Below are 53,324 nucleotides of genomic sequence, written 5' to 3' on the forward strand. Positions count from 1 at the left end.
TTCGCAAAATCGACCTTGGGCCAGGGCAGAAGGTCGATGCCGCCGACACCGCTTGCGGCCGCTGCTTGCGGCTTGGCAGAGGGTGCCCCGCCTTTGCCAAAGGCCTCGACGTCTTCACGCAGAATACGGCCGTGATTGCCCGAGCCCTTGACCTTGCCGAGATCGACACCCCGTTCGCGCGCCAGCTTACGCACGGCCGGGCCGGCATAGGCGAGCTCGAAGCTTTTTTCGTCAAAGGCGCCGGCCACCGCCGTTCCAGCGGCGGTGGCCGACGAGGACGCAGGCGGCGACACGGGAGGGATGTCGGCCTGCAATGCTGCCCCAGTTGCGAGCGATAGGATGATCGAACCCTCGCTGACCTTGTCGCCGGTCTTGACCTTGATCTCGCGCACGGTGCCGGAGAGCGGCGCCGGCACTTCCATCGTCGCCTTGTCCGACTCGAGCGCGATCAGCGGATCCTCCGCTTTCACGCTGTCGCCCGCCTTGACGAAGATTTCGATGACCGGAACGTCCTTGAAGTCGCCGATATCGGGGACGCGCACCTCGGCAACACCCGCCGGTGCGTTGACCGGCGACGGCGGAGCGCTGACAACCGGGCGCGCCTCGGTTTGTTCAGCGCCGGCGCCCTCGAACTGCACGATCACCGTGCCTTCGCTGACCTTGTCGCCAAGCTTCACGACCACCGACTTCACCACGCCATCGCGCGGCGACGGCACCTCCATGGTCGCCTTGTCGGACTCCAGCGCAACCAGCGGATCCTCGGCCTTCACCTTGTCGCCCGGCTTGACGAAGACCTCGATGACAGGGACGTCCTTGAAGTCACCGATATCGGGAACCTTGATGTCGATCAGACCACTCATCGCTCTGTCCTCGGCTCCGCTGGCTCACACGGTCCAGGGCGCAGCACGCCCGGCGTCGATTTTGTATTTGGCGATGGCTTCGGCCACGATCGCCGGCTTGATCGCGCCGTCGTCAGCGAGCGCCTTGAGCGCGGCGACGGCGACGTAATGCCGGTCGACCTCGAAGAATTTTCGCAGCTTCACGCGATAGTCGCTGCGGCCAAAACCGTCCGTGCCGAGCACGACGTAACGACGGCCGGCCGCCTGCACATATTCCCGGATCTGGTCGGAGTAGCTGCGCATGTAGTCGGTCGACGCCACGACCGGCCCCGGATGGCCTTCAAGTTGCGCCTCGACCCAGCTCTTGCGGCGCGGCTCGGTCGGATGCAGCAAATTCCAGCGCTCCGCCGCCATGCCGTCGCGGCGCAGTTCGTTGAAGCTGGTCGCGCTCCAGACGTCGGCGGTTACGCCGAAATCCGCCTTGAGCAGATCCGCGGCCGCGATCACTTCGCGCAGGATCGTGCCGGAGCCCATGAGTTGGACGCGCAGACCCTTCTTCGCGGTCTCGCCGTTCTTGAGGAGGTAGAGCCCCTTGAGGATTCCTTCTTCCGCCCCCTTGCCGGCCTCGGCCAACCCCGGGTGCTGATAGTTCTCGTTCATCAGGGTGATGTAGTAGTAGACGTCCTCCTGCGTCTCATACATGCGGCGCATACCCTCGCGGACGATAGTCACGACCTCATAGGCAAAGGTCGGATCGTACGAGATGCAGTTTGGGATGGTGGCGGCCAGCAAATGGCTGTGGCCGTCCTCATGCTGCAACCCCTCGCCGTTCAGCGTGGTGCGGCCGGCGGTGCCACCGAGCAGGAAGCCGCGGGCACGCATGTCGCCGGCGAGCCAGGCGAGATCGCCGACGCGTTGCAGGCCGAACATCGAATAATAGATGTAGAACGGGATCATCGGCACGTTGTTGGTCGAGTAGGACGTCGCTGCGACGATCCAGCTCGACATCGCGCCGCCTTCGTTGATGCCCTCCTGGAACACCTGTCCGCTCTTGTCCTCGCGGTAATACATCAATTGATCGGCGTCCTGCGGCCGATAGAGCTGGCCGACCGACGAGTAGATGCCGAGTTGACGGAACATGCCTTCCATGCCGAAGGTGCGGGATTCGTCCGGCACGATCGGCACGATGTGCTTGCCGATCGCCTTGTCGCGCACGAGCGTGCCGAGCATCTGCACGAAAGCCATCGTGGTCGAAATTTCGCGCTCGCCGGTGGCGTCGAGCAGCCGCTGGAACGTCGATAGCGGCGGAATTTGCAGGGAAGCGGATTTGCGCCGGCGCTGCGGCAGACTGCCGCCGAGCTTTGCGCGCTGGGCGTGGAAATACTTCATCTCCGGGCTGTCTTCCGGCAGACGGAGGAACGGAACCTTGCTCAGGTCCGCATCCGAGACCGGCACCTGGAAGCGATCGCGAAAGCCGCGCAGCGCATCCTGCGTCATCTTCTTCGCCTGATGCGCGATCATCTGGCCTTCGCCGGATTCTCCCATGCCGAAGCCCTTGACGGTCTTCGGCAGGATGACGGTCGGCTGGCCCTTGTGCTTCACCGCTGCGGTGTAGGCGGCGAACACCTTCTCCGGATCATGGCCGCCGCGCGCCAGCGCCCAGATATCGTCGTCGCTCATGTCGGCAACGAGTTCCTTCGTTTCCTCGTATTTGCCGAAGAAGTGCTCGCGGATGTAGGCGCCGCTCTTGCTCTTGAAGTCCTGGTATTCGCCGTCGACGCATTCGTCCATGAGCTGGAGCAGCCGCCCGCTCTTGTCCTTCTGCAGCAGCCGATCCCAGCCCGAGCCCCACAGCACCTTGATGACGTTCCAGCCCGCGCCGCGGAAAACACTTTCGAGCTCCTGGACGATCTTGCCGTTGCCGCGAACGGGCCCATCGAGCCGCTGGAGGTTGCAATTGATGACGAAGATCAGATTGTCGAGGTTTTCGCGGCCGGCGAGCGAAATCGCGCCGAGCGATTCCGGCTCATCGGTTTCGCCGTCGCCCATGAAGGCCCAGACCTTGCGATTGGCGGTTTCGGCCAGATGGCGGTTCTCCAGATATTTCAGGAACCGCGCCTGATAGATCGCCATCAGGGGCCCAAGCCCCATCGACACCGTCGGGAACTGCCAGAAGTCCGGCATCAGCCAGGGGTGCGGATAGCTCGACAATCCGCCACCCGCGGTCTCCTGCCGGAAGCCGAGCAATTGCTCCTCGCTCAAGCGGCCTTCGAGAAAGGCGCGTGCATAGATGCCCGGCGAACAATGCCCCTGGACGAAAATGAGGTCGCCGCCATGCTTCTCGGTCGGCGCGTGCCAGAAATGGCCGAAGCCGATGTCGTAGAGTGTCGCCGCCGACTGGAAGCTCGCGATATGGCCGCCAAGCTCCGAGCTTTCCTTGTTGGCGCGCAGAACGATTGCAAGCGCATTCCACCGGATGATCGAGCGAAGCTTGTGCTCGATTGCGCGATCGCCTGGCAGCGCCGGCTGCTGATCCGGCGGGATCGTGTTGCAGTAGGGGGTGGTCAGCGTCTGCTGAATGCTGAGGCCGCCGCTGCGCGCGGCGTCGATCACAGCGTTGACGACGAACCCGGCGCGGTCATTGCCGCGATGGCCCTGGACCGCCGACAAGGCATCCAGCCACTCCCGGGTTTCCAGCGGATCCAGATCATGCGCGTCCGCGACCTTCATTACCTTCTCCATTGCAGGCCAAGCCGAAAACAAGCGTCAACGTTCATTGCGCTCCGCGTACTGCGGAAACGCGCAATGCCGCACAGGCGAAATCGCCCGGCGCTCTAGGTGATGAGTTGAATACTGGCTGGCATCTGAACGTCCCCTCGCTTTGTCTGTTCTTGAGCTTCCGCTTCTTTTGCGGATGCTTCTTTTGCCGATTACCTAAGCAGCATTCGTGCCAGACCACGAAAAGCGCAGCCAATCGCGCGCATGCCGTTCATTTTGCTTGAGATTGCGATACAAGCGGTCGCGCCCTCGGGGGCGATCGGCTCGAATCTGTCTGAAGCTCCGGAAAACCAACCGGACGGATCACCCGAAATGTCGGACCGGCGCGGCGACGGGTTCCAAATGCACGGCTCGAAGTCGGAAACCGGCCTGCGCGATCGAGGCAGCAGCGCCCGCGCAACGCAGCGACCGGTCGCGAGGGGTCGCTGGTGGGAAGACGAAGAATCGAATTGACGAACTTCGTTTGGATAGCCGAATGTCCGCGAGCTGCCGCACTCACGAGGCTGACCAAATGACCGTCATACTCGATCTCCTCAACAGCGATCCGCGAGCCGGGATGCGGCCGGACAAGCCGCGTCACCCCGAAAAAGCCAAACGACCCGACACGCCCTTGCAGAGCAAGCCTGCGTGGATCCGCGTCAAGGCTCCCGGCTCGGCCGAATGGGCCGAGACGAAGCGCATCGTGCGCGAGAACAAGCTCGTGACCGTCTGCGAGGAAGCCAGTTGTCCGAACATTGGCGAGTGCTGGGCGAAGAAACACGCGACCTTCATGATCATGGGCGACACGTGCACCCGCGCCTGCGCTTTCTGCAACGTGCGCACTGGCCTGCCAGGTGCCCTCGATACGGATGAACCGGTCAAGGTCGCCGAAGCGGTAGCCAAGCTGGGACTGGAACATGTGGTCGTCACCTCGGTCGATCGTGACGACCTTGCCGATGGAGGTGCGGCGCATTTCGCCGCGACGATTGCGGCCATCCGCGCGGCAAGCCCAGGTACGACGGTCGAAATCCTGACCCCGGATTTCTTGCGTAAGCGCGGCGCACTCGAAACGGTGGTTGCAGCGAAACCCGACGTGTTCAACCATAATCTGGAGACCGTGCCGTCGAAATATCTGACGGTGCGGCCGGGCGCGCGCTATTTCCATTCGGTCCGGCTGCTGCAGCGCGTGAAGGAACTCGACGCACAGATCTTCACCAAGTCCGGCATCATGGTCGGCCTCGGCGAAGACCGGAGCGAGGTGCTGCAATTGATGGACGATTTGCGCTCCGCCGACGTCGATTTCCTGACCATCGGCCAGTATCTCCAGCCCACGCGCAAGCACCATGCGGTCGCCCGCTTCGTTCCCCCTGACGAGTTCGAGGCCTATCAAAAGATCGCCTACGCCAAGGGCTTTCTGCTGGTGTCGGCCACGCCGCTGACACGCTCCTCACACCACGCGGGCGATGACTTCCGCAAGCTGCGCGAGCGCCGACGCGGCTTTCCCTGAGGAGCGTTGCAAAGCGAGTACCATCGAAACCGCGACCGGCTCTTGATCCATGGATCGCCCCTGATCTTCCTTGCAACTCTCGCTTGGGTTGACCGACGCGTGACCTATCCGGGACTGCGACAACACGCTCGCTAGTTTTGAAGCCTTCTAAAGTGGAAAGAATAACCGGACCTGTCGAGATTGCCGCCGAGCCAGACGAGGCCTTTGGCGGAATCAATTGAGATCATGCGCGAAGTCATTGCCGAGTTCAGAAAGCCGGTGATGCTGTACTCGATCGGCAAAGATTCAAGCGTCATGCTGCATCTGGCGATCAAGGCGTTCCTTCCGGCCAAGCTTCCCTTCCCGCTCTTGCACGTTGATACAACCTGGAAATTTCGCGAAATGATTACGTTTCGCGACGAAACCATTCGCCGAATCGGAAGCGATCTGCTCGTTCACGTCAATCAGGATGGCTTGGCGCGCGGAATTGGACCGATTGCTTCCGGCTCCTCCGTGCATACCCGGATAATGAAAACCGAAGCGCTCAGGCATTCGAGCTGGCTTCGACGCAGCCTTCGGCGGCGCCCGCGGAGACGAAGAGCGAAGTCGGGCTTTGCTCGCCAGGTCGTCTGGCTTCGTCTTCACTCGGTGCCGATTGGTCTCTCTCGTTCAAGCGCGAGAGCTACGAACTAATGCAGGATCTGGTCGAGGAATGTCCTCGCCCGCTCGGACGCCGGATGATTGAAGAAGTTTTCCGGAGCCGCTTGCTCGACGATCTTTCCCTCATTCATGAATACGATCCGGTCCGCGACCTCGCGGGCGAAGCCCATCTCGTGGGTGACGCAGAGCATGGTCATGCCCTCTTCCGCCAGCTTCTTCATCGTCTCCAGTACTTCCTTGACCATTTCCGGATCAAGCGCCGACGTCGGCTCGTCGAACAGCATGATCTTCGGCCGCATGCAGAGCGCGCGCGCGATGGCGACGCGCTGCTGCTGTCCGCCCGACAACTGCCCCGGAAACTTTTCGGCTTGCTCCGGGATTCGAACCTTGGTCAGGAAGTGCATGGCGATGTCCTTCGCCTCTTCCTTCGTCATGCCGTTCACCGTCATCGGCGCCAGGATGCAGTTTTCCAGGGTCGTCATGTGCGGGAACAGGTTGAAGCTCTGGAACACCATGCCGGTATCCCGCCGGATGGCGTCGATGTTCTTGCGCTGATCATCGAGCTCGGTGCCGTTCACATAGATCAGCCCCTGGTCGTGCTTTTCGATATGATTGATGCAGCGGATCAGGGTCGATTTCCCCGAACCGGACGGGCCGCAGATCACGATCTTCTCGCCACCGGCGACCTTGAGATCGATCTCGTTCAAGGCGGTGAAATCGCCGTAGTACTTGTAGACCGCCTCCATCCGAACCGCAGCCACCTCGCCTTGGCGGGGCTGCTTCTGTACATCGTCAATATCGGTTGCCATCCATGCGTTTCCTTAAGTGGCGCGCGAACCGGAACTGCTCGTCGCGACCGGAGTTTGGTTCCTCGCACAATCTCCCCTCGACACTTTCATGCTCTGGCCTCGAGACCGGCTTGCGTCGGCGGCGCTGTGGCGTTGGCTCTTCGCGATCTTGCCGCGCTCGAACGGCCAAAGTGTTTTTCAAGGCGGCGCTGAGCCACATCCCAGACCGAGGTGAGGATCAGGTAATAGGCGGTGGCGGCCGCATAGACTTCAAGAATCTGAAAATGCTCCTGCATCAGCATGTCGCTTCGGCGCATGATTTCCTCGACCGAGATGACAGAGGCGAGCGACGTCGCCTTCAGGAGCGAATTGATGGAGTTGCCGAGCGGCGGGATCATCAGGCGAAAGGCTTGCGGAAGCGTAATACGCCGGAACGTCACCCATCTCGACAGACTCAGGGCCCAGGCGGCTTCGCGCTGCCCGGCAGCCACCGCCATGAAACCGCTGCGAACGATTTCCGCAAGATACGCGGCTTCATTGAGGATCAATCCAACCAGGGCGCAGGTGATCACGCTGAACTTGATGCCGAGCTGCGGCAGGCCGCTGTAGATCACCACGAGTTGGATCAATAACGGCGTGCCGCGAAAGAACCAGATGTAGAACCGGGCAAAACCGCTGAGCACAGGATTGGATGACATCCGCATCAGCGCGATGCCCATCCCCAGAATGAGCCCGCCGACGACGCCCGCAACCGTCAAGCCGATGGTGACGAGTACGCCCTTCATCAGGAAGAAATTGAAGAAGTAATCGACGCAGGCCGCCGGATTGAAATGGGTCATCGGCTCATCTCCATGTGTCAGGCTGGACCGGGGCCGACGATTGCAAGCGCCTGGCTGAGCGAGTTCATCTGCCAGCTGCTGGCTTCGAAGGCGGATGGCTTTCCGATCAGATACCGTTCGGCAGCAATTTTTGTGCCGCCGTCGGGAGCTACGATATCGATGAAGGCTTCGTCGGACATGATGACATCCTCAAGTCGGGCGAATGTCGCCGGCGCGGCGCGCCGCACCGATCGTCGTTGCGATGGCGTCGTAAAGTCCGGGCAGGACCGGCAGCAGCGGTGGCCGCGGATCAGCGTTACGGAACAGGCCTAGTGCTTTGAGGCCCGCTTTCATGCGCGTATGCATGTCAACGATCGGTGCCGGACCGTAAATCGCCTTGACGATCGGATAGAGGCGCTCATTCACGGCGCGCATCGCCTTGAGGTCGTCGGCGACCGACGCCTGCCAGAGTTCGATAAACAGATGCGGCGCCAGGCTGACGAGCCCGGACAGGATGCCGTCGCCACCGACAGCGAGCTGCGGCAAGAACCAGTTGTAATTCGAAGGCAAGACCGCGACCTCCGGATCGGCTTTTTTCACGGCCCGCCGGTTCTCGTCATAGGCGAGCATCGTATCGCTGCCTTCCTTGACGGCGATCACGCGGTCGATGGCCGCGATTTCGGCGAGCGTCTGCGGCGAATAACCAGAACCGGACGCCACCGGATACTGGAAGATCGACACCGGGATTGCGATTGCCTCGCTGACCGCCCGCACGAAGGCGACCGGCGCACGCGACGTGGCGGATGCACCGCCGCCGAGCGCGGGAGGCGGGAACAAGACCGCACAATCCGCACCGGCGGCCTCGGCGAGCCGAGCCTGGCTGATGACGTCGGCGGTCGAGTGCGCAATGATGCCGGCAAGCAGCGGTTTCTCGCTGATATGGGCTCGGGTTCGCGCGATCACCGCCTGGCGCTCTTCGTCCGACAGCGAGGCGCCCTCACCCGCATGCCCGTTGACAAAGACGGCCGCGATGCCATCCGGGCAGGCGCAATAATCGAGCAGCCGGGCGTAGCCTTCCCAGTCGATCGTCAGGTCGTCGTTGAATGGCAGCACGGTGGCGACCGTGACGCCGCGCAGATCGGGTTTCTTCATCCGATCACTCATGATCGCTCGCGCCGTGGAAGCGCGCTGTGCCTGTGACGAGCTACTGCGATCATATGCGCGCCCTTTTCCTCAGCCGGCGACCTGCCTTGATGAAACCATTGCCCCTGGCCAGACCAGGCCGAACTTCGCTACCAATGCCCGCGCGGCCGCGTCCTGCGGGGCCGGCAATGGCAGACGCGGCGGACGGGGCACGCCGACAGAAAAGCCCATATGGCCGAGCAGCGCTTTGGTGCCGGCGACGTAAGCTTGGCCGCCGACGAATTCGATCACCGGCAAATAATCGAGATAGAGCTTGCGCGCCGCATTGATCTCGCCTTCATCGGCGACGAGGCTGAAGATGCGCGCCATGGCCTGGGGCGCCACGTTGGAGGCAACCGCTACCCAGCCCTGCGCGCCCTCCACGAAAGATTCGAAGCCGAGGATGCCGCCGAATACGGTCATCCGGTCACCACACAGCCGGATGATGTCGCGCACGCGCGTCACCTCGAGCGTCGACTCCTTGATGTAAAGACAGTTGTCGATCTCGGCGAGCCGCGCCACCAGTGCCGGCTTGAGATCGACATTGGCGGTCGCGGGATTATTGTAGACCATGATGGGCAACGAGATCGCATCAGCCACTGTTTTGTAATGATGGACGAGTTCGTCGTCGGTCGGCGTCGAATAGAACGGTGGAATGATCATCACGCCGTCGGCGCCCAATTTTTCGGCACGACGGCTGAGGCGCACCACCTCCCGCGTATCCTCCGCGCCGGTCCCGATCAGCACCGGCACACGACCCGCCGCCTGGGCGATCACCGTCTCGGCCACCAGAATTTTCTCGTCGTCGTCGAGCGACAGGAATTCGCCAGTCGAGCCGAGCGGAATCAGCCCGTGGATCCCCTGCTCGATCTGCCAATCGACGAAGTCCCGCAACGCCTCGGCATCGACCTCGCCGGCCGGCGTGAACGGCGTGATCATGACTGTGTAGGTGCCGCGAAATGTCTTCATCAGGACTTCCAGTTGCTCAACGTGAACCCGAGCAGCGGCCCCTGTCGCGGACCACCGCAATGCTGCAAACGATTGCAGTATTGGCGCTGATTTGGGCAAAACCCATCTCAAATTTAGGCTTGCACGCGCAAATTTCTGCCCATACTGTTTTGCAATCGTTTCCATTCTAACGGCAGGATTGATGAGCGTCACGCTCAAAGATGTGGCACTGGCGGCCCGCGTTTCGATCAGCACAGCCTCGCGCGCGCTAGGCGGCAGCGGATTGACAAGCGAGCGTACCCAGCAGCGCCTGACGCGCATTGCGCGCGAGCTCGGATACCGTCCCAACCCGATCGCACGCGGACTGAAAACCGGACAGTCGCGGCTGGTGGGGCTTTTGGTTCACAACCTCGCCAATGCGTCGTTCCAGGTGATGGCCGAGGTGGTGCAGGCGCGGCTGAAGGCGCTCGGCTACCAGATGCTGCTGTGCATCGCCGGCGACGATCCGCAGCTGGAAAGCGATACGCTGACGACACTTGCCGACCATCGCGTCGATGGACTGATCGTCGTGCCCACGGGCAAGAACGGCGCCCGCCTGACCGCTCTGGCAAAGGAAATCCCGATCGTCTGTCTGGTGCGCCGCGACGACGGGACAGATCTCGAGACCGTACTCGCCGACGATTCCGAAGGCGCCTTCGTGGGCACGCGGTACCTGATCGGGCTCGGGCACCGACGGATCGGCCTTATTGTCGGCCGTCCAGACACGACATCAGGACGGGAGCGACTGTCGGGATATGTCCGTGCGTTGCGCGAAGCGTCGATACAAGTGGACGACGCGTTGATCCATGCCGGCCATTTCGAGCCGGAAACCGGCGCCGCCTCCTGTCGCAAGCTGCTGGATCTCGCCGAGCCCCCCAGTGCGATCTTCGTCGCCAACCACGAAGCGACGCTCGGCGTCCTGCGCGTGATCGCCGAACGTGGCCTGTCGATTCCCGATGATCTCTCGTTGCTCTGTTACGAGCATTCGCCCTGGTTCGAGTGGCATCGCCCGGCCATCAGCATCGTCGACAACGGCGCGAGCGACCTTGCCAACCTCGCCGTCGACCGCCTGCTGCACCGCATGGACGCCAAGGGCAACGGCGCCGATGGCGTGCGCGAATATCGCGTCGGCGCCCGGCTGGTGAAGCGCGATTCCTGCCGCCCGTTCGATCCGTCCCCACGCAAATCCTCCGCAACCAAATCGTCCAGAGCGAAGGCCTGACCGATGCCCTATGTCGAAATCCTTGCGCCGCCTGCGTCGCCTCAAAGCAAGGCCGCGTTGGCCAGATCCATCACCGACGGCCTGATGTCGAGCTTCGGCGTCGGCGCGGAGACGATCACGCTCTATTTCCTGCCGATCGCTCCCGACGACTATGCCCATGCCGGAGAGATGGGATCACAAGGCACCGGCCAGCGTATCCTGCTCAAGGTGCACGCTTTCCGCCGCAGCGAGGCCGAGCGCCGTGCCGCCGCGGCTGCGCTGACGCGAAGCGTCTGCAACGCCTATGGCGTGCCGGGGGCCGATGTCGCCGCGTACTTCTTCGACCGCGAGAAGGACGAGGTCGCCCACGATTCCAAGCTCGCCAGCGACTGAGGGAAGCGACACGCCATGGACCGTTTCTACACCGAGGACCAGAAAGCGCTGCGAGACACCGCGCGTCGCTTCGCGCAGGCCGAGATCCTGCCGCGCGCTGCCGCGATCGATCGCGACGACCGCTTCGACCGTTCGCTTTACAAGGGCATGGCCGACCTCGGCCTGTTCGGCATCTGCCTGCGCGAAGGCGCGGGCGGCGCAGGGCTCGACGCGGTCGCCGCCTGCATCGCCATGGAAGAGCTGGCGCGCTGTTCGGGCGCGGTGGCCAACGCTTTCGCCATTCCTGTCGAAGCGGTGCTGTTTTTCGACCAGCACGGCACCGAGACGCACAAGGCGCTGATCCCGCAAATCCTGAACGGCGAGATTATCCCCGCCACCGCCGTCTCCGAACCCGACCACGGCTCCGATGTCGCCGGCATCAGGACATCAGCCGTGCGCGACGGCAACGGCTGGCTGCTCGACGGCACCAAGGCCTGGGTGACACTCGGCGGCGTCGCCGACCGCATCATGGTGTTCGCGCGTACCGGCGCCGAGTCCGGACACCGCGCCATTTCCTGCCTGCTCGTCGATGGCAAATTGCCGGGCATCGCGCGCGGCAAGAATGAAGAGCTCCTTGGCATGCACGGCCTCGAGGATTGCCAGATCACCTTCTCCGGCGTGCGCCTGCCGGCCGACAGCGTGATGGGGCCGGAGAACCAGGCCTTCAAGATGGCCATGAGCAACTTCAATTTCAGCCGCTTGATGATGGCGTCGATGGCGCTCGGCATGGCACAGGCCGCGTTCGAGGATGCCACCGCCTACGCCAGGGACCGCAAGCAGTTCGGCCAGCCGATCATCGGTTTTCAAGCGATTCAGTTCATGCTGGCCGACATGGCGACCGACATCGCCGCCGCCCGATTGCTGATCCACCACGCCGCGCGCCTGCACGACGCCGGCGAGCCGATCGCCAAGGAAGCCGCGCAAGCCAAACTGTTCACCACCGACATGGCGATGAAGCACGTCTCCAACGCGCTGCAGATTCATGGCGGCAACGGCTATTCACGCGACTACCGCATCGAGCGGTTGTTCCGCGACGTGCGCCTCGCGCAGATCTATGAGGGCACCAACCAGATCCAGCGCCTCATCATCGCCCGCCAGGTCGAGAAGGAAGCTGCATGAATTGGAGCGTACACCCGTGCTGAGCATCATCACCGCAACGCAGGCCGCGAGCCTGATACGCGACGCCGATACGCTGATCGTCGGCGGCAATGGCGGCACCGGCGTGGCGGAAGCCGTTCTCGATGCGCTGGAGCAGCGTTTCCTCGGCGGCGGCGGGCCGCACGGGCTAACGCTGATCAACATCACAGGCGTCGGCGCGGTGACCGAGAAGGGTCTATGCCATCTCGCGCATGAAGGCCTGATCGCGCGGGTGGTCGGCGGCAATTTCGGGCTGCAGGTGCCGTTCATGCGCCTGGTGCGCGACGAGTTGATCGACGCCTACAACTTCCCCCAAGGCGTGATGAGCCAGCTCTGCCGTGCCATGGCCGCAAAGCATCCCGGCGTGCTGACCCATGTCGGCCTCAACACCTACATGGACCCGCGCCAGGACGGGGGGCGCATGAACGCACGCACCACCCTGCCGCTGGTCGACCTTGTCGAGCTGCATGGACAATCATGGCTGCTCTACCGCGCGCCCTCGCCTCCCAACGTCGCCATCATCCGCGGCACGTCGGCGGACGAGGACGGCTATGTCAGCATGGAGCACGAAGGCACGACGCGCGAGGATCTCTCGATCGCGCAGGCCGTGCACAATGCCGGCGGCACGGTGATCTGCCAGGTGAAACGGATCGTCAAGCGCGGCTCGATCCATCCGCAGATGGTCAAGATCCCCGGCTTCCTGATCGACCACGTCGTGCTCGAACCCGGGCAGATGCAGACCTACGGCACGGCCTACGATCCCGCCCGCTGCGGCGAGACCCGTGTACCGGTCGCGATGATCGTGCCAGAGCCGCTCACCGAACGGCGGGTGATCGCCCGCCGCGCCGCCTTCGAGCTGCGCCCGCGCGACGTGGTCAATCTCGGCGTCGGAATCTCCGCGATGATCCCCAATGTCGCGGCCGAGGAAGGGATCGCGGATCTGATCACCCTGACCGTGGAATCCGGCGTGGTCGGCGGCGTACCGGGCCATGCGCGGGAGTTCGGCACCGCCATCAATCCCCGCGCCATTCTCGATCAGGCCTACCAGTTCGATTTCTACGACGGCGGTGGCCTCTCTTGTGCCTTCCTCTCGTTCGCGGAAGTCGACGAGACGGGCAATGTCAATGTCACCCGTTTCGGCGACCGCCGCGACGGCTCGGGCGGCTTCATCGACATCACCCAGAACGCCAAGCGGCTGATCTTCAGCGGCACCATGACCGGCGGCAAGTTCGACATCGCCGTCGAAAACGGGCGGCTGGCGATCCGCCGCGACGGCGCCTTCCGTAAATTCGTGCCGCAGGTCGGCCAGATCAGCTTCAGTGCTGGTCTGGCCGCGCAGCGCGGCCAGGAAGTCTCCTACGTCACCGAACGGGCCGTGTTCCAGCTGGAGGATGGCGGCATGACGCTGACCGAGATCGCCCCGGGCGTACGCCTGGAACAGGATGTGCTGGCGCATATGGGATTCCGGCCGCGCATCAGCCCCGACCTCAAAGACATGGACCTGCGCATCTTCCGGCCCGGGCCGATGGGAATCGGCCAGAGCTTCGTTGAGCTGCCGGCTCGCCCGCGCAAGGTCGCCTGAGAACACGCCATGGAAACCACAGCCACCGCGCCGATCAATCTCCGCTTTGAAGATATCGAATCCGGCACGCAGTTCGAGAGCGCGGCACACACCGTGACGCCAGCCGATATCGCGGCCTTCGCCGACGTCACGCGCGATCATCATCCGCTGCATGTCAACGCTACTTACGCGAAATCCCGCGGCTTTCCGGCAGTGATCGCGCATGGGCTGTATGGCCTGTCACTGATGGAAGGGCTGAAGTCGGAGCTGAAACTCTATGAAGAGACGTCAGTCGCCTCGCTCGGCTGGGACGGCGTGTGCTTCAAGGCGCCGGTGGTCGCCGGCGACCGCTTGCGCGTGCGATTCCGCTTCGTCGAGAAGCGGCCGACCCGCAACCCCGCGCGCGGCGTCGTCATCGAAGCACTCGAGCTGATCAACCAGCGCGACGAGGTGGTGACGGAAGCCCGCCATACCTCGCTGATCCTGACCCGCCAGCCCGATTGCGCATCCGCCACGCCGGACGCGTCATAACGAGACAACGAAAAGACGACCAGACCCGGGAACGCCGCCTCACCTATTCACTTTCACTTAAGGGGTTCACGTCATGCGACTTCTCAGTATCTTCTCCGCCCTGGCCGTGCTGATCGGCCTCGTCCCAACAGCCCACGCCCAGAGCTGCACGCTAAAAGTGCCGACATCGAGCCTGATCGAAGCCGGCAAATGGCAGATGTCGATCAATCCGACCCTGCCACCGCAGCAGTTCATCGACGACAAGGGCGAACTGCAGGGGCTCAACGTCGAACTGGCGCGCGAAATCGCCAAACGCATCTGCATCGAGCCGGTGTTCCTGCGGATGGATTTCCCGCCAATGATTCCGGGTCTGCGCTCCGGCCGCTTCGACGCCATCAACACCGGCCTGTTCTGGACCGAGGAGCGCTCGAAGATGCTGTACCTCGTGCCCTACGCGCAGCAGGCGATCAGCATCTACACCGATCCTGCATCGAGCCTGAAGCTGGAGAAGTTCGAAGATCTCGCCGGCCGCATCGTCGGCGTCGAGTCGGCGACTTATACCGAACGCAAAGCGCGCGAGTTCAACACCGCGATGGTGGCGAAGGGCCTCAAGGAGATCGACCTCCGCACCTTCACGACGGTTACCGCGACCTCGGCAGCCTTGCGCGCCGGGCAGCTCGAGGCTGCGCTCAACATCAACGAGACCGCCAACTCGCTCGAGCAGCGCGGCATCGCCAAGATCTGGGTCAGGGACATTGCCGGCACCGACATTACCTTCGCCTTCCGCGACAAGCTGCTGGCGCAGGCGGCGGCAGACGCGCTGACGGCCATCCGCACCGACGGCACCTATGACAAGCTGTTCGACAAGTTCGGCATGACCAAGCTGAAAGCCACCACTTTCGTCATCCGTGGCGACGGTCCCACCAACTGACAGCGAGCGCTGCTGCGAACGCAGCAGCGCTGCATTGTGGCGACGAACCCGATGGACCGGAGCGCGACATGACATTCGACACCATCATCCGCGGCGGCACAGTGGCGACGGCGTCCGACACCTTCGCCTGCGATGTCGGGATATCGGACGGACGGATTGCAGCCCTCGGCCACGGCCTCGGCGATGCGGGGCAGACCATCGATGCTACCGGCCGGCTGGTCCTGCCCGGCGGCATCGACAGCCATGTCCACTTTTCCCAGCCGAGCGGGCCGGGCATCGTCATGGCCGACGATTTCGAAAGCGGCACACGCTCCGCCGCCTTCGGCGGCAACACCACGGTGCTGCCGTTCTGCCTGCAGGAACGCGGACAGAGCCTGCGGCAGGCGGTGCGGGACTATCACGCCAAGGCTGACGGCAATTGCTACATCGACGTCAGTTTCCACCTGATCATTTCGGACCCGACCGAACAGGTCCTCGGCCAGGAGCTCCCGGCCCTGATCAAGGATGGCTACACCTCGTTCAAGGTATTCATGACCTATGAAGACCTGGCGCTCAGCGATCGCCAGATCCTCGAGGTGATGTCGGTTGCCCGCGAGACCGGCGCGCTGGTCATGGTCCACGCCGAGAATTTCGACGCCATCCGTTTCCTCACCGATCGCCTGGAGCGAGGCGGACGTACCGCTCCGCATTTCCACGGCGCATCCCGGCCGATTGTCGTCGAACGCGAGGCCACCCATCGCGCCATCGCCCTCGCCGAGCTGATCGACGTGCCCGTGATGATCGTCCACGTCTCCAACCGCGAAGCGATGGAAGAAGTCCGTCGTGCCCAGCAGCGCGGCCTCAAGGTGTTCGGTGAAACCTGCCCGCAATATCTCGTCCTGACCGAGAAGGACATGGAGGGGCTCAACATGGAGGGGACCAAATACGTCTGCAGTCCGCCGCCACGCGATGTCCCAAGCCAGGTCGCCTGCTGGGAAGGATTGCAGCAAGGGATCTTCAGCGTTTTCTCCTCCGACCATTGCGCGTTCCGTTACGACACGACCGGAAAGCTCGCCCCGAAAGGCCGCACCAGCTTTCGCTGGGTGCCGAACGGGATTCCCGGCGTCGAGACGCGGTTGCCGATTCTGTTTTCGGAAGGCGTGGTCAAGGGACGAATCGATCTGAACCGGTTCGTTGCCCTCTCGGCGACCAACCATGCCAAGACCTATGGTCTCTACCCGCGTAAGGGCACGATCGCGATCGGCTCCGATGCAGATATCGCGATCTGGGATCCGACGCGCGAGGTGACGATCAGCCAGGACATCCTGCATCACGGCCCCGATTACACGCCCTATGAGGGCCTCCGCGTCACCGGTTGGCCCGTGACCACACTGGTGCGTGGTGAGGTGGTCGTCGCGGATGGCACCCTGGTCGGCCGCAAGGGGGCCGGCCAGCATCTGGCACGCGACCCTTCGCAGTTCGCCTCCACTCGCGACTAATGCGACCGGCCTGACCTCGAAACAAATCGACCCATTGGCGAAGATGTTCGCTTTGATCGAACGCACCGACGACAGATCGGCAATCGCGAGGTCACGTTTCCGTGGCCCCCGCGATTGCGGTTCGTCCTCGACGGCGTCAGGCGAAGAAGTCCATCGGCCGCGATGCTTCGGCCTTGCGCCAGTTGAGATCGGCATCACCGACCCTGGCACCGAACGCGGACATATCCTGCCGCATCAGCGCGAGGAGATGCTCCGCATCGCCTGAGACAGGAGGGTGCGCACTTGCCGCGCCATTGTCGCCGGCATGCGGAGGCGGAGTCGATGCCCAATCGCCGGCGGCGATCGCTCCCACCCTGTCCGCAAGCGGTGACGCACGCAGCCCGAGCCAATCGCCGATCGAACGCGGGGGGCTTCCGGCCAGGATTTCGAGCGCTGAAGCCAGGTTCGAGGCCGGTGGTGTTGCGGTCGGGGAGTCCACAGCGGGGACGGCCGGCTGCTGCGGGGCCGACGCGTGGGTCAGCACGGCATCGACATATTGCATCGTGCTGCCATCGGTGCGGGTGTAGAGCCCGCGATTGACGATCGCCGTACTGCCGAACTGCCATTGAGCTTCCGTCGGCGTGGCCACGAGGTTGATCGAGCGCACATTCGCTTGCAGCAGCGACAGGATCTCCGCGTTCTGGGCGATGCCATCGCCATTGCGGTCCTGCCACACCCGGAAGTCCGAGAACCTGACGTCGCTGGCCGAGAGGATATGGTCTCCATTGCTGTCGAAGGCGCGCAGGCCCTCAAGATCGGAGTGAGCGCCCGCGACGTCGTCGATGAAGCTCAGCTCCTTGATACCGCTCACAGTCCCGTTGCGGTCGCGGTCGAGGAACAGGAAGGCTTCCGTAGCACCGATCCAGCTGGTGTCGTCGGCAATCCCGTTACCGTCGATGTCGAACCTGGCCGCGGACTGGGCGGCGGTCTGTGTCTCGACGCCCCTGCCATCCAGATCGAGGATGATGGGTGCCGCGAGGATGACGGTCTCGCCGTTGCGGAAGATCAGCTTCTCGATGCTCGATAGCGTATCGACCCCATCGTTGCCGTTCGCCGACGTCTGGTTGTCGGTGACCTGGACGGTGCCGCCCGTCGTCACGATCGAGTAGGTCGATCCGACGCCGTTGTAATAGGCCGTATCCGTGCCATTGCCGCCGTTGATCGCGTCATTGCCGGTCATGCCCCAGAACGCGTCATCCCCGTCACTGCCATTGAGCGTGTCGTTGCCGACACCGCCGGCAAGCCGGTCAGCATCGTCGCCGCCGGTGATCGTGTCGTTGCCGGCGCCGCCATAGATGCTGTTCGGGGCACCGTTGTTGCCAACAAGCGTGTCGACACCGGTGGTTCCCTGCACCCAGCTCTGGAAGGCGCTGGAGACGGTGAGCTGGACCGTAGAGGTCGCTGTCGTTACGCCATCACTGATGACATAGGTGAAGCTGTCGGCGCCTTCGTAACCGAAGTCCGGCGTGTAGTGGATACCATCCACGTCGAGGACCACGGTTCCCTTCGGCGCAGCGCCGACCGAGATGATGGTCAAAATATCGCCGTCAATGTCGCTGTCGTTGGCGAGCAGGCTCTCGCGCGCGATCAGCAGCGTATCGCCGTTGGTGACGGAGAGCGGACCGTCGATGGCGGCAACGGGCTTGTCGTTGACCGGCGCAATCGTCAGACGGAACACGTCACTCGCGGTGAGCGTGCCGTCGCTGGCCGTCACCTCGATGTCGAACGCTCCGTTGAAGTTCAACGGCGGCGTGCCCGTGAACCGGGTTCCACTGAAGGTGAGCCAGGCTGGCAACGGATTGCCGTCGGCCAGTCTGGCCGTATAGGTCAGCGGATTGCCGTCGACATCGGTGAACCGGCCGGCCGGGATCGTGATCGACACGGCGACATCTTCCGCCGAAGTCACGTCGGAGAGCGGCACCGTCACGGCCGGCGCGTCATTCACCGGCGTGATGGTCAGCCGGAAGGTGTCGGCCACCGTGAGTGAACCGTCGCTGGCGGTCACCTTGATGTCGATCGCACCCTTGTAGTTTGCCGGCGGCGTGCCGGTGAACTGCGTGCCGTCGAAGCTCAGCCAGGCCGGCAGCGCGGCGCCAGTCGAGAGCGTCGCCGTGTAGGTCAGCGGCGTGCCGTCGACATCCGTGAAGCTGTCTGCCGGGATCGCGATCGAAACCGGAGTGTCCTCCTCAAATGTCACGTCAGGCAGCAGCGTGGTCAGAACCGGCCTGTCGTTGACAGATGAGATCGTCAGGCGGAAGACGTCGGTGGCCGAGAACGTGCCGTCGCTGGCGGTCACCGCGATGTCGATCGCACCGTTGAAGTTCGCCGGCGGCGTGCCCGTGAACTTGGTTCCGGTGAGCGTGAGCCAGGATGGCAGCGCACTGCCGTCCTCAAGCGTCGCCGTATAGGTCAGCGTATTGTCAGGGTCGGTGAAGCGGCCGGTCGGGATCGTGATCGACACCGCGGCATCTTCCGCCGAGGTCACGTCGGACAGCGGCACAGCCACCACCGGCGCGTCGTTCACCGCCGTGATGGTCAGCGCGAAGGTGTCGCTCACCGTCAGCGCGCCGTCGCTGGCCGTGACCTTGAGATTGATCACGCCATTGAAGTTCGCAGGTGGCGTACCGGTGAACTGGGTGCCGTCGAAGCTCAGCCAGGCCGGCAGAGCGGCGCCGGTGGAGAGCGTCGCCGTGTAGGTCAGCGGAGTGCCTTCGGCATCCGTGAAGCTGCCGGCCGGGACCACGATGGAGACCGGGGTATCCTCCACAATCGTCACGTCTGATAGCAGCGCGGTCAGCACCGGCCTGTCGTTGACCGGCGAGATCGTCAGCCGGAAGACGTCGCTGGCCGTGGCCATGCCGTCGCTGGCGGTGACCTTGATGTCGATCGCACCGTTGAAGTTCGCCGGCGGCGTGCCCGTGAACCTGGTCCCGGTGAGCGTGAGCCAGGACGGCAGTGCCGTGCCGTCCTCAAGCGTCGCCGTATAGGTCAGCGTATTGTCGGCGTCGGTGAAGCGGCCGGTCGGGATCGTGATCGACACCGCGGCGTCTTCCGTCGTGGTCACGTCGGACAACGGAACGGCCAGCACCGGCGCGTCGTTGACCGGTGTGATGGTCAGCACAAAGACGTCGTTCGCCGACAATGCGCCGTCGCTCGCCGTGACCCTGATGCTGAGCGCGCCGTTGAAATTCGCCGGCGGCGTGCCGGTGAATCGCGTCCCGTCGAAGCTCAGCCAGGCCGGCAGCACAGCGCCGCTGGAGAGCTTCGCCGTATAGGTCAGCGCATTGCCGTTGACATCCGTGAAGCTACCGGCGGGGATCGTGATCGACACGGCGGAGTCTTCGACCGCGGCGACATCGGACAGCGGGATCGAAACGACAGGTGCGTTGTTCACCGCCGGGATCGTCAGCCGGAACACGTCGCTCGCCGACAGCGTGCCATCGCTGGCCGTCACCGTGATGTCGAACACACCGCTGAAGTTGGTGGGTGGCGTTCCGGTAAAGCGCACGCCGTCGAAGCTGAGCCAGGCGGGCAGCGCACTTCCGTCGGCAAGCGTCGCCGTCAAGGTCAACGGATCGCCATCGATGTCCGTGAAGCTGCCGGCCGGGATCGTGATCGTGATCGCGACGTTCCTTGGCGAGACCACGTCAGCCAGCGGCGTTGCCACCACCGGCGCGTCATTGGCCGGCGTGACGGTCAGCCGGAAGGTATCGCTCACCGAGACCGAGCCGTCGCTGGCCGAAACCTCGATGTCGATATCTCCGTATTGATCCATCGGCGGGGTGCCGGTGAAGCGCACGCCGTCGAAGCTGAGCCATGAAGGCAGTGGACTTCCGTCGGCCAGGCGGGCGGTAAACGTCAGCGTGTCGCCGTCGATATCGGTAAACGCCGTCATGTCGAGCGCCACATCGAGGGGTTCGCCCTGGACGCCAGCCTGGTCCTCGAGCGGCCGGATCTGAACCGGCGCGTCGTTGATCGCCCGGACGGTCAGCCGCAAATTGCCAGTGACCGACAGCGAGCCATCGCTGGCCGTGACCGCAATCTCGATATCGCCGTTGAAGTTCTCCGGCGCCGTTCCGACGAGCTGACCGCCCGACACGGAAATCCAGGACGGCAGCGGTGAACCGTCCGCGAGCGCCACCGTAAAGGTCAAGGCGTCGCCATCGGCGTCCGCGAACGCATCGGTCGGGAGCGGGATCGAGAACGCCTGATCCTCGTCCACGGCGACATCGCTGATCGGGCTCGCGATAGCAGGCGCGTCGCCGACCGGCGCGATCGAAACGAGAAGCTCGCGGACACTCTGCGCCGTTCCATCCGAAGCGGCAATTTCGAGCTGGATCGCGCCATTGAAGTTGGCGGGCGGATCGCCGCTCAGCGTCCTTGTCAGGTGGTCGTATTGCAGCCAGGACGGCAGCGCGGTGCCATCCTTGCCCCGGATTTCGACCAACAAGGCGTCGCCATCCACGTCGGTGACGAAGCCCGCCGGCAGGGTCGCGATGAAATGCTGATCCTCGGTGCCCTTGAGCACGGGAACGGCTGATATCAACGGGGCGTCGTTGCCCGGCGTCACGACGATATTGACGCGGGTCGTCGCGCTGAGGCCGGCGCTGTCCTCGATTTCGTAGTCGAACCAGGCCGGTCCGGTGAAATCGGCATCCGGCGTGATGCGGAGCTGGCCGAAGCCGAGATCCGTGACGGTGACGCCCGTGGCGTTCATGATCCGGGTGAGGACGAAGGCCTGCTTGTCGGCATCGCTGTCATTGGCAAGCAGCTGGCTGGCAAACAGCGTCAGCGGCGTGTCTTCGCCGATTTCCAGCGCGTCCGGGCGCGCGACCGGCGCGTCGGCGACCGCCAGGACGTTGATCGTGACGGTTGTTGAGACCGCGAAGTCCTGCTCGTTCTTGATCGAGTAATGCAGCACGAGTTCGCCGTTGAAGTCGGCGGCCGGCGTGACGCGATACTTGCCGTTCGCAAGCAGCTCCGCACCTTCGATACCGACAAAAATCAGCGTCGATCCCTCGGGCGCGTAGTCGTTCGCCATCAGGGCGGCCGGATCGATGTCGATAAAGCCGTCTTCGAGCACTTCGAATCCGATATCCGACACCGGGATCGGCAGCGGGACGTCGGGCGCAACGAGCAGCGTCACATAGCCGACGCTGGTGGCGCCATGGCTGTCGGTGACGCGGTAGTGGAAGCCCGCATCGCCGATGTAGCCGGCATCCGGCGTAAAGACGGCCGTGTTGCCTACGCGAATGACCGTGCCCTGGTCGCCGTCGAAGATCTCGACGATCTCGAAGCTGTCGCTTTCGACGTCACGGTCGTTGGCGATCAACGCGGCGAAGTCGATAACGAGCGCCTGGTCCTGTTTCGTCCTGAAGACGCCCTCGGGATCATTGCCCGTCCCTGCCCCGTCGGCATTGGCGATCGGAGCATCGTTTACCGCGGCGATGTCGAACCTCACCGTTCCGGTCGAGGTCTTGCGTCCGTCGGTGACGGTATAGCTGAAGCTCACCGGACCACTGAGGTTTTCGTTCGGAACGAACTGCCAGCGCCCGCCCGGCAACTCGACGATGCGCCCGCCATTGGCGCTCCGCGACAACGACTGGAATGTGATGCTGTCGCCGTCAAGGTCGCTGTCGTTGCCGAGCAACTGCGCCGTCGTGAATTCGAACGGCGTGTCCTCGTCGATCTCGAACACGTCAGTCGCGGCGATCGGAGCGCGGTTGGTAGAGGCGACGTTGACCTTCACCTTGCCGGTGCTTGAGCCGTGGGTGTCGTCGGTGACGATGTATTCAAACGAAGCGACGCCTTCGAAATTGTGGTCCGGCGTGAACACGATATGCGTGCCGTCGAAGCTGACCGTGCCGTGCCTCGCGTTGACGACATCGACGAAGCGGACCGGATTGCCGTCGACATCGAAGTCGTTGGCCAGCAGGGTCTGCGGGTCGATCAGAAGCGGCGTATCCTCGACGGCCGCGACAATATCCTCGACGGGGGTCGGCGGATCGTTCAAGGCCGCAACATGCACGATGGCCGTACCGGTCGACGTACCCTCGCGGTCATCAGTGACGACATAGCTGAAGCCGTCATCGCCGGAGAACGAACCCGTCGGCGTATAGACGGCATAGGCGCCGGCGTTGCCGTCGAAGGCCCGCGTCAGTGTTTCGCTCTGGCTGGCGCCCTCCAGCGTCCGCGTGAAGCGGATATCGAGGCTCGCGGCAAAAGCCAGCGGCACGTCGCCCGAGAGTATCCCGGTCGCGCTGTCGATCGTGAGCCAGGACGGCAAGGCCGAGCCGTTAGCCAGCGTCGCGCTCCAGACTGCACCGTCGAGTTGGCCAAGTCCGGCCGGCGGCACGATCTCGACATGGGCGAGCTCGATGACGAGCGAACCGTTGCCCGGCTGGCCCAGCGAGACAATGCGCAGCGCATCGCGGTCGCGATCGAAGTCGTTGCGCAAGAGGTCGGTCACTGCGAAGCGGGTGATTTCGCCCTCGCGTCCCGTCAGGGCGTCGGTGGCCGCGTCCGGGCGCTCGCGCGTCGGCTTGATGTCGTAGAAGATCAGCGCCGGCTTCGAGGAGGTGCCGCCCTTCTCGTCGGTCGCGTCATAGCGGAGCACGACGGTGCCGTTGAAATCCGCCGGGACCAGCAGGCGAATCTGCTCGGGCGAGAGCACTGCAGAGGCGCTGATCTCAATGATGCGGAACGTATCGTCGACCACGGCTTCGGTGATCACCGACATGGCCGGGTGGCCGTTACCCCCTGCGATATCGAGGCGGACCGGCACGGCGCCGATCCAGGAGGGCGACGGGATGCCGGAGAAGGTGAAGGTCGAGGCGTCGAACGTCAGCCAATCGGGGAGCGGCGCGCCGCTCTCGCGCGTCGCCGTAATTGCACCCGCCCCCTTCAGGTCGAGCGCGAACAAGCCCTGGTCTGCGAAATAGGCATTGCCTTCCAGCGCCTGGTTGATCGCATCCATCTGGCTTTCGAGATCGCCTTGCGGATCGATGACGAATTCCAGCGTGAAGCCACGATCGCTCGACGCATAGGTCCCATCCGGGAGCACGCGCGGCGCCGGCGTGAATACGACCTGCAGGCGCGCCAGCTGTGCATCCTCATCCGGCTCAAAGCCGGAAAGGCTGACCGTGCGCGTGGCGGCATCGAACGACAGCCACTCCGGCAGCGGACGGCCGCCGGCGATCGAGGCCGAAATCGTCCCGTTCCTGGTGTCGAACAGCGCGAGCTGGCTGTCATAGGTGACGCCGGCCGGCAGTGCGGCCGGATCGAGCGTCACGCTGTCCGTGAAGGTCAGCGGATCGCCACCGCCCTCGGCCGGACGCGTGAAGGTGATCCGAACGTCGATCGGATCGGTGGTCCCTTCGGGGGGTATCCCGACGAATTGCAGCGTCTCGGCGTCGAAGCTGAGCCAGGACGGCAGCGCCGTGCCGTCGGCCAGAGCCGCCGTAACAGTGGTGTTTTCGTCGAGGTCAGCAGCGCTGAACTCGTAATTGACCGAGAACGGAGACCGGATTTCGTATCCTTCAAGGACATCCGTCCGGGCGTCGAAGCCTTCCGAAACGTTGCTCTCGGTCAGTTCGAACCGCGTATTGAACACCCGCCCGTTCGCGGGATCGCTGATCCAGACGTCGACGGAAACCGGATCCATGCCCGCCGGAGCCACTCCGGTGAAACGCATGGTGCCGGGATCGAAATGGAGCCACGACGGCAGCGCCGAGCCGTCGGCCATGGCCGCGCTGACCTCGAAATCAGCGGAGAGGTAGCGGTGATCGACGATGCCAAGCACGGTGGTGCGCTTGAAGAACAGCACGTCGCCGTCCTGATCGATGTCGTTGCCGAAGGCCTCGCCGGGGATGACAAAGAGCGGCCCGTCTTCCAGTCCGCTCACGAAGTCATTGCGCACGATCGGAACCTCGTTGCGCGGCATGACCGTAATGGCGACATAGGCGGTCGCGGTGCCGCCACGGCCGTCGCTGATCGTGTATTCGAATCCGGCCGCGCCGTTGTAGTCGGCGGTCGGCCGGAACTCGATCATGCCGTCCGCGCGCAGGCGGACCTTACCGCCGTCGGCGAACCGGGCGATGCTGTCGATGACGAGCGTGTCATTGTTTTCATCGGTGTCGTTGGCAAGGATCGTCGCGGGGTCGATGACGAGGACCTGATCCTCGAGCGTCCTGAACCCGTAGTCGTTATGAGCCTTCGGCGCGTCGTTGAGTGGCTTGACCTTGAAGTCGTAGGTCAGGGTCGCCGCCGCGCCGCGCGCATCGATGACATCGTATTCGATGCTCGCGAGACCGAGCGACCAGGGCGTAAACGTGATGGTGCCGGTCGCCTCGTCGAAGATAACGCCGCCATTGTTGCCGGGATTGCCGTCGATGCCGCCATGCAGGCCGACGAAGGTAAAGCTGTCGCCCTCGATGTCGAAGGTGTTGGCCATCAGGTCGGCAACGGTGACGGTCGTGTCCTGACCGAGGCGGATCCAGCGATAGGTGTCGCGGTCGCGCGGCGCGTCGTTGACCGGCGCGATCGAGATCTCGACCTTGGCCGTCGAGGTGGCGCCGCTGGCATCCGTCAGCGTGTAAATGAATCCGGCCGCGCCGAAATAATCCGGGCGCAGCGTGAACTCGATATAGTCGCCGTCGATCTTCGCGCTGACGTTGCTGGCTTCGAACCGGTAGTCGGCGTGCTTGTAGCCGTCGATCGCCTCTCCGGCCAAATTGGTCAGCGGCGCGATCGAAACGATGCGCAGCTCTTCGAGGTTGGCGTCGCCATCGACATCGAAATCGTTGGCGAGCAGCGTATCGATCCGGATGCGCAGGATCTGATCCTCGACCCCATGGACCTGCGCGTCGTTAACCGCCGTCGGCGCGTCGTTGACGGCCGAGAGATTGACTTCGACCCGGGCGGTGGACTCGCGGCCGAACTGGTCGCGCACCGTATAGGAGAAGAATGCGTCGCCGTTGTAGTTCGGCGCGCCGAGGAACTCGATCCTGCCGTCCTCGCGCACATGCACGGAGCCGTTCACCGCCTGGCCGACACCCACGAGCGTGAGGTTTGCGATATCGATGTCGCCGTCGTTGTCGAACAGGGTGGCCGGGTCAATGATGACAGGCACGTCCTCGATGGCGAGGTGCACGATATCGTCGGCGGCGTTGAAGCGGCCAAGCTGCTGCAACTCGTCGATCCGATCACGGGTCCAGACCGTTCCGTTGCCGAAGACGACCTCCTCGATGCCGGTTTCACGTCCGAGGAAGTGGTCGGTCACGCGCACGGTGTCGACGAGGAAGCCGTCCTGCCGTTCGAACTCGAGCAGCAGATCGTTGCCCTCGCGGATCACCGAAACGTCCTTCGGCGCGAGCGGCGAGGACAGCACCAGGCGGTCGATGTCGGTTTCCGCGCCCTGCTCGGCGATGACATCCGCGCCGTCGTCGAATCCGAACAGATAGGTGTCAGAGCCCGCCCCGCCCGCGATCGTGTCGCTGCCGCGAAGGCCCTGGAACCGGTCATCGCCGCTGCTGCCGATGAACTGGTCGGCCCAGAGCGAGCCGACGAGCATCTCGATCGAGGTGAGCTGGTCGCCGGCAGCTTCCCCTGACGTGCCGAGGCCGGTCGAAAGATTGACGCCTACACCTTCATCGGCACGGCTGTAATCGGCGATGTCGAAACCGCCTCGCCCGTCGATGATGTCGGCGCCGCGCCCGCCGCGGATGCGGTTGTCGCCACCGTCGCCGCGGATCGTGTCGTTCTGGTACGAGCCCTGGACGATCTCGATGCCGGAGAACGTGTCGCCCAAGGCGTCGCCGCCGCCGGCGGCGCCGTTCGCCATGTCGACGATCACGGCTTCGGCCGATAGCGTGTAGTCGGCGATATCGACGCCGTCGCCGCCGATCAGCTGGTCCGCGTCACGCCCGCCGATCAGGGTGTCATCACCGGCGCCGCCGGTCAGGATGTCGTTGCCGCGACCACCCGACAGGACGTTCGCGGCGGCATTGCCCTCCAGAACGTCGCCCGCATCTGTGCCGGTCAGGTTCTCGATGTCAGTCAGGACGTCGCCTTCGGCATCGCCGCCATGGGCGGTGCCCGCCGCCAGCGATATCGAGACGCCAGTCGCGCCGAAGCTGTAGTCGGCCGTGTCGCTACCGGCCCCACCGGCGAGCATGTCGGCGCCTGCTCCGCCGTTCAGGAGATCGTTGCCATCACCGCCCAGCAGGGTGTCGTTGCCGCCGCGCCCCTCGAGGAGGTCATTACCGGCACGCCCTTCGAGCCGGTTGTCGCCGGCATCGCCGCCGAGCTCGTCGTTGAATTGCGAGCCGACGAGCGCTTCGACGCCGATATAGGTGTCGCCCTGCGCGTAGCCGCCCTGGCCGACGCGGGATTCGAGATCGGCGCGAAGGCCGATATCGGAGTTCGCGAAGCTGACCGTGTCGTAGCCGTCGCCGCCCGTGATGTGGTCGGCGCCGTCGCCGCCGTCGATCCAGTCGTCGCCGGCACCCGCATCGATGCGATCGTCGCCGCTGGCGGCCTCGATCGTGTCGTTGCCTTCGCCGGCCAGAATGAAGTCGTTGCCGGCCAATGCCTGGATCAGGTCGGCGCCATCTGTGCCGGCAAGGTAGTCCGCCTTCAGGGTGCCGCGCAGCAGTCCGTTATAGCTGTCGGCGACCGACGCCATCGCAAAGCCGGTGTCGGTCGCACCGTCGGCGTCGGCGATGCGGTATTCGACCGCAACACGGCCGGTAAAGCCGGCGGCGAAGTGCACGACGATGAACTTCTCGCCGTTCCAGTCGACGATCTCGGCCGTGCCGCGCGGCACGCGCTGGCCCAGCGCAAGCGCGTCCGCATCAAAGACGCCGTCGATGCCGACGAAGGTCGGCCGCGCGCGGTTCGGGTTGTCGAGGTCGTCATCGATCACGCCGTCGCCGTCGTGGTCGGCCTGCTCGGTGTCGTAGTCGTTCTTCAGGAGGTCGCTGACGCGCAGCACCAGCGGCGCATCGAGCTGCGTCACGAAGCCATCGTCCTGCCCGACGGTCGGATCGTCGTTGGTCGGCACCACGATGATGTCGACATAGCCTTCGGCCTCGCCGTCGGCGTCGTCGGTGACCCGGTAGATAAAGCCCGAGCTCTGGCTCGCGTCGCGGTTGGGCGTGAAGACCAGATTGCCGTTACCGTCATACTCGATCGTGCCGTTCAGTGGCTGCCCGGCGTCGCCGCCGAAGATCAGCGCATCGAGCTGCGTCGACAGACGCCAGCCCAGCATGCGGAGCGGATCGCGATCGATGTCGCTGTCATTGGCCAGCAGTTCGGAAATCGGAATGACGAACGGGATATCCTCGTTGACATAGATGACGTCGCGGCGCGCGACCGGCGCGGCGTCGCCGACATTCTCGAACCACATCGTCACCGTGGCGCCGTCGACTGCGCCTTCATTGTCCCTAACGAGGTAGCTGAAGGTCGCCTCGCCCCAGAAGTCGGCGTCGGGCCGGAAGATGATGGTGCCGTGGTCGGTGATCTCGATATCGCCATGGACGGCGTTGCCGGCGCTCTCGAACTGGACCGAGAATCCTTCCGGATCGAAATCGTTCTTCAGGAGCTCGATGATCGGAATCTCGATCGCATTGTCTTCGAGGCCGCGCAGGATCGGCAAGGCTACGTCGGTGTAACTGTCGTTGCGCGCGACCGGCAGGTCGTTGACCGCCTGGTAAGCGAGCGTCGCGCGCGCCCAGGCGGTTCCGCCATGACCGTCGTCGACCTGATACTCGAACCACGCATCGCCGTTGAAATCGGTGGTCGGGGTAAAGAGGACCGTGTCGTTTTCCAGCAGCGTCGCATGGCCGCCATGGCTGTTGCGGACGGCCGTGATCGTCATCGTCTCGCCGTCGTGCTCGAGATCGTTGGCAAGCAGGCGTGCGGCGCTGATGACAATCGGATTGTCTTCGCGAATCGGATCGCCGGCATCGGTCGTCTCGAAGCGATCGTCATGCAGGTCCGGCGCGTCGTTGACCGGCGTGACCGCGAAGCTCACGCGGCCCGTCGAGGTCGCGCCGCTGGAGTCGGCGATGACGTAGTCGAACCAGGTATTGCCCCAGAAATAGGAGCGCGGCGCGACATGGATGAGGCCGTCGTCCCCGATCGTCACGGCGACGTCAGCATTGGACTGCACCGACTGGATGGTGAGCCCGTCGCCGTCGACGTCCGTGTCGTTCGTGAGCAAGGTGCTCGGATCGAGCGTGAAGGTCGTGCCCTCGGCGATCGCCTGGGCGGTATCGTTATGGGCGACCGGTGCGTCATTGACCGGCGTCACCTGGATGACGACCTTGGCCTCGGCGCGGCCGCCCTCGGGGGTGTTGGCCACATAGGTGAATTCGGCCGTGCCGTTGAAATTGGCGTTCGGCGTGAAGGAGATGTTGCCATCGCTCGACAGCGCGACCGACCCGTTCACCGCGCCGATCACCTGGCCGACGATCATGCGATCGCCGTCGAGGTCGTTCGCCAGCAGCCGCTCGACGCGGATCACCAGCGAGCCGTCTTCCGCAACGGTGAAGCCGCTGTCCGGATAGGCGGTCGCGACCGGGCGCACGCGCAGGTCGATCGAGGCCGTGGCAAAGCCATTATGGCCGTCCGCGATCGTGTAGGTGATCGAGGCCGAACCGTAATAGCCGTTGGTCGCGGTGTAGCGGATGTTGCCCTGGGCATCGATGGTGGCGACGCCGGAAGTCCCAGCGTCGACGCCGATGATGGTCAGCGCGTCGCCATCGGCATCGAAGTCGTTGCGCAGGATGTCGGCCGCCGTGATGACAAGCTCGACGCCGGTCGTGACCGAGAAGAAGCCGTCACCGACGGCTGTCGGCGCGCGGTTGCCGAGCAACTCCCTCAGGGTTTCCTTGGTCCAGGTCACGCCGTCGGCGAAGACGTAGCTCTCGATGCCCTTGGCATCGGTCGAGAGCGCATCGAACACGGTCAGGCTGTCGGCGCTATTGCCGGTGAAGCGAATGATGATGGCTTCGGAGCCGCGATAGAGCTGCTCGACGCTCGCATCGGTGGACGCGAAATCCAGGATCTGGACCGTGTCCGTTCCCGACGTGCCGGAATCGGCGATCGTGTCGTTGCCCGCGCCGCGACGGAACGCGTAACTGTCGCTATCCGCTGCGCCGGAGAGCAGGTCATTGCCTGCCCGCGCGGCGAAGCTGTCGGCACCGTCGAAGCCGTAGACGTTGTCATTTTCTGTGCCGTCGATGTCGGACAGCGCGCGGGCCCGCATTGCGTCCCGGTTCCAGATCGTGCCATCGGCAAAGCGTACCGAAAGGCCGTTAAAGGCGTTGTTGGACGAACTCAGGGCGTCGATCAGCACCACGCGATCGCCGGTCCCGGAGAAGCTGAGCACGAGATCATTGCTGTCAGGGCCGGCCCGAACCGCGGAGACCACGTCCGCAACATTGTAGTCGGTCAGGCTCAGGACATCCGTTCCGGAGAAAACCGCATCGATCCGGTCGTCGCCGTCGCCGCGGCGATAGACATAGGTGTCGTTGCCGTAGCCGCCCTGGACGAGATCGCGGCCCTTGCCCCCCATCAGCGTATCGGCGCCGTCGGTGCCGATGATGATGTCGTTGCCGTCGGTCGAAAGGCTGGCGAGGATCGCCAGGCGCATGTCGGCGACAGTGAACTGCGTGCCGTCGGAGAGCGCGATCGTCTCGATCCCGGCAGAATTGGCACCGAGGGCGTCAACGATGACGATCTGGTCGGTCGTACCGGCAAAGCGAATGGCGACATCGTCGCTGTCGGCGGCCAGACGGTGGAAGCTGATCTCGGCGGCGGTATAGCCTGATATCTCGAGGCGGTCGGCGATCGAGGACGATTTGTCGTCGATGACGTCGCTGCCGTCGCCACGGGCGAAGCGGTAGGTGTCGCTGCCGGCGACGCCGGACAAATGATCGTTTCCGAGCCCGCCGACCATGACGTTGGCGCCGGCATCCCCGGTCAGCACGTCGTCATCGAAGCTGGGCGCACGCGCGATCAGGTCGGCGGTCGTCCAGACCGTGCCGTCGGCAAAGCGGATCTGTTCGATCCCGCCGGCGCCGAGCGCGTTCTCGAAGGTGACGCGCGCGCCGGTCGACGTGACGATCAGCGTGAATTGGGCCCCGTCCCGGCTCTGCGAGACCGTTATGTCTGATGGCGAGATGTCCGCGGCCAGCGTCAGAATGTCATTGCCGGCGGTATCATTGATGCGGTCGTGACCGCCATTGGCCGAGAACAGATAGGTGTCGTCGCCGCTGCCGCCCTCGAGGCGGTCGTTCCCCGCGCCTCCGTCGAGCGTATCCGTTCCCGCGTTGCCGATCAGGGTGTCGTCGCCGGCTCCGCCGGCGAGCGCATTGTCGAAATCATCTCCCCGGATGACGTCATCCCCGTCCGTCGCAATCCGCGCCAGCGCGATGAGAGTAGCCTCGGTCCAGACCGTGCCGTCCGCGAAGGTGACGCGCGAGATGCCCATACCCGGCGCAGCAGGCGAGCCCAGATCGATGCGGTCGCCGGTGCCGACGATCTCGAGCACGAGATTCGTGGTGCCGCGCACGACGCGCACCTCGCTCGCCAGGATGCCGGCGGCAAAGCTCAGCGTGTTGGTGTTGGTGCCGGTGTCGAGGATGGTGTCCTGACCATCACCGCGGGCAAACACATAGGTATCGTCGCCGGCCCCACCCTTGAGGGTGTCGTTGCCGGTGCCGCCGATCAGGGTGTCGGCGCCTGCGCCGCCCTGCAGAACGTCGTTGCCCGCCAGGCCGCTAAGGGTAATGAGATCGTTCTCGAAAGCGACGGGAACGCTGAGCGCGTCGTCGCCGGCCGACCCCGGCAGGGACCGTGTCAGCACCTCGGTCCAGCTCCACGTGCTGCCGTCGGCGAAGGCGATGGTCTCGATGGCGCTGTTGCCGTCGAGCGCGCCGGTCAAGCGGACGCGGCCACCATCATTGGCGATGCGCAATTCGATATCGCGGCCGATCTGCACGACGCTGACGTCGCCGGCGACGATACCAGCGGCGAACTCGATGCGGTCGTTGCCGCCGAGATCGACGATGACGTCGCGCCCGTCGCCGCGCGCGAAGTGATAGATGTCGGTGCCGGTGCCGCCTTCGAGGCGATCATCGCCCTCACCGCCCCTGAACACGTCGGTATCGGTCGCAAAGCTGCCGTCGCCGAACCCGATCACGACGTCATCGCCGGTGCCGCCCGACATGATGTCGCTGCCGCCGCCGCCGATGATATGGTCGGCGCCTTCCTGGCCGGCGACGAGGTCATCGCCGAGACCGCCATCGATGGTGTCGTTGTCGGCGCCACCGGCGAGCCGGTCGTTTCCGGCGAAGCCATTGATGGTGTCGTTACCGCCATTGCCGAAGATGCGGTCATTGAGCGCGCTGCCGCTCAGGACATGACCGGTGTCGTCGTCGTTGATGTTGATCGAATTGTCGATGGCAATCGGAACGCCGTCGAAATTCGCCGGTGTCAGCGTCGTGGCGTCGATGCCGAGCAGGCGCAGCAGCACCTGGTCGGGCCCCGACGTCGCGCGCATCATGACGACCGTATCGCTTCCCGATTGCGCCAGCCAGATACCGCCGCCCTCGAAGGGATTCGGATTGCTGGACATCAGGCGGATCACGTCGCCGCCGGCGCCCGCCTGGAAGTCGGTGATGACGTCAGCGACAACAGGCGTCGCGCCCTGCCGGACCGGAAGGAAGTAGTAGGTGTCGCGGCCGGCGCCGCCGGTCAGCGTGTCGACGGAGCTGTCGGCCGAAAGATCGCCGAAATGATCGTTGCCGTCGCCGCCCGAGAGGGTGTCGGCCCCCTCGCCACCCTTGACATAGTCGTCGCCATTGCCGCCACTGAGCGTATCGTCGCCAGCACCGCCGACCAGCCAATCGCCGCTGACGGCGACGTCGTCGACGAGCTGGGTGCGGATATCGGCCAGCGACAGCGTGACGCCGTCGGCTGCAATCTCGAAGGCTTCGACGAGATCGCCGACGGAAGTCCCCAGACCGTTGCGGACGATGATACGATCGGCGCTTCCGGAGAAGCGGATGACGAGATCCTGCCCGAGCGCGCCGAAGCGGATCTGCGACAGGCTGTAGCCTTCGATCCGCAACGTATCGGTCGTCGCATCACCGCCCTCGGTGATGGTATCGGCGCCGTCGCCGGCCGCGAACACATAGGTGTCCGCACCGGTGCCGCCGATCAGCGTATCGCTGCCAAGGCCGCCGACCAGGCGATCGTCGCCGGCGCCGCCATTCAGTGCGTCGTTGCCGTCACCGCCAAGCAGGATGTCGGCGCCGCCGAGGCCGGTGAGGCTATCATTGCCGCCCCGCCCTTCGATGCGGTTCGCCTCGCTTGTTCCGATCGTGGTGTCGGCGCCCTCCCCGCCGGTGAAGGACTGGTTCCTGAGTTCGTTCACCGACCAGACGGTGCCGTCCGCAAAGGCAATGCTCTCGATGGTGTAGTAATCCGGGTAGCGAAGGACGTCGGTGAGCCTCAGCTCCTCGCCGGTGTCGCCAATCCGCAGCGCCAGAGTCCAGGTGTCGACGACGCTGACCTTGATGTCGCCGGGCGCGACGCCGGCGCCGATCTCGATGCGGTCGACCCCGCCAGCATCAACGAGCGCGTCGTTGCCGTCGCCGCGACCCCAGCGATAGATGTCATTGCCGAACTTGCCGAACAGCGTGTCGTTGCCGGTGCCGCCGACGAAGATATTGCCGTCGTTCACCCCGGTCAGCGTGTCGTCGCCGGCTTCGCCGAGCAGCGTGTCGGTGCCGCCGAAGGCGAACAGGCTATCATTGCCCGCGCCGCCCGCCAGGGTTTCACTTTCGCTCGTCCCGATGATGATGTCGGCGCCCGAAGTTGGCGTCTTCCATCGCGCCGCGATATCGGCAAAACTCCACACGGTGCCATTGGCAAAGGTGAAGCTCTCGATGGCGCTGGGGGACGATCCGTTGTTGATGATGATGCGGTCGTCGCTGTTGCGGAAGGTGATCGCGAGCGTCGACGAATTGGTGATCAGCGCTACGGTGACGTCGGCCGGATCGATCCCGGCGCCGAATTCGATCCGGTCGATGCCGGACGCCTCTGTGATCGTGTCCTGCCCGTCGCCGGCGGCGAAGCGGTAGACGTCGTTGCCGGCTCCACCTGCCAGATTGTCGTTGCCCTTGCCGCCGATCAGGATGTCGGTGCCGGCATCGCCGTTGACGGCGTCGTTGCCGCCATTGCCGTAGAGCGTGTCGTCGTTGTTGCCGCCGGAGATCGTGTCGTTGCCGGCACCGCCCCGGATCAGGTCGTTGCCGTCGAGGCCGGACAGGACGTCGTTGCCGACCACCGAACTCGCGAACGTCTCCGTGCGCGTGAGCTTCACATTGTCGAGGGAAGCGCCGGTCGAGTCCGCGGATCCGGTGCTGCGGAAGCCGAGCTGGTTGGTTCCGGCCGCTGCCGTCACCAGGATGCTGGAATGCATCATGGCGGTGTAGCTGTTCGCGAAGCTTGCGACGACGACGCCGTTCCACAGCACTTCGAACGAGCCGTTCGTATCATAGGTGCGGTTGGCATGGTCGAACTGCACCAGGAGGGTTTCGCCCTCGGTGAGACCGGCGACGTCCTGAACGATGTGCAGGTTGCTGTTGCCGCCCCCGGTGCCGGTCCCGTCGAGATCGAGCCAATAACTGCCGTCGGTCGCGGCAATATTGCCGTAGCCGGAATTGAACTGCTCGAAGCCCTGCGTCGTGCCCGGCTGGGTGCTGTTGACCCTGGTCCAGCCCGGCATCGTGGTCGCCGAGTAGCCGAAGCTCTGCGCGGTGGCATCGGCGGCACGTTGCTCGAAGCTTCCATTGACGAGCAGGTTGGCGCCGACAGCCCGCCATTGGACGGTGCCTTCGCCGTTGATTTCGTCCGGGCCGGCGGTGCCGGTCAGCGTGTCGCTGCCCGCGGTGCCGGACATCTGGGCACCGGTAGCGGCGGTGGTGATCGTCGGCCTGTTCGAATATGCCAGACGCGCTTCGAGATCGGCTGCGGTCCAGACCGTGCCATTGGCGAACCGGACTTCCGAGATGACGGCATCGTGGGCGTCGCGCGAGACCCAGATGCGATCCTCGGTCCCGGCAAGGGACAGATAGAAGGTGCCGGACAAATCGGAGGAGTCGGTCAGGACGCTCACCTGCGCCGGATTGATCGTCGCGTCGAATTCGATGACGTTAACGTCGCTGTTGGCAGAGTCGTAGATCCGGTCTTCGCCGAAGCCGGCCGAGAAGCGGTAGGTATCGCTGCCGCCTTCGCCGTAAAGCTGATCGGAGCCGGTCCCTCCGACGAGGATGTCGTCACCGCCGTAGCCGAGCAGCCTGTCGTTGCCACCGCGCCCTTCGATGACGTCATCATTGCTCGATCCATACATCGAGTCGTTGGTCGTGCCGCCGACCATCGGAGCGCCATGATCGCCGGACTGTTGGGAGCCGCCGATAGGGCTCCAGCGCGCCCGGATGTCGTCGGCATTCCAGATCGTGCCGTCAACGAAGCGGACGTCGTAGTCGGCGTAGGCGAAGCCACTACTCAGCGTGATGCGGTCTTCGGTCCCCGCGACGCGCAGAATCACGTCGGCATATTCGATACCGCCATAGCGCTGACGGTACTCGACGATAATGTCGGCGGAAGAGATCGTCGCATCGAACACGATGTGGTTGACGTCGTCGTCACCCTGCTCTTCGTAGATATTATCCTGGCCGAAGCCGGCCGAGAATCGATAGGTGTCCGCACCCGCGCGGCCCTGCATCTCGTCGTTGCCGGTTCCACCGTCAAGGATGTCTTCGCCGGCCGAACCTCTCAGGTCATCTTCGCCGGCAAAGCCCATGATGAGCGACGCCACGTCGTAATCGGCCACGAGCTGATCCCAGCCGCTCGTTCCGAGAATCTCGGTGCCTTGGCCGCCAGTGAGCTCTACACCCTGCCATGGCTGGCTGCGTGACAGGATGTCGGCATAGGTCCAGACCGTGCTGTCGCTGAAACGGATCTCGTCAAATTCATCGAGCCCGCCCAGCATGATCTGGTCCGTGCTCCCGTCGATGGTGAGCAGCACGCCCCAGGACAAATCGGGTCCTTGAAGGGTCAGGCGGACGTCCGCGGCGGCAATCGTCGCGTCGAACTCGATGACATCGCTGTCTTCGGCCTGGTATCCCGAGACCCAAACCTGATCCGAGCCGAAGCCCGCCGAGAAGCGATAGGTGTCATTGCCCATGCTTCCGTTCAGCACGTCGTTGCCGGTCCCGCCGATCAGGATGTCATCCCCGGCTTCGCCGAAGAGTCCGTCGTTGCCGGCCGCACCGATGATGGTCTCATTGCCGTCGCCGCCGTCGATGCTGTCGTCGAAAGCGGTTCCCGTGAGCGTCTGATCGGTCTCGTCCCCCTCGATCAGAGTGCCCGGCAGTTCGACGGCGTTGGCAACGAGCTGGTCACGGGTCCAGATCGTTCCGTCGTCAAAACGGACTTCATCGATGCCGGAATCTTCGTCGTCATAGGCGTAGTAGATAGTGATGGAGTCGTCGGTTCCGATCGATCTCAGGATCAGATCTTCGCCGTCGTGCGAGAAATAGACCGCGATATCGGCAACCGCGACGCTCGAGTCGAAAACGATCGCATTCACCGAGCCGTATTCACGGAAATCATCGATATCGTCGTTGCCGAAACCGGCGGAGAAGCGATAGGTGTCCGCGCCGGCGTCGCCCCAGAGATAGTCGCTGCCCGCGCCGCCATCGAGGGTGTCGTCGCCCTCCCCGCCGAACAGTCCGTCGTCTCCCGCCCCGCCAACAAGGATGTCAGCGCCGCCCCCACCATCAATAGAGTCGCTGTGTGCGGTGCCGATCAGCGTATCGTTCGAGGCGGCGCCACGCTGCTCGATTCCCGGCGTCGGGACCGCGGCGGCGGCTATCTCGGCAAGCGTCCATATCGTCCCATCGGCGAAGCGGATGCCGGCGATTCCGTCGTACGGTTCCTCGCTGAGTGCGTAACGGATTTCGATAGCGTCTTCGGTGCCCCTCACCCGCACGAGCAAGTCATCGGTGAGAAAGGTCCCCTCCGATCGGTTAAAGGGGCGCTGCAGCTCGATATCCGCTGGCGTGAGGCTGGAATCGAATTCAATCCAGTCGAGCCCCGTTTCACCGGCGACGATTCTGTCGCGGCCGAAGCCGGCCGAGAAACGGTAGACGTCAGCGCCTTCGCCCCCCGACAAATAGTCGGTGCCGGTTCCGCCAATCAGGATGTCGTCGCCGTCACCGCCGTAAAGTTCGTCGTTGCCGGCGCCGCCGATCAGCGTATCGCCGCTGCCCAAGCCATCGAGGTAGTCGTCATTTGACGTGCCGGTCAGGATATCGGCGGAGGGGAAATCCGACGAGTCGAAACCACGGTCGTTGCTCCAGTAATTGACCGCCCGGGCCACCATCTGCTGCTTGTCGAGCACGGTGCCATCGGCAAAGCGGATTTGGCCGATCGCATCGAGATCGTCGATGGAGATCTGGTCGTCGCTGCCGGCGAAGCGCAGACGTGCCTGCTGGAAATCGTTATTCCAGACATAGGCCTCCAGCACGAAATCGTCGATCGAGAGCCCGGAACCGAACTCGATGACGTTGTTGGTGCCGTTCCAGGTGTAATCTTGAATGACGTCCTGGCCGAAACCGGCCGAGAAGCGATAGGTATCCGCACCTGCGTTACCCGTCAGCGTGTCGTTGCCGGCGCCGCCGATCAGGATATCGGCATAGGCGCTGCCATTCAGGCTATCGTAGCCGCCGCGCCCGTTCAGCGAGACGCCAACCGCATAAGCGGATGCATCGAGCAATTCGGCGCCATCCCCGCCGACGAGGCCATTGCCCGCCACCACGCCAATCGCGGTCAGTCCGTTCAGGTCGTTGGCGGCGACCAGCGCCAGCATGTCGGCATAGCTGAGCGTACTGCCGTCGGCGAAGCGCAGTTGCTCGATCCTGGTCCAGTCGGCGGTGATGCCGCGCTGGATCGTGATCCTGTCGTCGGTCCCCAGGATCGCGATGATGAAGTCTTCGCCGTTGCTGCTCTTCGTCACCTGCAGATCGGCGGCCGTGATGCCGGCGCCGAACTGGATCTTGTCGTTACCGTAATTCCAGTCGCTGATGGCGTCCTGACCGTCGCCCCGGTTGAACACATAGGTGTCGTCGCCACCACCGCCGCGGAGCCAGTCATTGCCGGTCCCGCCGATCAGGGTATCGTTGCCGTCGCGGGCATCCAGGATCGTATCGTTGCCGGCTCCGCCCGATATCGTATTGGCAAACTCGTCCCCGGAGAACGTGTCGTCGCCGGTGGTCGGCGTCAGCGACTGTGCCAGCATTTGCGCGTAGCTGAGCGTACTGTTGTCCGCGAAGCGCAGTTGCTCGATCCGGGTCCACTCGCCGTCAATGTCCCGCTGGATCGTGATCCTGTCCTCGGTTCCAGCTATCGCGATGATGAGGTCTTGGCCGTTACTGCTTTGCGTGATCGACAGATCGGCGGCCGTGATGCCGGCGCCGAACTGGATCGTGTCAGTGCCGGAGCCCCAGTCGCTGATGGCGTCCTGACCATCACCCCGGTTGAACACATAGGTGTCGTTGCCGCCGCCGCCGCGGAGCCAGTCGTTGCCGGTCCCGCCGATCAGGGTATCGCTGCCGTTGCGGGCATCGAGGATCGTATCGTTGCCGGCCCCGCCCGACAGCGTGTTGGCAAATTCATCCCCGACGAACAGGTCGTCGCCGGTGGTCGGCGCCAGCGATCGTTCAAGCATTTGCGCGTAGCTGAGCGTACTGCCGTCGGCAAAGCGCAGTTGCTCGATCCGGGTAAACTCGGAGTCAATGTCCCGCAGGATCGTGATCCTGTCGTCGGTCCCGGCTATCGCGATGATAAGGTCTTGGCCGTTGCTGCTTTGCGTGATCAACAGATCGGCGGCCGCGATGCCGGCGCCGAACTGGATCATGTCGTTACCGGAGCCCCAGTCGCTGATGATGTCCTGACCATCACCCCGGTTGAACACATAGGTGTCGCTACCGCCGCCGCCGCGGAGCCAGTCGTTGCCGGTCCCGCCGATCAGGGTATCGTTACCATCGCCGGCATCCGTCATCGTATCGTTGCCGGCTCCGCCCGACAGCGTGTTGGCAAGGTTGTTGCCAACGAACGTGTCGTCGCCCCAGCCGCCTTGAACAAGGCCAGTACCCGTGGCGCTCAAGGTCTGGTTGACGACGACCGTGAAGGGTGCACCGCCGAGATTGACGTCGGTCAGGCTGGCGGGAGAGACGTTGGCCAGGCGCAGCAGCACCCGCGCATCGGCAAAGCGCTGCGTTCCCTGCTCTGCGAAATAAATCAGTGTATCGGGGCCCTCGGCGCGTGCCAGCAGCGTTCCCGGCAGTCCGTTGGCAATGGCAATGCTGAGGGCATCGCCGGCATCGCCGCTCTTGAAGTTGGAGATGACATCGACGCCCTCGCCCCAGCGCGCGAGCGGCACGAAGACATTGTAGGTGTTCCGTTCCGCCGCGCCGGCGAGTGTCCGCGCGAACAGGCCCGAGCCGATATGCTCGATCGTCCCCACCGTCGACGGATCGACACTCGCAGCTTCGGGGTGCGCAACCGAAACGATCTGGACCCGTTGATCGTTGGTTGCTCCCCCCGTCGCAGCTCCGAAGCCGTACCAAACGGTGGTATCGCCGCCGAAAAGGCCGCCGACGACATCGTAGGACTTGGTGCCGATCAGCGTTCCGTCGACGCTGTAGGAGAAGGTCTTGGTCGCCGCGTCCCAGGTGATAACGACGTCGTGCCAGGCGGCGTCCTCGAGCTGGGCGAAGTCGTGCCGCGGGTCGAAACTGTTGTTGCCGGTTTGGCCGTTGACGACGAACTGGCTGAAATCGGAGGCCTGCCCCGAAGTGTCGAAAATGATCCCGAACGAGCCTGGAACCAGCGCGCCCATCCCGCCGCCGCCGGCACCGGTGACCGCGCCGGGTCCGGTGTTCTGAACCGCAAAGGAGAAGCCATCGGCGCCGCCTTCGTTGGCGCCGAAGAACATCTTCGTCTTCCAGACGACGCTGTTCGCAAGGTCGACGGTCCCCCAGACCGCGCCTACCATGTTGCCGGAGTTCGGTGTCAGTTGATAGGTGCCGTTCCCCAACGAACTGGCCGAGCCGACGACCGCGGGACCGCCAACCGGCTGCGTGGCGATCTGATGGAGTGCAAGGCCGATCGTCGAGGATGCCGACGTGCCGCCGCCACCGGACCCCGGATTGGCATCCGCGAAGATCGGATCGGCAAAGGGATCGGTCGAGGGGCTGGTGGGATGCAGCACGCGCTCGGCGGCGTCCGGCGTCAGCGCGCGCGCCAGCAGCGTCGCCGCGTTCCATTGCGTGCCGTCGTTGAAACGCACCACGTCGATATGCGGCGCACTCGCCGTCGCCTGACCAATAATCGTCAGCCGGTCGTCGCTGCCGACCAGGCGCAGCACGATATCGTCACCGTCGCGGATGACGACGACGTCGGCCGGCGCAATGCCGCTTGCGATGCGCAAGGTGTCGCTGGAGCCTGTCCAGTTCGCCCCTTCGCGGATGGTGTCGCGGCCATAGCCGCGCCCGAAATGGTAGGTCGTGTCGCCGATGCCGCCGGCGAGCACATCGTCGCCCGCGCCCCCGTCTAGCGTGGCGGTGATATCGATCTGCGAGCCGAAATCGATCGTATCGGCGCCGGCCCCGGTCGAGGCGGCGGCATGCGAATAGATGTCAGCGAGCTGCCAGACCGTGCCGTCGGCGAATTCGAACTGCTCGACGCCGTAGTCGGTCGAGGCGGTGCCGCCGCGGAACATATCCTTCAGCGTCAGACGGTCGTCGCCTCCGGCAATGCCGATCACGAGGTCGCTTGGGCCAACCGACAGGATGCGGATGTCGCTCGGCAAGATGCCGGCTGCAAAACGCACCTTGTCGACCTTGGACGCATCCGTGATCTCGACGTCGGAGATCGTGTCCTGCCCGTCGCCCCGCCCGAAATAATAGATGTCGGCGCCGCTGCCGCCTTCCAGCAGATCGGCGCCCTTGCCGCCGGTGATGACGTCCGCCCCTCGGCCGCCCTCGAGGCGATCATTGCCGAGGCCACCGAAGATTTCCGAGCCGATGCCGGGGGTCGCGATATCGGCTGGGATGATGATGTGGTCATCGCGATCGGTCGACGCGAGCGAGGCGGCAATCGCCCGGTAAATCAGGCTGCGGCCATCCGCAAAGAGGAGCTTCGCCACAACGGGATCGGTGTCGCCCGGCGGATCGACCAGCGTGATGCGGTCATCGGTGTCGCGGATCGACAGCACGATGTTGCCGTCGGCGTCACGGGTCGCGACGATGTCCTCCAGCGCAATGCCCGCGCCGAACACCAGCGTCCCCTTGCCGTCGGCCGAGCCGTTGCTCTCGATGCGGTCCTGCCCGTCGCCGCGTGCGAACCGGTAAATGTCGTCGCCGCCACCGCCGACGATGACGTCATCGCCGCCGCCGCCCGCGAAGGTCTCGTTGCGCGCGGAGCCGACGATGCGGTCGTCCTGCCAGGTTCCGACCGCGGCCGCCATGTCGCGGAGCTGGTCGAGGGTGAAAGTCGTGCCGTCGCTGAAACGCACGGTATCGACGCCGCTCCAGCCCGCGGTATAGCGCAGCACGATCTGGTCGGTGGAATCGCCGAAGGACAGCACGAGTTCGTTGCGCGCCGGATCGATCTGCGAGACGCGCAGTTCGTCGGGCCGGTAGCCGGTGATGCCGAGCGTGTCGTTGCCTGAATTGTCGTCGATGACGTCGCGGCCGTCGCCGCGCGTGAAGCTGTAACTGTCGTCGCCCGCGCCACCGCTCAGCGCGTCGTCGCCGGTGCCGCCCGACAGCGCATCCGCGCGGCTGCTGCCGGCGATGATGTCGTTGCCCGCGCTCGCCTGGCTGGCGATCGCCGCCTGCACCAGCGTCGCCGCATCCCATACAACGCCATTGGCGAATTCGATGCTGGGCAGGCTGCCGCTGCCGAGCGCGCCCTTGATGACGAGCTGGCTGCCCGACGAGAAGGCGACGATCAGGTCGGAGGAGCCGATCGAAGCGAGCCTGACGACTGCATCGTTCGAGGCATAGGCCTCGAGCACCACCGTGGCGCTGGTGACCCCGGATGGCATCTCGACGCTGTCGATGCCTTCCAGCGAACCGATGGCGACGCGCGAGTTCTGGCCGAGGATGAGACGGTCATGCCCGGCGCCGGGATGCAGCGGGCTGTCGGTCGGCAATTCGCGCAGGTCGACCCGGTCCTGGCCGGCGTTCGACAGTCCGTCGCGGATGATGCCGCGCACCTCCTCGATCGACAGCGTCGTCCCGTCGGCGAAGACGAAGCTCTCGACGGGTTTGGCGCTGTAGCCGGAAAGGATGGCGAGCCGGTCGGTGCCGTTGCCGATCGTGATCAGCAGGTCGCCGTCAATGTTGCGGAACTGGACCAGCTCGGGCGTGATGCCGCTTCCGAACACGACCTTGTCGATTCCGCCGGTGTCGTAGACGCTGTCGCTGCCGTCACCGATGCCGAATTTGTAGGTATCGTTGCCGAGCCCGCCCTCGAGCGCGTCGAGGCCGGCGCCGCCCGCGATCGTATCGTTGCGGTTGTCGAACCCGATCAAATGATCGTCGGCCGCGGTGCCGGTCAGCATGCGGTCGATGATGGCTTCGATCGACAGAATCCGCCCGTCGGCGAACTCGAACTGCTCGACACGGGTGGTTGAGAGGCCGTTGACGATGGTCAGGACGTCGAGGCCGCTGCCGAGATCGATGATGAGGTCGTTGCCGTTGCGGCGGACGATAATGTCCTCGAGACGCACGGAGGCGCCGAACACCACGCGATCGATGATGCCGGCCGCGTCCGGCCGCTCATTGATGCGGTCGAAGCGATAGCCGGCCGAGAACGCATAGGTGTCGGCCAAATTGCCGCCGTTGAGCGTGTCGTCACCCTGGCGCCCGTCCAGCACGTTCTCCTGATCGAGCAGGCCGGTGATGGTGTTGTCGCCGCGGTTGCCGCCGGCGATCTGCAGCCGTTGCTCGACATCTGATATCGTGACGATGGTGCCGTCGAAGAAGCGGAACAGCTCGACGCCATCCTCCGCATCGCGGAACTGGTTGCGGATGCGCAGCGTGTCGGTGCGCCCCGTGATCGAGATCAGAAGGTCGTTGCCGTCCTTGGTGTAGACGACGTCGGCGGTGGTGATGCCGCCGCCGAACTGGACCACGTCGTTGACGGGCACCTGCATGCCGCGCCGGTCCGCCCAGCTCGCGCGCACGCGGCGGTCGATGATGACGTCCTCGCCATAGCCGGCGTCGAACTTGTAGGTGTCGCCGCCGTCGCCGCCGGTCAGCGTGTCGTTGCCGGCGCGCCCGTCGAGGGTTTCGGCGAAATTCGAGCCGGTGATGGCGTCGTCGCCGTTGGTCCCGACAAGGTCGATATCTTCCGGGTTGACGTCGAGGAACGACACCGCGCGGTCGGTAAAGACGAGATTTTCGACCGCAAAGGTCTGGCCGTCGTCGCGCACATACTGGTTCTCCAGCACGAAACGCTGGCCGGTGGAGCGGACCGTGATGATCAGGTCAAGCGCGGTGCGGGTGAAATCGACGTCGGTCGAGGCGATGCCGGCGAGAATGAGCTGGTCGTTGCCCGACGAGTCGAGGATGGTGTCGTTGCCCTCCCCGATCGCGACATAATAGACGTCGTTGCCGCCGAAGCCGATCAGGCGGTCGTCGCCGGCACCGCCTTCGATGGAATCCGACAGCTCCTCGTAACCGTAGATCGTGTCGTTGCCTGATGTCGCGGCGATATTGATATAGTGCTGGGCGAGCTTGAAGCCGGTCCAGGTGGTGCCGTCGCCGAAGACGATGTCCTCGATGAAATTGATGAAGCCGAGGATCGGAACCGTTTCGAGGAAGTCCTGCAGCACGACTTCATCATTGGTGCCCTTGACGCGCATGCGCAGCGTATCGGTCGCGCCGTCGCGCAGGAAATCGAGGTCGGTCCAGCGGATCTCGTCGACGAATTGCAGCTTGTCGTGCTGCGGCGGATCGAACAGCCCGGGTATCGCGTTGTCGATGATGACGTCGCGGCCGTAGTTGCGACCATAGAGATAGGTGTCGTCGCCTTCCTTGCCGGAGAGGAAGTCGTCGCCGGCCCCGCCATCGAGGGTGTTGGCGTTGATCATGCCGTAGATCGCGTCGTCATCCGCGGTCTTGGCGTTCTTGAGGACCTGCTCGACGATCTGCGTGAAATCGAGGCTGGAGCCGTCATCGAAGGTGAAGCGCTCGATCAGGTTCGGCGCGACATAGTCGAGACCGTCGCTTGAGCCCAGCGCCTCGGAGAACAGACCGATCCCGGTCTTGATGCCGGCGAACTGCCCGATGATCTCGAGCGTGTCGCCGGTCGGGTTACCGTTATTGTCGAGGATGACGATCTTGAGATTGCCGCTTTCGCCGTCGCGGATCAGTCGCAGATTTTCGGCGTTGATGCCGCCCTTGAAAGTCAAGACGTCAATGCCGGCCTTGACGGGCCCGAACGAGAAGTTGCCGAGATCGTCGATGACGTCGTCCCCGTCGCCGGCCTGGAAGACATAGATGTCTCCGCCGGCGCCGCCGCTCATGTAGTCGTTGCCCTTGCCGCCCCAGAGGATATCGGCCGAGCCCGAGCCCATCAGGCTGTCGTTGTAGAGGCCCGCGGCACGGTCCCGGTCGAGCACTTCCACGGACATGCGGAAGCGGTCCCAGGCCACGCCGTCGGCAAAGACGATGGCGCTGACGCCGGAATCCATCCGCTTGCCGTTGGTTAGGAGCTCATTGAGTTCGCCCTTGAACTGGTCGGTCAGGCGGATGGTGTTGGTGCGGCCGCGGATCTGAAGGATCAGGTCCTCGCCGTCGCGGATCGCCTTGACATCGGCGGACAGCACGTCGGTGAAGCGGAGCTGGTCGCCGTCGCCGTGGTCCTTGTCGTCGATGAAATCGTCCCCGGAATTGCGGCCGACGAAATAGAAGTCCGCGCCAAGCCCGCCGCGCAGCGTCTGGTTGCCGTCCGTCATGTAGAAGTAGTCGGCGGAATCGGTACCGTTGACGATGGTGTCGCCGGTCGCGTGCGTGATGATGCGCTCGTCGCTGATCGACAGCGCGTGGGCAACACCGCGGATGTCGAGATCGACGCCGACCGTCTCAAAGGCCGGCAGCATCATCTGCATGATGAAGGCCTGGTCGACGGCGAGCGTGCCGCCGGTCAAGTTGCCTTCACCGGAGGGACGATAATCCGGATAGACCTGCGCGAGGATCCCGTTCCACTCGGCGAGGTAGTCGAACACGGCATCGTCGGCGTTGCTGGCCGGCGCGCCGGCGAAGATCGCCTCGAACATCGGGGCGAGTTCGCGGTTCGTGGTCGGCTTGTAGCTGTCGGAGGCGATGTCGTATTTGACGCCCTGGAAGAAGTCCTTCAGCCCGCCCTGCATCGCGATACGCACCGCATAGCGGCGCGAGGTCGCGATATACTGCTCCATGACCGGCTGCAGCATGTCGATCATGGTCGCGATGCCGGAGACGTATTGCGCCGGATCGGTCGAGAGGTTGGCGCTGCCGCCGGGACCGACGGCGTAGGCGATGTGGCCGGTCGCATTGTCGAGCTGCGCCGTCAGCATTTCGGGACGGAAATCGACGCCGCCCAGCGAGGTCGCGAAATGGAACTGGGCCGGGGTGAGCATTTCGACGCGATAGGTGGAATCGTCGGTCGAATTCACCTCGTCGAGCGTATCGAAGTCGATCGCATAATTGCGCAGGTTGAATTCTCTGGAGTCGCCGGTCTTCCATTCCAGCTCGATGGCGCGATCGAGATTGCGCGCCCAGACATAGAAGGTGCCGTCCTGGTCGGTGACTTTAACCGTGTAGTCGACGGCGATGCCGTCGGTGAAACGCACGCCGATCTCCTCGACCGGAAGGTCGGCATAAGGGTTGAAGCCGATCTCTTCAGTCCGCCATTCGGTGCCGGTCGGATGCGCGAGCGCTAGAATATCACCCCTGGTAGCATAACTGGTCGCGGAATCGGACGCGAGCTTCCACGTACCGTCGGCCTGCTTGATGCCATAGTCCAGGATGACGGCGCGTCCGTTCAGGACGCCCATCAGATAGGGCGCGGCCTCGCGGTGGGTCACCGCTTCGTCGCGGTCCGACGGCGACCAGGTCTGCTCGAGGCGCCAGCCGGCGCCCGAGGCTGCCGCCTGCGCCAGCACGTCCTGCATCGTCGCGCGCGCGATCGGTTGTCCCTGCGCGTCGAGCACCGGCGCGCCGGAGGCGAGCGTCCAGTAGCCGCCCTGCGCGTCCTCGACATAGACGCCGCGGTCGAGCAGCACGGCCTTGCCGTTGCCGTCGAGGCCGACCAGCACCGGTGTCAGCTCGCGCGTCTCTTCCAGCGCCGCGCCCCAAGCGCCGAGCACGTCACCGACCTGCGCCACCAAGGTGCGTATCTTTGGCGTCGTCATCGCCGCGGCGGTGGACGTCACCAGTTCGCCGAACGCGATATCGTTCGCCATGGTGATGGCGAGGTTGGTTATCCGCCCAAAACCCCTGACATCCAGCGTCGAGCCGGACTGCCAGTCAGCCCGGCCGGCTTCACCGGCGTATCTCGTATCGGTGTCGTTCGACGCCAGGATGGCGTCAAACATCTCTCTGATGGCGCCGCCTTCGAAGGTCACGTCGCCAACACCAGTGAGCCGCGTCCCCTGCGGGGTCAAAATGTCAATGGCGGTCACGCCGAGATCGAGGGTGACAATCCCGAGTTGGTCGAGCGTCCTCAGCTCGCCGGCATCAGTGACGCCGTCGCCGTCGATGTCCTGCCAGACCCTGAGGTCGGACCACAACGCATCCGAAGCCGTGATCTTGCCGTCGCCATTGGAATCGAGCGCCGCGAGCTGGCCGAAGCCGGACTGGCCGACCCCGCCGAACATTTCCGAGATGTCGTCGATCCCGCCATTGCCGTTGAGGTCGCGGACCAGGAAGCCGTCATCGCCCCTCAGCCAGCCGGTGCGCTCGGCGAACAGATCGCCGTCGATGTCGAAATAGACCTGACTGACCCCGATCTCAGTCGTCTCGATGCCATCGCCATCGAGATCGATCACCAGCGGATCGAGGGGGGCGGCCCACTTCATGGACTTTTCGAACCGCATCGCGGCCGCGGCCAGGGTTACCGCCTGATCGATCAGCACGTTGCCGCCATACTCCGCGGCGATCGCAATGCCGTACACCCCGAGCAGGGGTTCGAGCATCGTCATGAGATTGGCGATCGGATTGACCGCCTTGAACACCATGCCGAAGTCGCCCTGGCCGGTGAGCTCCGTCTGCTGGAATCCGATATAGCTGCCGACGAGGTCGAAATCCTCGACCTTCATCCAGCCCTTGAGGATGCCTTGCGCATCGAGCGCCTGCTGCGCCTTGTAGGCATCACCCGGAATGACGTTTAACACCGCCGTGAAGAGCAGGTCGAACGTGTTTGAGACGAACATGTCCAGCCGGCCATTGGCGTTGGGCCGGAAGATATAGGTCATCCACGGGAATAAATGATCGAAATAGATCGAACGCGCAGGATCGTATTTTCCGCCGCCGGCGGCTACCGAGAGCGCAAAATTGGCCATGCCAACGGCAGCGCCAACGCCACCAAACGCCATGAGACCGGCAATGCCACCCTCTGCATTGCCGCCGGTGAGACTCAGTCCATAAAACTTGAGCACGTCATGATGCTGCGCATCCTTGATGACGGTATTCGCCGAATACCAGAAGTTGTCGCTATTCGCGGCGCTGTCTTCGACCTGCTGGCCGGTTTCGGGATCTCTTCCGTCGATCGTATCGCCGAAGATGACGCCGCCGTTCGAGCCGTTGTAGATCCAGTCTCGCCCGAGCCCTCCGGCGGTTGTAGCTTTGTCGCCCCCCAGGACGATGACCCAATCGTTTCCGGCGCCGCCGTCCAGCTTCAGCGTATACTCACGGTCGGCGCGCTTGGCGTTGGGATCGCGCGGGACCGGTTGATCGCCACGCGGATCACCTGATTCCTGCCATTCCTTCTTCTGCTTCTCGGCTTGGCGCTCGCCATCGCGCACCGAGCGTTCGATCGCCTCACCGGGCTTGATGATCTCCGGGGTCCAACCAATCAGGACATCGTTGCCCTTGTCACCATAGACTTCGCCGGCACTTCGATGGATCAACCAATTGTTCTTGTCGTCTCCATAGAGAATGGAAACATCATCGCCGATGAGAATGTCGTTAGTGGAGCCGGGTATCGCCGCGGACTCGCCGCCGCTCCATTCGATGGCCCGCCCGATTACGCTTTCCAGCGACGATTCAACCAGTCCACCAAGCTCCTTCTTTGCCCATTCCAGGTACGTCCCAACCTTCTTCTCAAAAGCGGTCAAGCTCGCGTCAATGGACTTGACGATCGGAAGCAAGGGGTTGCTCGGGTCCAACCCGTAGTCGTTCGCCAGATAGTTAACAATTTTTCGAATCGCCGCGTAGGTAGCGACGGCTGAAAGAGTAAAGACAACGGCCGGACCGATCGGCGACAGCGATGCAACCACAATTGCACCGAGCAGTGGTATCGATTCGACAAATTCCTTGGCGCTTGCCTTTAGATAAAGCTCGAACGCTCCAGGCGTGTTCTTGCGCCGGTCCCACTCGACCCAAATATTGCCGATGGCAAGGACTCCAGCCGCCATCGAAAACCCGACCCTGGGCTTGTTGATGGAACCATCCGGATGTTGGTAAAACTCAATTGCCTTCTTTAATCCTTGCCGCGCAAATTCCGGAATCTGAGCGCCAGCAGCGGTGGCCATCTGAATGATGGCGCGTGCATGCAAATCTGCAAACTCCGCGTACTTGGCCATCATCGCGCTTGAGTTGCGATACGCCAGCAGAAAGGTGCGCTGCAGGTGGTCAAGCGACGTGTAGGCCGCCGCCCCGAGAGCAGATCCAAGGATGGAAACGAATTCCTTTGCCTTGTTGAGAATATTCTTGAAGGCAGCACTTTCAAGAAATGGTTCCAGGCGACGACGGTCAACAAGGTCGCCCTGACCTTTGTTCATCGCCTTGAACGTATCTTCGACGAGCGTATAGAACCGATCCTGCTTGATCAGATATTCTTTGGAGGCGCTCTGGGGGACAACCTCTCCATTGAGATCGACCCCGACCAGGCGAGGTACCTCCATTCTCATAAAGCCGCTGTTGTCGCTTACATTACTGCCGAGAAAAGCGCGCGCCCGCGCTCCGGATTCCTTCGCGTTATTCGCAAAGTCTGCCGAACCGTAGTTCCACAGAATGGTTTCGATGGCTGACGCGCCGCCTGCCACATTGCCCCTATAAAGGAGAGGTCCACCTGGTCGCGTCGATGAAAAATTGTCGAATGTGGACACGAAATTTTGGATGAAGGACTTACCCTGCGGACTTTGTAAAAATTGCCCCCAATCAGTCCTTCCGATCGTACCAGCGGATCGCCCTGCGGCGGCCATCTCGTCAACATACTTCTCGGCGAGTCCGAAGGTCCCATCTGACCAAAAAACGTATACGGGACTTCCGCTTCCACCACGTACGATCGCTCTGTTGGCGGATAGCCTCGCATCAAGTTGAGCTTCGAGGCCCGCGTTTCTTAGCTGCGCGATGAATTCAGCCTTCTCAGCAGCGCTCAGAATGCTTCCGTCGGCTTTGGTGTAACCGGAGAGAACCGCGTCGACAGCGTCATTGAAGACGCTCGCACCGAGGATGGTCATCGCACGATCTCCTGCGATGACAGGATGACCCAACCGGGTTCGGGCGACCTGAATTCGGCCGGCGACAGTTTGAAGAAGCCAATGAGCACGTCACTACGTATCCAGACTTCTGCTGATTTGACGCCCGCAAACCTAGCAGAACGAAAATCGTAGGCCTTCAAAGCCGTTAGCCGGGACGCCGAAGTAATCGCATAAAAAAGAGTGTCGCGTCCGTTGTCGGATACTTCCGGCAAATGCCTATTCTCAATTGTTTTTGCTTTTAGTCTGAACGAAGCCACATCGTTTTCGATCTTGTATCGGATGCGATCCCCGTCGACGCTCCAAAACAACGAGACACTCTGAATTTCCTCATAGCGGCGGGACTGGAAGATTGTGGGGACGTCAACAAGATGAGCCGTGAGCGGCGACATCAGCCAAATTCTGCGATCTTCCTCCGACGGCGGTACGAGCAGTCGATTCGGATCGATCTCGGGATCGTATCCAATGCAGAGTAGTGTCTGGTCTGGCTCAAGGCCGCTCGTTCCACCAAAATGGACACGAAGCTTCAACAGTGGATCAACGAGGAAGCCCGGCTGAACCTCGACAAAGTTGTCGCGGAATACCATGAAGTCTCCTTCTCGATGACGATCCCGTACCATTGTATGCTCAACATTACGGTGCCCGACAGATTTCCACGTTGAGATGATCTGGAACGATTGAAGCCCCAAAAAGCCGAATTTGACGATCGGCGGTTAGGCGTCGCCCTTCCCCACCGCATCCCCCACCGGCCGCACCTTCATCTTCTCCAGCACCGCCGGATCGACCAGCTGGCTGACGATCGGATGAATTCGCACCGGCTTGTCCTTCACCACCTGCTTGAAGTTCGCGAGCACGGCGGTGGCGACCTTTTGCGAGGGGGCGATGACGTCGAGCAGCCAGGTGGTCTCGCCGCTGTTCCAGTCCTCGGCCTTGAGGCGGACCGGGAACACGCGGGCCTGGATCTGTTCGCGGATCCTGGCGTCTACCTCGTCGGAGACGCTGGCCCAGATCGCGATGCCGGCGGTCTCCTCGACCTTGCCCTCGCCGCCGGCCTTGGCGATGGCGATGCGGTCGCGGATCATCGGCTCGACCACCAGATGCATGACGTCGGCGAGCGTCTGGTTGCGGTAGCGCGGCAGGTTCAGCATGGCGAGGACCACTTCGCCGACGCTGGCCTGAATCCTCGTCTTGAACGCCGTGATTTGCGCCAGCACTTCCGGGTCGAGCGGGCGGGCCTCCGGAGCGGCCTCCCCGGCCGGAACGCCGCCCTTGATCCCGTTCAGAACCGGCTTCTCGGCTGCTGCTGACTTTCCGTTCGTGCTCTTTGCCACGGGCTACTCCCTCTGCTTTTCAATCCGCCCGGTCGGGGCGTGTCGTTGTCAGGGGAGATATGAGCTTGCGGCCGGGTCGCGCGGGCCGGAGCCCGCTATCGACCAGACCGCAGATTGGCCGGCATTTTTAGCCGGCGGCACCTTCCGTTAGCATGGGAGCAAGTGGACGCCCGACCGGTTCGGCCTGCCTGGCCGAAACCGTGGATGCGCGCGCGTCGTCCTGCCGCCTATGATCGGAAGTGGCCCCACCACCCCTGTTCCTGTCCGTTCATCGAACATTAATATCTTTACAACCTCAAGACGAAATCGCACTTCCCACCAAAAACATTGCGCGATTTGTCCGCCGGTTACGTTTTGTGTCTGTTTTGTCTACCGGTCCGGTCCCGCGGCTTCGGGTTCCACTCGAACGAATCGGCGCTCGGTCCGGCAAGCGACGCGGTTTTCGCGTTGGCGCGATGGATCGATCGCGCTTGCGATATACGGCTGGATATAGCGCTCCGGCGATTGGAATTTGCCAACGCGCGCGGCACTGTTGGCATAATATTCTCTTCAAGCATCCAGCTGCGTAGGGCGGGTTCTCTTTAACCCGCCGCTTGGATCGCGAGATGGCGGGTTAAAGCGAACCCGCCCTACGCGGGCTTTTGATCAAGCCCTTTCAAGTCGTCGAGGAAAAAGCCCGGAAGAATCTCCTGCCTGATTGCCTCGGCATCGGCGCATTGAAGGCTTCCCCGTTCTTGATCGTATAAAACTCCGTAAAGGAACCCAGAAGCTGTTGGGTTCGAAGGCGGCGAAGCTATTCCATTCTGACCCAGATCTCTCTTGAGCTCGAACCACGTCAGAAACAGCCTGATTAAATGAGTTAGCTCTCTCGACTCGTCTTCTGGCAATCGATCGGGTGTCGGGTAAAGCCGAGCCATATCGGAAATCTTGCTCATCAAATCAGGATTTTCCCTGATTGCTTTGAGGCAATCCACGAGAAAACTGAGTTTGGGCAATTGCAATTCCGACACGGGTATCATGGCGGACTCTTGTGAGTCTCCGCTTCTTGCCTTCTGTTCCGCGTTCAAAGCCCAAAGCTCCTCCAGCCAACTGAAATATTGGCCGTTTGCATCAGTCCATGGCTTGTATTTCTCGTCAGTCATTTTGTACGTCCACGGTCAATGCCTTTGCCCAGGTTGTCAGCTGCGTAGGGCGAGCTGTTCCGCAGCCATCGCTCATCCCCTTCAGTCCCGCACGAACATCTTGTCCGCGCGAATGGACTCCCATGCCGCCGGCGAATCCAAACTGTCGATCTTGCCCATCGCGATTGCGCGCAAGAGACTGTGCACACCGAGATGGCCGCGATTGATCAGCCCATACTTGGCCCTGATCGCGTCCTCAAGCGGCATCACGACATCCCTCAGAAGGTCGTCGTCGATACCGGCAAATTCGCCCTTCTTGACTACCTCTTTGACCACGTCCCAATAAGCGGAGTTCGCCATCAAACTGCGGGCCATCCACATCACCTCGTCCGCAGTCGCTTTTTTAGTCAAGATGCCGCCGCGATCGCCCACCCGTTCAAAGAACCGATCTTCCAGAAAGGCGCGGGCCTCCGGATCGTCGACGCCGGAAACCGCGCCGCCGCCAATCCATCGCGCGAGCGTGACCGCAAGGTTCAGGAGCAAAGGATCACGTGTGGAGTCGAGTGGCGGGAACGGAACCTCGCCGCAGAAATCATGAGCAAACGTGGTAGGCCTGCGATCTGGCGCACGCCAGGTCCTGCGGGCAACGAAATCGGCCAGCACCCGCGCAATGACATTGACTTCTTCGGGTGTGAAATCGCGATGCACTCCGACACGCTCGAATGCCTGTCGCGCCGCTTCATCAGCCCGGAGAAAAGCCGTCAGTTCGAGCAATTCGTCGACACTCGTCGGTTCGAACATCTTCTGTGGTGGGGGCGACGACTCGTCGGATTCAGGACTCATGCAATTACCTCCACGGATGGCGATTGGCGTGACGCGATGGCGGCGGGCTATGCATGGCTGAGCACGGTCATGAAAGCGTCGATTCGTCGCCCGAGAATGGAGTTAGGCATCACATCCACGGGTTGTAAACGGGAACGCGGAGCGAGCCCTAACTTTCCGTGAATGGAGAAAAGCAATCTGCTGCAGTGGGCGGAGGCGAAAGCCCGCTACCCGTCTACGAGCCTCGCCCCGGTGCCTCCCAGCCAATTGCGAAACGCCAGCTGCGTCGCCTCACACGCAAGCACAATCTTGCGGCCCGCCTGCGACAAATCAACCCGACGAGGCTGGGCAAGAACCTGCGTCTAGCTCGTGCAAGGGAGCGCTTGGCGGCAAGGGGCGAACTGTTGCGAG

General features: G+C 63.5%; 21 protein-coding genes and 1 pseudogene (1 of these 22 only partly in view). 10 read left to right on the plus strand and 12 right to left on the minus strand.

Features of this window, described 5'->3' with window-relative positions:
- Both JQ629_RS21690 and aceE read right to left on the minus strand, forming a co-directional pair.
- Positions 1-860, minus strand: partial view of a dihydrolipoyllysine-residue acetyltransferase gene (locus JQ629_RS21690; protein ID WP_212414400.1) — the 5' portion only. It extends 697 nt beyond the left edge of the window; the window shows 860 of its 1,557 coding nt (coding positions 1-860); it begins with the start codon at positions 858-860; the stop codon falls past the left edge of the window.
- Positions 861-884: 24 nt separating this feature from the next.
- Positions 885-3,569, minus strand: a complete 2,685-nt coding sequence (gene aceE, locus JQ629_RS21695; RefSeq protein ID WP_502753231.1) for a pyruvate dehydrogenase (acetyl-transferring), homodimeric type — start codon at positions 3,567-3,569, stop codon at positions 885-887.
- A gap of 559 nt (positions 3,570-4,128) precedes the next feature.
- Between aceE and lipA the strand changes: the two genes are divergently transcribed.
- Both lipA and JQ629_RS21705 read left to right on the plus strand, forming a co-directional pair.
- Positions 4,129-5,103 carry a lipoyl synthase gene (lipA, locus tag JQ629_RS21700; RefSeq protein ID WP_212269423.1) on the plus strand — a complete coding sequence of 325 codons (975 nt, stop codon included), beginning with the start codon at positions 4,129-4,131 and terminating at the stop codon, positions 5,101-5,103.
- Positions 5,104-5,328: 225 nt separating this feature from the next.
- Positions 5,329-5,695, plus strand: a pseudogene (locus JQ629_RS21705) (phosphoadenosine phosphosulfate reductase domain-containing protein); the annotation flags it as partial.
- Positions 5,696-5,771: 76 nt separating this feature from the next.
- Here the strand turns inward: JQ629_RS21705 and JQ629_RS21710 are convergent.
- The 5 genes from JQ629_RS21710 to dapA form a co-directional block, all read right to left on the minus strand.
- Positions 5,772-6,551, minus strand: a complete 780-nt coding sequence (locus tag JQ629_RS21710; RefSeq protein ID WP_212414402.1) for an amino acid ABC transporter ATP-binding protein — start codon at positions 6,549-6,551, stop codon at positions 5,772-5,774.
- A gap of 86 nt (positions 6,552-6,637) precedes the next feature.
- Positions 6,638-7,369, minus strand: coding sequence for an amino acid ABC transporter permease (locus JQ629_RS21715; protein WP_212414403.1), 732 nt, complete (start codon positions 7,367-7,369; stop codon positions 6,638-6,640).
- Positions 7,370-7,386: 17 nt separating this feature from the next.
- Entirely contained in the window at positions 7,387-7,548 is a 162-nt protein-coding gene (locus tag JQ629_RS21720) for a hypothetical protein (RefSeq protein ID WP_212414404.1), read from the minus strand.
- 10 nt (positions 7,549-7,558) lie between these two features.
- On the minus strand, positions 7,559-8,500 hold the full coding sequence (locus JQ629_RS21725; protein WP_249135202.1) for a dihydrodipicolinate synthase family protein: 942 nt from the start codon (positions 8,498-8,500) through the stop codon (positions 7,559-7,561).
- 81 nt (positions 8,501-8,581) lie between these two features.
- Positions 8,582-9,502 (minus strand): 4-hydroxy-tetrahydrodipicolinate synthase, encoded by a 921-nt coding sequence (dapA, locus tag JQ629_RS21730; protein WP_212414420.1) that lies wholly within the window; start codon positions 9,500-9,502, stop codon positions 8,582-8,584.
- Positions 9,503-9,680: 178 nt separating this feature from the next.
- Here dapA and JQ629_RS21735 point away from each other — a divergent pair, with 178 nt between their 5' ends.
- The 7 genes from JQ629_RS21735 to hydA all read left to right on the plus strand — a co-directional run bounded on the left by JQ629_RS21735 (position 9,681) and on the right by hydA (position 16,767).
- The gene (locus JQ629_RS21735) at positions 9,681-10,739 is read left to right on the plus strand and encodes a LacI family DNA-binding transcriptional regulator (RefSeq protein ID WP_212414406.1); all 1,059 of its coding nucleotides are present in this window, start codon (positions 9,681-9,683) and stop codon (positions 10,737-10,739) included.
- 3 nt (positions 10,740-10,742) lie between these two features.
- Positions 10,743-11,111 (plus strand): tautomerase family protein, encoded by a 369-nt coding sequence (locus JQ629_RS21740; RefSeq protein WP_212414407.1) that lies wholly within the window; start codon positions 10,743-10,745, stop codon positions 11,109-11,111.
- A gap of 15 nt (positions 11,112-11,126) precedes the next feature.
- Positions 11,127-12,269: an acyl-CoA dehydrogenase family protein gene (locus JQ629_RS21745; RefSeq protein ID WP_212414408.1), complete on the plus strand. Its 1,143-nt coding sequence runs from the start codon at positions 11,127-11,129 to the stop codon at positions 12,267-12,269.
- A 1-nt stretch (position 12,270) separates the two neighbouring features.
- On the plus strand, positions 12,271-13,869 hold the full coding sequence (locus JQ629_RS21750) for an acyl CoA:acetate/3-ketoacid CoA transferase (RefSeq protein ID WP_249135203.1): 1,599 nt from the start codon (positions 12,271-12,273) through the stop codon (positions 13,867-13,869).
- Between the two features lie 9 nt (positions 13,870-13,878).
- The gene (locus tag JQ629_RS21755) at positions 13,879-14,379 is read left to right on the plus strand and encodes a MaoC family dehydratase (RefSeq protein ID WP_212414409.1); all 501 of its coding nucleotides are present in this window, start codon (positions 13,879-13,881) and stop codon (positions 14,377-14,379) included.
- A gap of 73 nt (positions 14,380-14,452) precedes the next feature.
- Positions 14,453-15,289 carry a transporter substrate-binding domain-containing protein gene (locus JQ629_RS21760; RefSeq protein ID WP_212414410.1) on the plus strand — a complete coding sequence of 279 codons (837 nt, stop codon included), beginning with the start codon at positions 14,453-14,455 and terminating at the stop codon, positions 15,287-15,289.
- Between the two features lie 68 nt (positions 15,290-15,357).
- Positions 15,358-16,767 (plus strand): dihydropyrimidinase, encoded by a 1,410-nt coding sequence (gene hydA / locus JQ629_RS21765; RefSeq protein WP_212414411.1) that lies wholly within the window; start codon positions 15,358-15,360, stop codon positions 16,765-16,767.
- 136 nt (positions 16,768-16,903) lie between these two features.
- On the opposite strand, the gene JQ629_RS37180 is transcribed toward hydA, so the two are convergent.
- On the minus strand, positions 16,904-48,574 hold the full coding sequence (locus JQ629_RS37180) for a tandem-95 repeat protein (RefSeq protein ID WP_249135204.1): 31,671 nt from the start codon (positions 48,572-48,574) through the stop codon (positions 16,904-16,906).
- A gap of 213 nt (positions 48,575-48,787) precedes the next feature.
- Between JQ629_RS37180 and JQ629_RS21960 the strand changes: the two genes are divergently transcribed.
- The gene (locus tag JQ629_RS21960) at positions 48,788-49,189 is read left to right on the plus strand and encodes a hypothetical protein (protein WP_212414412.1); all 402 of its coding nucleotides are present in this window, start codon (positions 48,788-48,790) and stop codon (positions 49,187-49,189) included.
- Between the two features lie 428 nt (positions 49,190-49,617).
- On the opposite strand, the gene JQ629_RS21965 is transcribed toward JQ629_RS21960, so the two are convergent.
- The 4 genes from JQ629_RS21965 to JQ629_RS21980 all read right to left on the minus strand — a co-directional run bounded on the left by JQ629_RS21965 (position 49,618) and on the right by JQ629_RS21980 (position 52,934).
- Positions 49,618-50,226 (minus strand): hypothetical protein, encoded by a 609-nt coding sequence (locus JQ629_RS21965; RefSeq protein WP_212414413.1) that lies wholly within the window; start codon positions 50,224-50,226, stop codon positions 49,618-49,620.
- 126 nt (positions 50,227-50,352) lie between these two features.
- Positions 50,353-50,970: a toxin-activating lysine-acyltransferase gene (locus JQ629_RS21970; protein ID WP_349631305.1), complete on the minus strand. Its 618-nt coding sequence runs from the start codon at positions 50,968-50,970 to the stop codon at positions 50,353-50,355.
- 629 nt (positions 50,971-51,599) lie between these two features.
- On the minus strand, positions 51,600-52,112 hold the full coding sequence (locus JQ629_RS21975; protein ID WP_212414414.1) for a hypothetical protein: 513 nt from the start codon (positions 52,110-52,112) through the stop codon (positions 51,600-51,602).
- Between the two features lie 81 nt (positions 52,113-52,193).
- Positions 52,194-52,934 (minus strand): hypothetical protein, encoded by a 741-nt coding sequence (locus tag JQ629_RS21980; protein WP_212414415.1) that lies wholly within the window; start codon positions 52,932-52,934, stop codon positions 52,194-52,196.
- Positions 52,935-53,324: the final 390 nt, after the last annotated feature.

Source organism: Bradyrhizobium sp. AUGA SZCCT0222 (assembly GCF_018130205.1).
In the GTDB taxonomy this organism is placed as follows: domain Bacteria; phylum Pseudomonadota; class Alphaproteobacteria; order Rhizobiales; family Xanthobacteraceae; genus Bradyrhizobium.

Excerpts from the sequence above, each read along its gene's own strand:
- aceE (WP_502753231.1), bottom strand. The coding sequence starts at position 3,569 with ATGAAGGTCGCGGACGCGCATGATCTGGATCCGCTGGAAACCCGGGAG.
- lipA (WP_212269423.1), top strand. The coding sequence starts at position 4,129 with ATGACCGTCATACTCGATCTCCTCAACAGCGATCCGCGAGCCGGGATG.
- JQ629_RS21710 (WP_212414402.1), bottom strand. The coding sequence starts at position 6,551 with ATGGCAACCGATATTGACGATGTACAGAAGCAGCCCCGCCAAGGCGAG.
- JQ629_RS21715 (WP_212414403.1), bottom strand. The coding sequence starts at position 7,369 with ATGACCCATTTCAATCCGGCGGCCTGCGTCGATTACTTCTTCAATTTC.
- JQ629_RS21720 (WP_212414404.1), bottom strand. The coding sequence starts at position 7,548 with ATGTCCGACGAAGCCTTCATCGATATCGTAGCTCCCGACGGCGGCACA.
- JQ629_RS21725 (WP_249135202.1), bottom strand. The coding sequence starts at position 8,500 with ATGAAGAAACCCGATCTGCGCGGCGTCACGGTCGCCACCGTGCTGCCA.
- JQ629_RS21735 (WP_212414406.1), top strand. The coding sequence starts at position 9,681 with ATGAGCGTCACGCTCAAAGATGTGGCACTGGCGGCCCGCGTTTCGATC.
- JQ629_RS21740 (WP_212414407.1), top strand. The coding sequence starts at position 10,743 with ATGCCCTATGTCGAAATCCTTGCGCCGCCTGCGTCGCCTCAAAGCAAG.
- JQ629_RS21745 (WP_212414408.1), top strand. The coding sequence starts at position 11,127 with ATGGACCGTTTCTACACCGAGGACCAGAAAGCGCTGCGAGACACCGCG.
- JQ629_RS21755 (WP_212414409.1), top strand. The coding sequence starts at position 13,879 with ATGGAAACCACAGCCACCGCGCCGATCAATCTCCGCTTTGAAGATATC.
- JQ629_RS21760 (WP_212414410.1), top strand. The coding sequence starts at position 14,453 with ATGCGACTTCTCAGTATCTTCTCCGCCCTGGCCGTGCTGATCGGCCTC.
- hydA (WP_212414411.1), top strand. The coding sequence starts at position 15,358 with ATGACATTCGACACCATCATCCGCGGCGGCACAGTGGCGACGGCGTCC.
- JQ629_RS37180 (WP_249135204.1), bottom strand. The coding sequence starts at position 48,574 with ATGGCGGCTGGAGTCCTTGCCATCGGCAATATTTGGGTCGAGTGGGAC.
- JQ629_RS21965 (WP_212414413.1), bottom strand. The coding sequence starts at position 50,226 with ATGGTATTCCGCGACAACTTTGTCGAGGTTCAGCCGGGCTTCCTCGTT.
- JQ629_RS21975 (WP_212414414.1), bottom strand. The coding sequence starts at position 52,112 with ATGACTGACGAGAAATACAAGCCATGGACTGATGCAAACGGCCAATAT.
- JQ629_RS21980 (WP_212414415.1), bottom strand. The coding sequence starts at position 52,934 with ATGAGTCCTGAATCCGACGAGTCGTCGCCCCCACCACAGAAGATGTTC.